The 46,729-nt window shown below is 43.7% G+C and carries 40 protein-coding genes; 36 read left to right on the top strand and 4 right to left on the bottom strand.

What is annotated here, in order from left to right; all coding sequences use genetic code 11:
• Positions 1–226 precede the first annotated feature (226 nt).
• Positions 227–760, top strand: a complete 534-nt coding sequence (locus NFR88_RS13725; protein WP_160202152.1) for a PepSY domain-containing protein — start codon at positions 227–229, stop codon at positions 758–760.
• Between the two features lie 604 nt (positions 761–1,364).
• The gene (locus NFR88_RS13720; protein ID WP_161908036.1) at positions 1,365–1,868 is read left to right on the top strand and encodes a hypothetical protein; all 504 of its coding nucleotides are present in this window, start codon (positions 1,365–1,367) and stop codon (positions 1,866–1,868) included.
• Positions 1,869–1,956: 88 nt separating this feature from the next.
• Here NFR88_RS13720 and NFR88_RS13715 read toward each other — a convergent pair whose 3' ends face one another.
• Both NFR88_RS13715 and NFR88_RS13710 read right to left on the bottom strand, forming a co-directional pair.
• Positions 1,957–3,144 (bottom strand): metal-dependent hydrolase family protein, encoded by a 1,188-nt coding sequence (locus NFR88_RS13715; protein WP_251616786.1) that lies wholly within the window; start codon positions 3,142–3,144, stop codon positions 1,957–1,959.
• Complete coding sequence (locus NFR88_RS13710) at positions 3,138–4,400, bottom strand: MFS transporter (RefSeq protein ID WP_251616784.1); 1,263 nt, start codon at positions 4,398–4,400, stop codon at positions 3,138–3,140. The genes NFR88_RS13715 and NFR88_RS13710 overlap by 7 nt, the downstream gene beginning before the upstream one ends.
• 292 nt (positions 4,401–4,692) lie before the next feature.
• Between NFR88_RS13710 and NFR88_RS13705 the strand changes: the two genes are divergently transcribed.
• From NFR88_RS13705 to NFR88_RS13650, 12 genes are all read left to right on the top strand, one after another.
• Positions 4,693–5,373, top strand: coding sequence for a helix-turn-helix domain-containing protein (locus NFR88_RS13705; protein ID WP_160202156.1), 681 nt, complete (start codon positions 4,693–4,695; stop codon positions 5,371–5,373).
• Positions 5,374–5,398: 25 nt separating this feature from the next.
• On the top strand, positions 5,399–6,229 hold the full coding sequence (locus tag NFR88_RS13700) for a TatD family hydrolase (protein WP_251616781.1): 831 nt from the start codon (positions 5,399–5,401) through the stop codon (positions 6,227–6,229).
• A gap of 99 nt (positions 6,230–6,328) precedes the next feature.
• On the top strand, positions 6,329–8,077 hold the full coding sequence (locus NFR88_RS13695; protein WP_251616778.1) for a SpoIIE family protein phosphatase: 1,749 nt from the start codon (positions 6,329–6,331) through the stop codon (positions 8,075–8,077).
• 51 nt (positions 8,078–8,128) lie between these two features.
• Complete coding sequence (gene tilS, locus NFR88_RS13690) at positions 8,129–9,550, top strand: tRNA lysidine(34) synthetase TilS (RefSeq protein WP_251616776.1); 1,422 nt, start codon at positions 8,129–8,131, stop codon at positions 9,548–9,550.
• Between the two features lie 88 nt (positions 9,551–9,638).
• Complete coding sequence (ftsH, locus tag NFR88_RS13685; RefSeq protein ID WP_160202160.1) at positions 9,639–11,699, top strand: ATP-dependent zinc metalloprotease FtsH; 2,061 nt, start codon at positions 9,639–9,641, stop codon at positions 11,697–11,699.
• A 9-nt stretch (positions 11,700–11,708) separates the two neighbouring features.
• Entirely contained in the window at positions 11,709–13,292 is a 1,584-nt protein-coding gene (locus tag NFR88_RS13680) for a PucR family transcriptional regulator (protein WP_160202161.1), read from the top strand.
• A 22-nt stretch (positions 13,293–13,314) separates the two neighbouring features.
• Positions 13,315–14,136, top strand: a complete 822-nt coding sequence (locus NFR88_RS13675; RefSeq protein ID WP_160202162.1) for a type III pantothenate kinase — start codon at positions 13,315–13,317, stop codon at positions 14,134–14,136.
• A complete protein-coding gene (gene dusB / locus NFR88_RS13670) occupies positions 14,129–15,091 on the top strand; it encodes a tRNA dihydrouridine synthase DusB (RefSeq protein ID WP_251616774.1) in 963 nt (320 codons plus the stop codon). The genes NFR88_RS13675 and dusB overlap by 8 nt, the downstream gene beginning before the upstream one ends.
• A 1-nt stretch (position 15,092) precedes the next feature.
• On the top strand, positions 15,093–16,379 hold the full coding sequence (locus tag NFR88_RS13665; RefSeq protein WP_251616772.1) for a hypothetical protein: 1,287 nt from the start codon (positions 15,093–15,095) through the stop codon (positions 16,377–16,379).
• Positions 16,380–16,820: 441 nt separating this feature from the next.
• Complete coding sequence (locus tag NFR88_RS15250; RefSeq protein WP_251616789.1) at positions 16,821–17,147, top strand: hypothetical protein; 327 nt, start codon at positions 16,821–16,823, stop codon at positions 17,145–17,147.
• 12 nt (positions 17,148–17,159) lie between these two features.
• Positions 17,160–17,480, top strand: coding sequence for a helix-turn-helix domain-containing protein (locus NFR88_RS13655; RefSeq protein WP_160202165.1), 321 nt, complete (start codon positions 17,160–17,162; stop codon positions 17,478–17,480).
• Between the two features lie 5 nt (positions 17,481–17,485).
• Positions 17,486–18,742: a type II toxin-antitoxin system HipA family toxin gene (locus NFR88_RS13650; RefSeq protein ID WP_201759573.1), complete on the top strand. Its 1,257-nt coding sequence runs from the start codon at positions 17,486–17,488 to the stop codon at positions 18,740–18,742.
• Between the two features lie 181 nt (positions 18,743–18,923).
• On the opposite strand, the gene NFR88_RS13645 is transcribed toward NFR88_RS13650, so the two are convergent.
• Entirely contained in the window at positions 18,924–20,420 is a 1,497-nt protein-coding gene (locus NFR88_RS13645) for an aminotransferase-like domain-containing protein (RefSeq protein ID WP_251616771.1), read from the bottom strand.
• A gap of 171 nt (positions 20,421–20,591) precedes the next feature.
• Here NFR88_RS13645 and NFR88_RS13640 point away from each other — a divergent pair, with 171 nt between their 5' ends.
• From NFR88_RS13640 to NFR88_RS13585, 12 genes are all read left to right on the top strand, one after another.
• On the top strand, positions 20,592–21,785 hold the full coding sequence (locus tag NFR88_RS13640) for a metal-dependent hydrolase family protein (RefSeq protein WP_251616770.1): 1,194 nt from the start codon (positions 20,592–20,594) through the stop codon (positions 21,783–21,785).
• 22 nt (positions 21,786–21,807) lie between these two features.
• Positions 21,808–23,046, top strand: coding sequence for an MFS transporter (locus NFR88_RS13635; RefSeq protein WP_251616769.1), 1,239 nt, complete (start codon positions 21,808–21,810; stop codon positions 23,044–23,046).
• A 526-nt stretch (positions 23,047–23,572) separates the two neighbouring features.
• Complete coding sequence (locus NFR88_RS13630; protein ID WP_251616768.1) at positions 23,573–23,896, top strand: hypothetical protein; 324 nt, start codon at positions 23,573–23,575, stop codon at positions 23,894–23,896.
• A 1-nt stretch (position 23,897) separates the two neighbouring features.
• Positions 23,898–25,880, top strand: a complete 1,983-nt coding sequence (locus NFR88_RS13625) for a V-type ATP synthase subunit I (protein WP_251616767.1) — start codon at positions 23,898–23,900, stop codon at positions 25,878–25,880.
• Positions 25,877–26,347 carry a V-type ATP synthase subunit K gene (locus tag NFR88_RS13620; RefSeq protein WP_161908017.1) on the top strand — a complete coding sequence of 157 codons (471 nt, stop codon included), beginning with the start codon at positions 25,877–25,879 and terminating at the stop codon, positions 26,345–26,347. The genes NFR88_RS13625 and NFR88_RS13620 overlap by 4 nt, the downstream gene beginning before the upstream one ends.
• A gap of 18 nt (positions 26,348–26,365) precedes the next feature.
• Positions 26,366–26,947, top strand: a complete 582-nt coding sequence (locus NFR88_RS13615; RefSeq protein ID WP_251616766.1) for a V-type ATP synthase subunit E — start codon at positions 26,366–26,368, stop codon at positions 26,945–26,947.
• A 12-nt stretch (positions 26,948–26,959) separates the two neighbouring features.
• A complete protein-coding gene (locus NFR88_RS13610; RefSeq protein ID WP_251616764.1) occupies positions 26,960–27,967 on the top strand; it encodes a V-type ATPase subunit in 1,008 nt (335 codons plus the stop codon).
• Entirely contained in the window at positions 27,960–28,283 is a 324-nt protein-coding gene (locus NFR88_RS13605; RefSeq protein WP_161908014.1) for a V-type ATP synthase subunit F, read from the top strand. The genes NFR88_RS13610 and NFR88_RS13605 overlap by 8 nt, the downstream gene beginning before the upstream one ends.
• The gene (locus tag NFR88_RS13600; protein ID WP_251616762.1) at positions 28,284–30,071 is read left to right on the top strand and encodes a V-type ATP synthase subunit A; all 1,788 of its coding nucleotides are present in this window, start codon (positions 28,284–28,286) and stop codon (positions 30,069–30,071) included.
• Positions 30,055–31,422 carry a V-type ATP synthase subunit B gene (locus NFR88_RS13595; protein WP_251616760.1) on the top strand — a complete coding sequence of 456 codons (1,368 nt, stop codon included), beginning with the start codon at positions 30,055–30,057 and terminating at the stop codon, positions 31,420–31,422. Before NFR88_RS13600 ends, NFR88_RS13595 begins: the two co-directional genes overlap by 17 nt.
• A 10-nt stretch (positions 31,423–31,432) precedes the next feature.
• Positions 31,433–32,122, top strand: coding sequence for a V-type ATP synthase subunit D (locus NFR88_RS13590; RefSeq protein ID WP_251616758.1), 690 nt, complete (start codon positions 31,433–31,435; stop codon positions 32,120–32,122).
• Positions 32,123–32,564: 442 nt separating this feature from the next.
• The gene (locus NFR88_RS13585) at positions 32,565–33,017 is read left to right on the top strand and encodes a PaaI family thioesterase (protein ID WP_160202178.1); all 453 of its coding nucleotides are present in this window, start codon (positions 32,565–32,567) and stop codon (positions 33,015–33,017) included.
• A 412-nt stretch (positions 33,018–33,429) separates the two neighbouring features.
• Here NFR88_RS13585 and NFR88_RS13580 read toward each other — a convergent pair whose 3' ends face one another.
• On the bottom strand, positions 33,430–34,176 hold the full coding sequence (locus tag NFR88_RS13580) for an EFR1 family ferrodoxin (RefSeq protein ID WP_251616755.1): 747 nt from the start codon (positions 34,174–34,176) through the stop codon (positions 33,430–33,432).
• Positions 34,177–34,854: 678 nt separating this feature from the next.
• Here NFR88_RS13580 and NFR88_RS13575 point away from each other — a divergent pair.
• From NFR88_RS13575 to dcm, 10 genes are all read left to right on the top strand, one after another.
• A complete protein-coding gene (locus tag NFR88_RS13575; protein WP_251616753.1) occupies positions 34,855–36,411 on the top strand; it encodes a DEAD/DEAH box helicase in 1,557 nt (518 codons plus the stop codon).
• Complete coding sequence (gene rlmD / locus NFR88_RS13570; protein WP_251616750.1) at positions 36,377–37,867, top strand: 23S rRNA (uracil(1939)-C(5))-methyltransferase RlmD; 1,491 nt, start codon at positions 36,377–36,379, stop codon at positions 37,865–37,867. Before NFR88_RS13575 ends, rlmD begins: the two co-directional genes overlap by 35 nt.
• Positions 37,868–38,037: 170 nt before the next feature.
• Positions 38,038–39,036: a virulence RhuM family protein gene (locus tag NFR88_RS13565; protein WP_251616749.1), complete on the top strand. Its 999-nt coding sequence runs from the start codon at positions 38,038–38,040 to the stop codon at positions 39,034–39,036.
• An 18-nt stretch (positions 39,037–39,054) separates the two neighbouring features.
• Positions 39,055–39,399: a multidrug transporter gene (locus NFR88_RS13560; protein ID WP_251616747.1), complete on the top strand. Its 345-nt coding sequence runs from the start codon at positions 39,055–39,057 to the stop codon at positions 39,397–39,399.
• A gap of 2 nt (positions 39,400–39,401) precedes the next feature.
• Positions 39,402–39,752: an ASCH domain-containing protein gene (locus tag NFR88_RS13555; RefSeq protein ID WP_251616745.1), complete on the top strand. Its 351-nt coding sequence runs from the start codon at positions 39,402–39,404 to the stop codon at positions 39,750–39,752.
• Positions 39,753–39,780: 28 nt separating this feature from the next.
• Entirely contained in the window at positions 39,781–40,605 is an 825-nt protein-coding gene (locus NFR88_RS13550) for a hypothetical protein (RefSeq protein WP_251616744.1), read from the top strand.
• A gap of 270 nt (positions 40,606–40,875) precedes the next feature.
• Positions 40,876–41,388, top strand: a complete 513-nt coding sequence (locus NFR88_RS13545; RefSeq protein ID WP_251616736.1) for a hypothetical protein — start codon at positions 40,876–40,878, stop codon at positions 41,386–41,388.
• Between the two features lie 604 nt (positions 41,389–41,992).
• On the top strand, positions 41,993–43,312 hold the full coding sequence (locus NFR88_RS13540; RefSeq protein WP_251616734.1) for a fibronectin type III domain-containing protein: 1,320 nt from the start codon (positions 41,993–41,995) through the stop codon (positions 43,310–43,312).
• A gap of 79 nt (positions 43,313–43,391) precedes the next feature.
• Positions 43,392–44,837 carry a Sau3AI family type II restriction endonuclease gene (locus NFR88_RS13535; protein ID WP_251616731.1) on the top strand — a complete coding sequence of 482 codons (1,446 nt, stop codon included), beginning with the start codon at positions 43,392–43,394 and terminating at the stop codon, positions 44,835–44,837.
• A gap of 57 nt (positions 44,838–44,894) precedes the next feature.
• Positions 44,895–46,280: a DNA (cytosine-5-)-methyltransferase gene (gene dcm / locus NFR88_RS13530; protein WP_251616728.1), complete on the top strand. Its 1,386-nt coding sequence runs from the start codon at positions 44,895–44,897 to the stop codon at positions 46,278–46,280.
• Positions 46,281–46,729: the final 449 nt, after the last annotated feature.

Raw genomic sequence — 46,729 nt, 5'->3', positions numbered from 1 at the left:
ATCAAAGGAAAAAAAGAGAAGTTAATATCGCGAACAATACTAACTTCTCTTTAAATCCCTTAACTTAATGCCATTGAAAGGTAAACGCCGGGGATTTTTTGTGACTTTGAGGAGAAAACTGGTGAAAAAATTTTTTAAAATAAAAAAGCGTTTTCATTTTGTTTTCATTTTTCTTCAGTATAGTAAGAGCATATCAAACAGAAATCTAATTTAGGAGGATAGAAAAATGACAAAGAAAAGAACTGGAAAAGTAATGTTAAGCATATTGCTGGCTTTATCGCTGGTAGTGACCGCCTTTGCATATGCAGGTGCAGCGGGAGGTGCTGATGCCGCCGCGGCTTCTAAGATTTCGTGGAGCAAAGCTAAAGCGATTTTTAAGGAAGAACTGCCAAAGGGTGCAACTGTAAAATATGTGCATTTGACCAGAGATGACGGGCGCAGCGTTTATAAAGGTAAAGCGGTAAAGAGCAAGTATGTGTATTCTATAGAAATAGCGGCGTCTGACGGCAGAATTTTAGATAAGGATAAGGACAACGAAGGTTCCAGATACACAGCTTCCAAGGTGGGTGCTGTAAGCAAAACCACCATTCGCAACAAAATTAAAAACAAAGTGCCTGGCGCTATCATCATCTACGTAAAATTGACTAGAGATGATGGAAGATACGTCTATGAGGCAGAGGCGTATAAGGATGGTTACGAATATGATTTTGAATTCTCAAAGAGAGGCGCAATCCTTGAGTATGAGAGAGATAAAGTGTAAAAGATGAAAAGAAAGAGGCTGTTTCAATAAGCTACTGAGCAATAGATTGCACCATTTTAGGCAAAAATGCTGGTAATGGTGCAATTTGTGTTTTTGTACCATTTGACGCTGAAACAAGAGAAATAGTGCAGTATGGCGGATTGTTCTTTCTGATTAGTGCTGAGAAGTTTCGATTACTTTTGGCTTGTATGTCATCTTGCAATAATAATTACAAATGGAAGAAAAAAATAGAAGATTAATTGTACATCTCATGGTATACTAGGAGAAGAGAATGACATTATAAATTTGACATATTGATTTGAGGCTAGGATTCAAGATTTTCATCATCGAATAGCGATGAGCGAAAATCGCATAATGTGTAAGCATCGTTAACCACATTTCCATTGTGGTACTCTTGTGCACAATGCTTTTAGTAAAAAGCTGATACTGCATAATATTTCGCTCTGCAAGCAGTCCCAATAGTCGTTTGCTAATAGCTTTGTTTAGTTGCATTTGTCTTTTTGTCAATTCCTGTAACAGCACTAACGCCTATGCCCATATATAATGGAACTTTAGACATGACATTCTTTGTTGGCTTAATATTTGTTTAATAGGGAGTTGCAGTATGAAAAAAGAAGTTAATTACATTGAAGAACATCAGTGGGACAAATCAGTTTTTGAGAAAGGGGAGGCTATGCCTTTGACAAATGAGCAAAAAGCGCATTTTGATTTGCTTCGATCACTAATAGAAACGAAAGAGTCTCAATATGAAAGAAGAAGAAATGAGCAGAAGTGGGATAATTTTGTAGAGGTACTTTACCCATCCCTTTGCCATATTGCAGAGATTCAGGGCGGATATGTTAAAATGAATGCGTGTGAAGATACCTATTTTGCAGAACTCATCTATATCGGAGAGAATCTCATATTGGATATTGACGGCGTTGAAGGTTTGGCAGACTTTAATGAGATTTTGTCTGCCGCGGATAGTTTTTCGATTGTTCCAGAAAAGGAAGGTTTTAAAATGCGTTTTACTTTTTCACTATACGATAGAGTTAAAATAGCGGACATGTCAGAGCGTATTGCGGTGATAGAGAAAAAAATGAAACAGCTGGCTACCCGAGAAGAGTAGAAAAATTCAGCTTGTGCGGTAACTGAACGACAGCCGGCATTTGGTAGATAATGACCAAATGCCGGCTGCATAGATACAAGGAAGAAATTTATAGAGGAACGGATTCTCCCTTTTTTAATACCAGAGCTATCTGCCTCAAGGCTTCGATGTCTTCGTCAGGTTTTCCGTCAAAGGCTGCCAGATTTGCGCGCTTTCCACAGGCGATAGTGCCGACCGTATCGCTGATATTTAGGATTTCAGCGTTGTTTTTCGTTGCCTGAATTAAGCATTCCAGCGGAGTGAAACCAGCAAGGTTGACTCTGGCGCGGAATTCATACAGCCCGTTTCCATGGCTGCCGGAATAAACGCCCGCATCAGTGCCCCAACCGATTTTTACCTTTGATTTTCGCAGTGCCCGCAGACCTTCAAACATGACCTCCGCCATCTGCTTCGATTTTTCGACGTAATGTGCAGGCTTTCCCTCTGGATTTTCTATAAAGTTTACCAAAGGTGAGAGTGTTGGAACCGGAAAAGAACGGTCAGCATTCTGATACATTCTGATACATTCATCGTCCATAATGGTGGAATGTTCCACGGTGCGTACGCCGCAGCGAATACACATTTTGATACCTTCTGTGCCGTGACAGTGCACAGCAACAGGAAGACCAACATAATCTGCGGCTCGGCAGGCAGCAGCAAGTTCTTCCTCGTAGAGAACAGGACTTCCCGGCACACCGCCCGGATTCATGACAGATCCGGTCCCCATGATTTTAATCCAGTCAGCGCCAAGCTGGTATTGACGGCGAACCGCTTTGGTATAAGCGTCGTTAGAATCACACTCTGCGTACATATCTCCGAAATAGTCGTTGCCTGCTTCTGTGGGTGAAAGAATCATGCCGCTTGCCAAAATATCAGGCGCCATGACCAGACCTTCCTTTACAGCGCGGGCAATACCGATTACTATGTTGTTCCGGTCGCCCACGTCGCGTACTGTGGTGTAACCCATCCGCAGGTTATCCTGCGCCAGACGAAAAGCCCGCATCACGCGGTAGCTTTCCTGCTGCACATTTTCTTCAAAGACGTCCATGCCGCAAAGATCTAAGTGCAGATGTGCTTCGATGAGACCGGGAATTAAAGTTTTTCCGGTTAAGTCGATGACCTCAGCCGCAGTGATATTCGCTGTTTTAGCAGGCTTGATTTCCTGAATCAAACCATTTTCTATGATTACGTCGCCAAACTGATCCGAAAAACCTTCGGTCAGCTGCGGAACAAGTCTTGCATTTCTTAAAACTAACATGCAGATGCCTCCCTGCTATTTTTTTTATTTATGCCTGCGAGATAACGATTCCAAATCAAGAGTGCGGCAATACCAACGACCATTACAATGCCGACGCCGATAAAGTAATATTTATAACCCAGCTCGGTATAAGTGTCAAGAACGTGACCTGCAAGGGTTGGGCAGATAACTTCAGGCAGATAGCCAAGGGTGCAGACAACGCCAATGGCAGTACCAGCTACGCTGGCTGGTATGCCACCTTCTTCCATCATGGAGAAAATGATGCCGTAGTTCAGATACATGCCAAGGTAGATGATAGCGCAGACGACAATGAAGAACGGTACACTCATATTTGGAAGCAGCGCGATGATAAATGTGCTGACACCCATGAGGAAAAAGCCAATAAACATAACCTTACTTCTGCCCAGTCTATCAGCTAAAATGCCGCCTCCCATAGAGCCTACCGGTCTAATATACTGGGACATCATGGTGACAATGGCCGCTGCTGTCGCGGTAATTCCAAATGATGACGTAGCATAAGGCGTAAAATAGTAGAAAGAAATATTCATGGTGTAGGTGCAGCACAAAATGAGAGAAAGAATCCAAATTGCCGGCATTTTAATGACTGTAATCACCTGCTTAAAGTTGAACTTTTCTCCATTTGCTGCGGTCGTATTATCCTTCATCAGGAAGAACACTAAAATGCCCAGCAGGATGACAATGACGGAATAGAAGGTGATTACACCATTAAGCCCTCCCAGATTTCCCGCTGTTTTACTGAGAAAGTTAAAAATTGCAAGGGTAATTGCAAGGTGCACGGCGTTGATGATACCGCGTCCGCCTTCCATAAAGCCATAGGCCTTACTTTGTTCGTGCTCAGCTGCAATACCGCGAAGGCCTTTTAACAGGGCAGGCCAGAAGGCAAACAGGGAAGTAAACCCCCAAATCAGATAGATGACAACCAGCATACCGTAGCTTGGGTGCATCAGATGGAGAAGCCCTGCGGCGCCTGTTAAAATCAGAGAAACAGACATAATCTTTCTTGGAGAAACCATGTCTGCGACGATGCCGCCAAAGAGATAAGAGATGGCGCCAAGAATTCCGAAAATGGAGCCAAAGGTTCCCATCTGCGTGTTGGTAAGATGATACGTTTCCAGATAAGCATCGTAATAGTAGGATCTGAAATACGGCAGACCGTAAATCAATGACCCGGCGATTGTAAGAATTACTAGACGCCAAATGTTGTTTTTTAATTTAGAAGTGATATTTTCGTTCATTTAAGTCTCCTTTCCATAAATTCTATCACAAAATAGAAGTTGGATATTATTTCAAAAAAATTATAAAATAATGTGCCGAAGCTGACAAATTATCAGGGATTTCTTTTTAAGATAGATTTAAAAGCTTTTTTTTTCGTGTTACGAGAAAAAATGGAGAATAGAGCAGATTACAAAAAAATATGCAAATCATCATCGCCATTTTTATAGAATTTTCAATTTATATGAGAATTTTTGCTGGTAAATGGAGAAATCTGATGATAGAATAAATGCAGCAGAGAAAGGAGAAGTGTCCGTGTCTGATAAGTTTTATCAAAATTTAGGCGCAAAACTGCGTGTCTATAGAAAAATACAGCAGATAACGCTGAAACAGCTTTCGGAAGCACTGAATAAAAGTCTTGCGACCGTTTCTAAGTATGAAAAAGGCGAGATTGTCGTAGATTTAGAAGTTTTGATTGATTGGTGCAGATATTTAAATGTTGACATAGCAACGCTGCTTCCGAGCTCGAAAGAGACGGAAACAGATAAGCAAAGGTATGCTGGGAATTATATAGACAGGCTGTATCTCTACAGCTATATGGGACACAAAAACAAGCTGCATATTGATGTAATTGAAATAGATAACACAAAGATGCGCGCCACTCTTTATTTAGATGTTGCGGATGTCTCTAATATTTACGAAAGCAGTTTTATCTATTTCGGAGAAGTGATTTATAGTGATATCAGCATTAATTTTGTGTTTTTTAATGCTTCACCGCCGTTTGATATGCTGACTTTTAGTATGCCAACGCTTTCAGAGGAACAGGATTATCGGATTGGAATGATGAGTTCCATGACCTTTACATATCAGAACATTGCCATCAAGGTACTGGCAAGCTGCGCACCGGTGACGGATAAGACGTTTTTGATAGAAAAGCTGCAGCTTTCCGGGGAAGAGTTTAGGAACATGAAACAGTTAAATTTTTTTAAGATATAAATTTAAGATATAAAGAGGTAATTTTATGTTATTTGATTCACATACCCATTTAAACAATGAACGGTACAGCGAAGCAGAAGTGCTGCAGCTGATGGAGGAAATAGAAAGCTCGGAGGTTTCTTATGTCATGGACGTGGGCTTTGACCTTGAAAGCTCTGTGCTGGCGGTAAAACATGCAGCAGAAAAGCCTTGGTGCTATGCGACAGTAGGCTTTCACCCGCATGATGCAAAAAACTTGGATGACATGACCTTGGAACTGATTCGCGGTCTTGCGAAAAAAGAAAAGGTACAGGCGATTGGTGAAATCGGTCTGGATTTTCATTATGATTTTTCAGAGCGAGATGTGCAGCGGTACTGGTTCAGAAGACAGATAAAGCTTGCAAATGAGCTGAAGATGCCTATCGCAATTCACAGCAGAGAAGCAGATCAGGAGACGATGGACATTTTGAAAGAGGAGGGTGCTTTTTCGGAGGAACGGCAAAGCTGGTTTCCGAAGAGGAAAGGACCAGACGGAGCGTTTTTACCGGACAGCAGAGTGCTGCTTCACTGTTTCTCCGGCAGCAAAGAGCTTGCTAAGCAGTATGTAAAGCTGGGTGCCACTCTTTCTATTTGCGGACCGGTGACATTTAAAAACAATCGCAAGACCCAGGCGGTCGTGCAGGAAATTCCATTAGAATTTCTGCTGGTGGAAACCGACGCGCCGTACTTAACGCCGGAGCCTTTTCGTGGACGTCCCAATAAAAGCCCTTATGTGGAACACACAGCAAGACGCCTTGCTGTGTTAAAGGGAATTTCTTATGAAGAGGTAGCAAGCATTACCTGCGAAAATGCAAAAGTTTTTTACGGAATTAAATAGACACACAAAAATTTCCAGCTTCGACACCCTGCTTCGACAGCTTCCTGCACAGCTTTTGTGCTATTCTGTCATTATCAAAGGAAGCAAAGGGGAAAAAATATGGAATTTATAGGAAATCAGATTCATGTAAAGACGATTTTAGCCACTTTGACAGTGGCTTTTTTTCTTGGGAGAATCAGACTGTTTGGGGGTACTTTTCCAGCTGCTATTGCGCTGATTGCGGTAATGGTAGCAGTGTCGACGGTGTATATTTATTTAATACCGGTTTTGGTTGCGGCGATACTCACAAATTCCGCTGCTGCAGGAGATTTCTACGGGGACATTATCGCGGTATTTCTGTGCGGACTGTTTTTTCTGTTCTTTCACAAAATCAGATTTTCCATTCATCAGACAACGGCAGCAGCGGTCATCGCTGTGGCGGTAGGAAATTGTCTTTACTACTCGGCAGCGCACATTCTTTACCTGTTGGATTTTCAGGTTTTGCTGAAAGAGGCCATTGCGGTAATGATTTACATAAGAGTTTTTAATACAGCAGCGAAGATGATTTTTGTAGGCAAAGAGCAGCGGGCAGTTTCAACAGAAAAGGCGGAGATTGCCCTGACGATTTTAACTGTTTCCATCATCGGTGCTATAGAGTATTCCCTTCTGGTGATACCTCTTTGGATTTTTGTAGTACTTGTGGTTCAGTACTGTAAAGGCATGCGGCAGGCACTGGCACAGACGGCTGTAATGGCAGTATTTGCAGCTTGTCAGGGGCAGGAGTTTGCGAAACTCATGACAGCGATTATGACAGCTGTGGTGGTATCATGGTTTCTGGCTGCTTTTGTCGATGGAAAATACCGAAAAGGGATTCTGGCAATGGTGATGTTTTTTACAGTCTGCAGCCTGTGCAGAGAAGAAATTTTTGGACTGGTAGCGGTGATATCGCTGTTTATCACTATCCCTCAGAGTCTTTTGGTAAAATGCTGGTGTGCTGGAGAGCAGCGGTTCATGCCGGAGGTTTTCAGTGAGGCAGATATGCAGCTTTATGCTGCCCAGGGGGATTTGCGGAAGAAAAAACAGGTATTTACTGCGCTGAGCAAGCTTTACGCCGGAGATGTGGAAAGTCATCAGATTATCTCCTACCAGTTTGCGGGCATGGCGAGAACCGTGGATAGCCTCTTGAAAGATCTGCAGAAACAGAGGACGCGCGCCGGCGAAGCGGAACGTGTGAAGCCGGTGATCATCGGAGAGGCGTCTTATGCCTTTGAGGCGGTATCTGGAGACAGCAGTCTTTCTTTCTCCTTTGGGAAGCAAAAACAGGCTATTATCATCAGTGACGGGATGGGAAAAGGCAGCAGGGCGGCAGCGGAAAGCAATCTGGTCGTTAAGACCCTGTCTCAGCTTTTGGAGGCTGGATTTGATGTAGATTTGGCAGTAAAGACGGTAAACGGAATTCTTATGACGGAAAATGGGGGAGACATGTTTGCTACGGTGGATCTTGCCATCATCGATAAAGTGACCGGAAGAACGCAGATTTACAAAATGGGTGCAGCCTCAACTTTCGTGAAACACGAGGGAAAGGTAGCTACGCTGAAAAGACCTGCACCGCCTGTTGGCATTGTGGAGGGGGTAAGTCTTGCGTATATCGACGTGCGGTTAAAGAAAGGCGATCTTTTAGTAATGGTTTCGGATGGTGTGACCGACTGCGACAGACAGGATACAGGATGCCAATGGCTGCAGGAGCGGCTGTCTCAGATTGGAACCAAAGACCCGGGAACCATTGCAGAGCTGATTGTAAATAAGGCGGCGGAGAAATACGGACTTAGGGAACGAGATGATTTAACGGTGGTGGTTGCAGCAATTTAGATACTTTTCGTATTTTGCTTTCAAAATGAAGTGAAATATGATATACTTTTAATGATGAAAAAACAAATTTTAGAAACCATACAAAGACATAATTTAGTCAAACTACATCAGCACATCGTTTTAGGACTGTCAGGCGGTCCTGATTCGGTGTGCCTTTTTCACGTATTTTTAGAGTTGGCGAAGGAGATGGACTTGCACCTTTATCCGGTTCACGTCAACCACAAATTTCGTCCCGGCGCTGCGGAGGAGGATCAGGCTTATGTGGAGCAGCTTTGCGAGACGGCAGGGTTTTCTTGCAGAACTTTTGTCATCGACTGCGTAAAGCTGGCAGAAGAAGAGCATTTGACGCCGGAGGAAGCGGGCAGAAAGGCGCGCTATTGCGCTTTTGCAGAGGTGGCAGACCAGCTTGTAAAGAGAGGCATTTCCCGCAGTGAAATTGTCATTGCTGTTGGCCACAATGCGGACGATCAGGCTGAAACGATTTTGTTCAGACTTCTTCGCGGTGCGGGCACTGACGGACTTTCCGGCATGAGATACTCCCGCTTTGATGAGACGGGGAATCGCATTATCAGACCTCTTCTCGACGTAAAACGAGAAGAAATCATGGCGTACTGCAAAGTGCAGAACCTTTTACCGAGGATGGATTCCACCAATGAGGAGGAAAAATATACCAGAAACAAAATCAGACTCAGTCTAATTCCGCATCTGGAACAGGAATACAATCCGGCGGTGAAGGATACAATGATTAGGATGGGGAAAGCGGCGGCGTGCGACAGTGATTTTCTATGGCAGCAGGCACAGGACGTATACGAAAAACTGGTAAAGAAAAGCAGTGAAACCCATGTGCTGCTCGATGGCCGCAGTCTTAAGAAGCTTCATCGGGCAATCAGACAGCGGGTGCTTGCCAGAGCCTGTGCGGACTTAGGACTTTCTCAGGATTTGGCGTGGACACATTTTGAAAATTGTGAAGCCATCGTTTTTCATGAAGGACCGTCAGCCAGCTGCAGCCTGCCGAAAGGTTACCGCCTGCAGAAGTGGTATAAGGATATTGATGTGATGCGTCCGTTTATTGAGGCGGGGGAGAATCTTCCGGCGCTGGAAGTTTATGTCCTCAGTAAAGAAGCCTATGATTATTTGGCACCAGTTGAAAACCGAAGAGCGGTCTTTGACTATGACGCATTGACACAGGCGTATGACAGTCAGGACTTACTGCCTGAAAAATCTATGACATTGGGCTTCCGGCAGCCGGGCGACTATATCGCTTTAAGCGAGGGAAAGACAAAGAAGCTGCAGGATTACTTTGTGGACCAGAAAATTCCTAAGTCTCAGCGTCCATATGTTCCTCTTCTGAAAATAGGCAGAGAGGTTTTGTGGGTGCTTCCCTGCGAAGCAGACCCAAAAGGAAGATTTTCGGGAAAATATAAGCTGTGCGGGACAACAAAAAAAGTGATTTGTATTGAAATAATTTGTTAAATATGATAAAATTATAAAACTGTTTTGTTAAGAGAGAACAATTTTTTCAGAAAATTGCTATCAATAGACACGGGAGGAGAAAACTAAATTGAAAAAATTCGTAAAGAATATCAGTATTTATTTAGTGATTTTTGCACTGGTACTGGCAGCGGCTTTCTTCTATAAGGGAGGCGGCAGCGCAGAATACAAGCAAGTCAAGTTTTCGACACTGTCCAACTACTTAGAAAGCGGCAGAGTTACCGAAATCGAAATCGAGGACAGAAAGATCACTGCACAGATTGGAAAAGACAAGTATGTCTACACCTTTGCGGCAAATATTACGGATATCGACTGGATTGAGGATACGTATATTTTCCCGCAGGTACAGGAAAAGAAACTGGAATACAAGGGCGGACCGAAGCCTTCTTCTGGTTCTGTGATTCTGAATCTGCTGCCGACTCTGATTATGGTAATTGCTTTGGGATTCCTGTTTTACCTGATGATGAATCAGGGCGGAAACGGCAAAGCCTTTTCCTTTGGAAAGAGCAAGGCGAGACTTTATAAAGGTGATGGCAAACGAATTACTTTTAATGATGTAGCAGGTCTTGATGAAGAAAAAGAAGAACTTGAAGAGGTAGTAGATTTCCTCAAGGATCCTAGAAAATACAAAGAAGTCGGCGCAAGAATTCCAAAGGGAATTCTTCTTGTGGGGCCTCCGGGAACCGGTAAAACCTACGTTTCCAGAGCGACTGCGGGTGAAGCTGGCGTGCCGTTTTTCACCATCAGTGGTTCCGACTTTGTAGAAATGTTCGTAGGTGTCGGTGCGTCCAGAGTCAGAGACCTCTTTGACCAGGCGAAGAAGAACGCACCTTGCATTGTATTCATCGACGAAATCGACGCAGTAGGTCGAAAGAGAGGCGCAGGTCTTGGCGGCGGCAATGATGAAAGAGAACAGACCTTGAACCAGTTACTGGTTGAAATGGACGGATTTGGAGAAAATTCCGGCATTATCATTTTGGCAGCGACCAACAGACCGGATGTACTGGATCCGGCTCTGCTCAGACCGGGGCGTTTCGACAGACAGATTGTCATTGGCGTTCCGGATATCAAAGGCAGAGAAGAAATCATCAAGGTTCACTCAAAGAACAAGCCGTTATCCGACGAGGTTTCTCCGAAGATTCTGGCAAGAAGAACGCCGGGCTTTACTCCTGCGGATCTTGAGAACTTGCTGAATGAAGCTGCTTTGATTACGGCAAGGAGAAATGGCCGCAAAATCAGAATGGCAGAGATTGAAGAAGCTGCAACCAAGGTAATGGCAGGACCTGCGAAGAAGAGCAGAGTGATTAGCGAGGAAGAACGCAAGCTGACAGCCTATCATGAAGCCGGTCACGCAGTGGTAATGCGTACCCTGCCAAATTCCGACCCGGTACATCAGATTACCATCATTCCGAGAGGAAATGCCGGCGGATTTACCATGTCTCTGCCTGAGAAAGATAAGGCTTACGAGACCAAGAAAGGCATGCTCAATGCCATCAAACATCTTCTTGGCGGTCGTGTTGCAGAGCAGCTGACACTGGATGATATCAGTACTGGTGCCAGCAACGATATTATGCGTGCGACCGAAATTGCAAGAGGTATGGTTACCAAATACGGTTTCAGTGAAAAAATCGGACCTGTTAACTACAGCGATTCCGATGAGGTATTCCTAGGTAAGGATTTCTCCACCAGAAAGAATTACTCTGAGGGGGTTGCGGCAGAAATTGATAACGAAGTCAGAAACATCATTGAAGACGCTTACAATGAAACTGTAAAAATTTTAGAAGAAAATATGGATAAGCTGGAAAGAGTAGCGCAGGCGCTTTTAGAAGTGGAAACTCTGGACGGCGAGCAGTTCGAAGCTCTTTATACTGGAGAAGTCGACGCAAAGCAGCTGGCTGATATGGTGAGAGCAAAAGACGAAGAAATCCGCAAAATCAACGAGGAAGAGGCTGCTGAATTCGAAAGAATCCGCAAAGAAGAAGCGGAAAGAGAAGCAGCAGAGCTTGCAAAGTATGATACGGATTATATGGAAGAAGCAGAATCATCTGATTCCGATGGCGAAGAAATAAAGGAAACTGAAAGCGGCGAGGCGGAAGCTGATCCTGAAGGGGAGCATAAGGAAGAAGAATAGAGGTAATGTATGAAGATCACTGTAAATGATTGTTTGAGTTTAGAGGCATTCAGCCCCAGTATTCTTGCAGCAGGAAAGCGTAATATTGGAAATCGTGTGCGCTCTGTGTCGGTCATGGACGCAGTCAGCGTGGAAACTGCTGTTAAAAATAATGGTGTGCGTGAGCAGATTGTTCTGACATCATTTTACGGAATGCATGGCAAAGAAAAACTCCAGTGTGAGGTCATCAAGGGACTTGCCAAAAGCGGTGTCAGTGCGCTGGTTATTTTTCATGTAGAAAAGGGACTGACTAGCACTGACAGCGAGGTCATAGAAACGGCGGAAGCTGTTGGTCTGCCGCTGATTGTGATTCCTCAAAATAACAAGGCGGAATATTCTGATGCCATCGAGCAGATTATGGATAAGCTTTTATATGGCGACAACTTCAAGAATAGTCTTATCAACAACACCATCTACCATCTGCTGAACTTTGAAAAACACAAGACCTTTCAGGCGGCGCTGAGAGAGGCGGCTGTCAGCAATGATTTTCAGGTAGTGCTGTTATCTAAGGATTTTAATCCGATTCTGTCTATTGAAACGAGGCAGAGAACTACCATCGCTGACGCCATTCGCCTAGGCAAGGAACGCGATGTTGAAAAAGCTGGTATTTACACTTTTATCGATGTTAACGGCGTACTGACCTATTGGGGACCAATTACGATCAATAAAGAAAAATATTTCCTGTTTATCGTAGATAATGAGGATAATTACTCAGCAGGTGAAATCACCAAGCTGTCGGAGATTATCGAGCTTGCTATGGGCATGTGGAAGTATACGCCGGAGAGGGACGTGCGGGCAGAGCTGATTAAAGCGCTGATTCGCGGCAATAAGTCTTTAGCGTATTCTCTGAAAGACGAAATGAATGTCAAAGCAGACAACATTATCAGTGTCTTTTATGCAAAGGGCATTGAGAATAATCAGGGAAACAGTGTTATCAGTGATTTTGAAAAGCGAGAAGGCATTGAAGTGCTTCGTATTACCGAGGGTGAAGAAACTTACGGTATGATTTTAAAAAACGAAGAGAAGCGGGAGGACGAGGAAGTATCCCAGAAGACTAGCTGTCTGAACCTCTTTGATAAGCTGAAAGAAGGCAGTAAGACGGTGCGCATTTTCCATGCTACGGGCATTGACGGAATCGAGGGTGCAGGAGACGCATTCAGGCTTATTAGTGAAACCTGGACTTTTGTGGAGAGCGTATTCCCATATAAGAGAGTGTTCACCAAATACGAACTTGCACTCGTATCGAACTGCATTAATCTGCAGGTGCAGGGAGGTTATTTGAAGAAGAATTATATGGATCTTTTAGAGCCATTTAAAAAGGAAATGGGTGAAAACAAGGCAAAGCAGCTTCTGGAGACTTTGGAAACCTTTGTCCTTGATGCAGGCATGAACAGCGGAAAGACTTCCGAGTTCATGGGAATTCATACTAATACCGTACAGTACAGACTGAAACGGATTAACGAAGTTTTGGGCGCAGAAATCACCGGAAACAGAGTCATTCCGGGACTTACCATGGCGCTTGCCCTAAAGCGGCTTGACCGAGTTGTGAAGTAAAATATGAAGGAGATATACGGAAATGCTTTTAGCTTTTGACGTTGGAAACAGTAATATCGTACTTGGCGTATTTAAAGACGGAAAGCTGATTACCAACTGGAGAATCAAGACTGATACTAACAAGAGTGCCGATGAATATGGCATGATTGTCAATCAGCTGTTTGCTTACGAGGGTCTGAAGACTTCTGAGGTCAAAGATGTGATTATTTCAACGGTTGTGCCGTCTGTGCTCTATACACTGCAGCATCTTTCTATGAAATATTTTGACAGACGTGCCATCACTGTGGAGTCTGGCATTAAGACTGGTCTAATCGTAAAATATGATAACCCTAAACAGGTTGGTGCTGATAGAATTGTCAACGCCGTTGCAGCAGTACATAAATATGGCGGACCGCTGATTATCATTGATTTTGGTACAGCGACCACCTTCTGCGCTATTACGGAAAATGCCGAGTATTTGGGAGGCACTATTGCACCGGGACTGAAGATTTCCTCTGAGGCGCTTTTTGAAAAGACCTCAAAGCTGCCGAAGGTTGAGCTGGAGGAACCAGGTCACACTATCTGCAAGAATACGATTCAAAGTATGCAGTCGGGTCTTGTTTACGGTCATATGGGCATGGTGGATTACATCGTCAAGATGATGAAGAAGGAACTGGAAGTTCTGACTGAGTCGGATAAGCCTGTGACAGTTGTTGCGACGGGAGGGCTTTCCACTCTCATAGATAGTGGTGTTTCCTGTATCGACTATGTAGATAAAATGTTGACCTTAGAAGGTCTGGAACTGATTTATCAGAAGAACAAAAAGGCTAGCAAGCCATGTAAAGGAACGAAAGAAAATGAATAAATCCTTGCAGATTGGAAATGTAACTTTGGACAATCCATTTTTGCTGGCACCACTTGCAGGAATTACAGACGCTCCCACTCGCAGAATCTGCCGCGAGATGGGGGCGGCTTTGGTATATTCGGAAATGGTCAGCGGAAAGGGGCTCTTTTATCGCGGGCAGAAGAGCGAGCAGCTGCTTTATGTAGATCCACAGGAAAAGCCGGTAGCTTTTCAGGTCTTTGGCAGCGAGCCGGAGATTATGGCATTTACAGCAAAGAAGTTGGACTCCTACGAAAACGCTATACTGGATATCAATATGGGTTGTCCGGTGCCCAAAATCGTGAAGAATGGAGAGGGCTCTGCTCTTCTGAAAAATTTGGATTTGATTCACGATTTGATTGCCGCTATGGTGGCAAATACAAGCAAACCGGTTACCGCAAAAATTCGCATTGGTTTTGATTCTCACTCTATCAATGCGGTAGAGACGGCAAAGGCAGTAGAAGCTGCGGGGGCAGCGGCTATAGCAGTTCACGGCAGAACCAGAGAGCAGTATTATAGCGGAGAGGCTGACTGGAGTCAAATTGCTGCCGTCAAAGCAGCAGTGTCTATTCCTGTCATTGGAAATGGTGATGTGGTGGACGCAGCTTCCGCCATGGCGATGCTTTCTAGAACTGGCTGTGACTTTGTCATGATTGGAAGAGGTGCGCTTGGAAATCCTTGGATTTTTAGGGAAGTAAATGCGGCTTGGCGAGGGGAAGAAGTACCTCCGTCACCAGAAATTACCGAAAAAAAACTGATGATGAAAAGGCATTTTTGTGCTATGATGGAATTAAAGGGAGATCGCGTTGCAGTCCGCGAAATGCGTAAGCATATGGGCTGGTATCTGAAAGGTCTTCCGGGAAGCGCCGCCATTCGCGGGAAAATCAATCAGATTGATGACGCAGACGCTTTATTACAAATGATAGGGGAGATTTAACATGAGAAAGAAACTTTTTATCTGTTTGCTTGCGGTTATGATGGTAATCGCATCCCTTTGCCAGACCGTATTTGCAGATTTTATGGACGATGTAAAACAGTCGCCCAATGCAGTAGTCATGGTAAGTGTGGACAATGAAGATTGTCTGGAACTTGAAAATTTAAAGGATTTGAAAGTGCGCCTCACATGTCCGGGCGCAGGACTGGATATGACTGTACCTGTGGAAGAAGTGCAGATGGATGGTGAAACCATGGGACTTTGGCTGGGCTTTCCATCTGAAAAAATCAGCGATGCAATCATGAACAAGCTGGCGGAGATGCAGGGAGAACTGGATTTAGGCGAGCTGGAAGAGGACCCTAAGCTGGACATGACGAGCATGGAAGATGCAGGCGATGTCATCGAAGATATTGAGAATCTTTTGACCGAAGTGGAAATCACTGTGGAGGGACTGCCAGAGGGACACTATGTAGTGGACGGTTCTGCAGCTATTTTAACCCACGAAATCTGCAAAGCTGCAATCGACATGATTATGGAAGCGGCAAGGGAAGAGTTTGGGGAAGTAAATAGCTTTTCTGAGCTTTTTGATAAACTGATGAAGCAGCTGGGTCTTGATCTTGATGAAGTTTTAGATACTTCAGCCTGGACCCAGGAGGACTGGGAAATCCTTGAAGAGATGGGTATTACAGAAGCGGATATCGAGAACATCAAGACTTTGATTGCAAATCTCGACCCCCTGATTGAGTACATAACCAGCGAGGAATTCAGTGGTATTCTTATCGCAAACGCGTATCTTGTCTGTGAGTGTCCGCAAATTTGTGACTATACTGTGGAGCATCGCTATTATGAACGTGTAGACGGAAAATTAAAACTTGTCGGAACTGTTAACGAAGGTGAAAAAGCGAATAACTATTATTTGATGGGAACCGAAGGAGACATCATCTACGCAAAGGATTTTAAGCAGCCGGTATATCAGGGAAAGACCTACGAGTATCTGGGAAGCTACAGTGACTATGCGTTGTATGATGATTACAATTGGAAGTATTATCGTATGAAGTCGCTGACCCTTGGTGACTATGAATCCGGTTCGGGTCTGGTGCTGCGTTATGTCTATGATAAAGATGGCAGTGCAGCTGCTGGCAGCACAGCAGGTACGTCCGGCAAGGGCGATGGGCAATCCGCGCCGGCGACCGGTGATGAACTGCCGCTGGGTACCTATGTGTTGGTGCTGGCTGCAGCATTGGGCTTAGCAATCAGCTGTGTAATCGGCAAAATGACACAATCCCGTTAAATCTAAGACTTTTGTGTCAGTTTTGAAAATCTGGTTTTTGATGATTTGACACTTTCTCTATGAATTTTTAGAGAAAGTGTCATTTTTGTACTTTTAGGAGTGGTAAAGCTGGAGCTCTCTGGGTCTGCAGTGCTGCACACCTCTGTAATCATAGCAATAGAAAGAAAAATTTCCTTCGTTATCATGAAAAAGTGACACAATCGGTGGAAATATCATGTCATAGTGTCAGAATTACTGAAACACGAATTTGAAAAATGACACAATGCATGGAATTTGTGAGGTTTTATGTCGTTTCTGACTAAACGTATTTATCTAGCATGCCCCCCCTTGCGATTCTCCTAAAAAATATATAGATTTTCTCTATGAATTGCGTTTTCCATAGAATATAATAGAAATCGGACATACTAAAATGTAGATATGAAGAGAGGAACGTAGATAAGTTTGGAGAAAATTTTTAAATTGAAAGAGCATGGCACCACGGTCAGGACGGAAATCATGGCGGGTGCCACTACTTTTGTATCGATGGTATATATACTGGCAGTGAATCCTGCTATGCTGGCAGACGCAGGCATGGACAGTGCCGCAGTATTTACGGCAACGGCAGTTTCGGCGGCGCTGTTTGTTCAGAATCGGCACGCTGGTGGCGTAATAGTTTCCTTGACAATTGGGAAGAATAAGATGTATGAGTTTTTTAGAAAAAGCGAAACATTCTTAATGTTTATATTAATTGACATAACGCGGAGTTTTGTCTATAATAATAAACGTTAAGAGGTGATTGCTATGAGAAAAACGTCGTATAATCTATTACCGACCACTGAGGATATACTAAAAACAATGGGCGAGCAAATCAAACTGGCTAGGCTTCGTCGCAATTTGCCTGTTGAGTTGGTTGCAAAGCGTGCGGGGATTAGCCGCGCTTCTCTTTGGAATGTGGAGAAAGGGAGTCCTTCCGTTGCCATTGGCATTTATGCAGCCGTTTTACATGCGCTGAACAACATGGATAAAGACCTGCTGCTTGTTGCCAAAGATGATGCAATGGGACGTAAAATGCAAGATTTGAATCTGACATTAAGAAAAAGAGCACCTCGGAGGGAGGATTAAAGCGCATGTCAATGAATAAAACTATCCTTGTCTATGACGATTTCAGTGGTGCTGTGCCTGTGTTGATTGGAAGGCTTTATGTTGATGTAATTAAGGGCGGAGAAAGCTATTCCTTCGCATACGATGATGAATGGTTGGCTAACACAAAGTTGTCTCTTTCTCTTGACCCTGACCTGCCGACTTACGCCGGTAGACAATTCCCAAACGGCAGAACAATCTTTGGGGCCTTTGCGGATGCATCTCCCGATCGTTGGGGTCGGCTTTTGATGAATAAGCGAGAGCGCAACCTTGCAGATAAAGAAAAACGAAAACCGCGGAAACTTTACGACAGCGATTTTCTACTTGGCGTATATGACGAAGCTCGAATGGGCGGTCTCCGCTTCAAATTAGAGGAAACGGGCGAATTCCTATCAAACGATAAAGAAACCGCCACACCCCCTTGGGCTACATTGCGCACATTAGAAGAGGCGTCGAGACAGTTTGAAAATGATGAAAGGGCTCTGAATGAAAAGTGGTTGAATCAGCTGATCCGACCGGGTTCTTCTCTTGGCGGAGCGCGTCCAAAAGCCACTGTTGTGGATACGCAGGGGCAATTATGGATCGCGAAGTTTCCGTCAAAAAACGATGATAACAATACTGGCGCTTGGGAGAAGGTTGTCCACGACCTCGCTCGCATGTGTGGTTTGAATGTACCAGAATCAAAGCTTGAGACTTTTTCGAAGCTCGGAAGCACTTTCCTTGTAAAACGCTTCGACCGAGACAGAGATAAACGAATTCATTTTGCATCAGCCATGACATTGCTTGGTAAAACGGACGGCGCCTCCGCTGCCGATGGTTCAAGTTATCTGGATCTTGTATCAATTATCACATCGAGTGGTGCTAATCCTACAGAAGATTTGATTGAACTATGGAAACGCATTGTTTTTAGCATGGCGATTTCCAATACCGACGATCATTTAAGAAATCACGCTTTTGTTTTAAAAAAGAGCGGATGGGCACTTTCTCCACTTTACGATGTGAATCCCGTACCGTATGGTGATGAATTATCTCTCAATGTAAACGAGGCTGATAATCGCATATCCATACCTCTTGCCATAGAGACCGCATACCGTTTCAACATCACAGAAAAAAATGCAAAAGAAATGGCAGATGCAATCACCACAATCGTTGGAGACAATTGGGAGAAGTTAGCTACCAAGTACGGTATTCCCCGCGGAAAAATCGAAGACATGCGTCCTGCGTTCAACGCTTGTTATGAGTAAAAAATAGTTAAGTACGATTTGACAAATCTTACTTGACTAACCCAAAAGATAGATAGATAATAAGGTTGTGCATATATTTTATGTACAATCTTGTTTTTTTGAAGAGCTTGAATGTGCACCATTTCCGGTATTTTTAAAGAAAATGGTGCAGAAAAGACAAAACTAATGTTTGGACAATCCCTCATCTGCGCCCGCGCACTGCGGCAACAGCGGCGGACAGCCTGCCGACACCTTCTGCGATTTCTTCCTCGGTTACGTTGCCGTAGGCGAGACGGAGGAAGTTGTCTCCTTTGTTCATGAATGGGAAGAACAAATCGCCGGGCATATAGGAAATGCCCAGCTCATGGGCTTTGTACAGAAGTGCCTGTGGGTTGATATCTTCGTCTAGGCAGCACCAGAGGGCAGTACCGCCCTTTGGAACCTGAAACCTGTAGGCAATTTCATCGTAAGAAGAAAGTGCACTGCAGAGGCAGTCTCTGTTTTTTTTCCCGAAGTCGCAAAGAGTGTCGATGTGGTCATAGATGTAGCCTTTTTTGATAAATTCCGAAGCCAGATACTGACCGATAGGATTGACGAAGATCCGGCTGTTTTCCATCAGCATGGAAAACCTGTTTACTGTTCGCTCCGGTGCGACCATATAGCCCACCCTTACGCCGGGGCAGATGGTGGAGATAAAGGAATTGACGTAGATGACATTTCCCATGGTATCCAGAGATTTTAGGGACGGAATGGGAACTCCTTCATAGCGAAGAACGGAGTCGCAGTCTTCTTCCACGATGGGAATGTCGTATTTATAGGACAATTCCAAGAGCTCATATCGTCTGGAAAGACTCATGATGGTGTTTGTTGGAAAATGGAAGGTTGGTATGGTGTAAATCATGCGAGGTCTGTACTTTACAATGAGACCTTCCAGATACTGGGTCTGCATGCCGTTTTCATCCATGGGAATGGTGATGACATTCAGGGCGAGAGACTGTAGCACCTGCAGCATATCAGGGGAGATTGGCTCTTCGCAGATAATGGTATCACGTGCAGAGAGAAAAATTCGAGCAGCAAACTGCAGCGCTTCGTAGGTTTCGCCCACAATTTGAATTTCCTTGGGAAAAACGTGAATGTGCCGCTTTTCTAAAAGGGATTGAATGCTTTGAATCAGCTGAGGCAGCCCTTGGGAAGGCGCAAAGTCACACCAGTCGAAGCGGCCCTTTTCGGAAAGCTCGCTGAGAATCTGATTCAGCTGTTTTCTCGGATAAAGGTCAGGGGTAATGATATCAGCAGCCATGGAAATCAGCGGCACGTTGGGACTGTCGACACCGTTGCTGTAAAACAGTTTGTCGAAAAGGTTGTCCATTTGCAGATACTCCTCTTTTAACATGAAACTCAGTGCGCCGGGATATCTGCTGCTTTTAAAGCTGCCGCCCCGTTTAAAGTCGGCAGGCTGACTGTACGTTACAAAATAGCCCCTAGGAGAGATGGAGGATTTGATTAGATCCTCGCTGATTAGTTCTTCGTAAGCCTTGACTATGGTATTTCTATGCACGCCAATATTGGCTGCCAGTGTTCGCTCCGCCGGCAGCTTGAATCCATTAGCAAGCTCACCAGAAAGAATCCTCTGCCGAATGTCATTTCGGATCTGTGCGTAGATCGGCGTGTGGGCTTTTCGATTGATAGAAATTTTCATTTGGCACCCTCCGTATAGTCCAAAAGTCGTATGATTTCTTCTTTTTTTATTATAAACCCAAAAAAACGGCAAGTAAACAGAAATTTGGACTATTTAAAAGGGTACCATTTGGAACTTTTTATTTTTGACAGGGAGTATAAACTGATAAAAACGAAACAAGGAGGTAGACCCATGATTGTCATTCGTAATTGCAGATTGGTAAATGCTTTGACAGAAGGCTATGACGGCAGTACGGCAGATGTATATGTAAAGGGAAATAAGATTGCACAGATTCAGGCAGCAGGCACGCCCTATGAGGCAGATGAGCCGCTGACGGTAATTGACGGCACGGGGAAGACCCTAATTCCCGGACTGATTGAAATGCACGCGCATTTATATGGTTTTATCTTTAATTATTATGAACTGCAGTGTATGCCGGAGGGTAAGATTATTTTTGGCGTAGTGGATTTTGCTAATGAGTATTTGAAGCAGGGCTTTACTATGATTAGAGATTGCGGCAGTTCATATAATGCCGTGGCAACCGTAAGAAATGCCATCGAAGAAGGGATTATCAAAGGACCGAGACTGGTGCCTTGCGGTCTGATTATCACACCTACAGAAACAGGAAATAACTGCTTCAGTGATTTGTATTTGGAAGCGGACGGACCTTGGGAAATGAGAAAAGCGGTGCGCACAGAACTGCAGAAGGGCAACGACTTTATTAAGCTGATGGTTAGCGGTGCTTTTATGAACGAAGGCGCAGAGCCGGGTATTCAGGTTGCGGAGCTTGATGAGATTGAGGCGGCAGTGGCTGCGGCAAGGCGCAAGAATACTTATGTGTGCGCCCACTGCCACGGGGCAGGCTCTATCAAAGATGCCATCAGAGCAGGAGTCAGAACAATTGAACACGGTACTTTCCTCGACGATGAAGGGCTGCAGATGCTGAAAGAAAGCAAGGACTGCTACCTGGTGCCTACAGGTGCAGTAGGACTTTACTGTTTGGATACTAGCAACCCGGACATCACACAGGAACTTTATGAAAAGAGCAAAGCGGCGGCACAGATTGAAATCGATAACATCAACAGAGCGTATCGCGGAGGTCTGAAACTGGGTTTTGGTTCAGACATAGACCTTGAGGCGCTTCGCAAACACCCGGGCTATGAATTTATCGCAAGAAAAGAATATTACAATTTTGAAGATCTGGACATTCTGATTCAGGCGACAAAGAACAGCGCGGAGATTATGGGTTACGGCGACGAACTGGGTACAGTGGCGGTCGGAAAACTTGCGGATCTTGTGCTGGTTGACGGTAATCCTGACGAAGATATTTACGTCATGACAAAACCGCCGGTACACGTTTTGAAGGATGGAGAAATTCTAGTATAAAAAAGGAGAAATGACGATGAATATGAGAAAGAAATTAGGACTGGTCGTAATCGTGACCTTTTCCTGTATCGTACTGCTCATCCCTTATCTGGCGTACGATTTTTACAATCAGTTTTTGAATACATACGGCGTGACCGACACACAGATGGGCTGGCTTTTGACCATATACGGCGCGTCAGCTGTTCCGAGTTATTTTATCGGTGGTTGGGTTGCTGATATTTTCAACCCGAAAAAGCTGGTAATCGCATCTTGCGCACTGACAGGTCTGGTTGCCTTTGGCGTAGCCGTCAGTAGTTCCTTCACCATGCTGGCAATCTTATTCTTCCTCTTTGGGATCACAGCAATTACGCTGAACTGGAGTGCATACCTGAAAATTATCAAAATGCTTGGAGATGAAGACGAGCAGGGAAGACTTTTCGCTATGTCGGATATCGCTTATGCTGCGCTGTCGCTGGGTCTGCAGTATATCGTTCTTGCCATTATCACATGGGCGTTGGCAGACAATCCAAACGGATTTAAGGCAGCGTACATCATCTACGGCGCGCTGGCTATTATCGTTGGCGTTGTGGTACACTTTGCGATTCCGAACATGAGCTACGAAAAGGAAGGCAAGGGAATCAAAGAGGACCTACGCCTCATGGGACATGCCGTAAAGCTTCCAATCACCTGGTATTTATCCTTCTTTACACTGGGATATTTTCTGATTCGTTCCAATATCACCTATTTGAATCCTTATTTGACAGATGCTTTTGAAATCAGTATTCCTTTTGCGCAGGCATTTTCAGCAGCGATTAGAACTGGCATTCTAATGATTTTCTCGCCAATCGGAGGTACTCTCCGCGACAAAGGGCATACGGCAAGTTCCATGATTAACAAGCTGTCTATCGGTTGTATTATATTTTCTGTGGTGCTGATGTTAATTCCGCAGGGAAGACCGTACGTCATCTGGGTTATGCTTGCAGCCATTCTGCTCCTTGCCTGCAATGCGATGATGTCAAATTTCCTCTACACCCTGGTAACCACTGCAAAGGTGCCGAATCTCTATGTAGGAAGCGTATTCGGTATCGCCTCTGCAATCGGATATTCGTCCGATCTGTATCTTTACACCATTTGCGGTCATTATCTTGATACGATGGGTAACGCCGGGTATAAGGTTGTCTGGTTTGTCGGCGTCATAGGCGGACTTTTGATGTTTGCGATGGGGCATGCAATTAAGAAGACTTATGGATTTGAGCCGCTTGATGAAGAGGAAGCGCATTAAGATATCCGGTTAGACACCTGCTGCACTGCTGTCTGTTTTTTAGACACCGGTGTGGCAGGTGTCTATTTTTTTTCTGTGAAATTCTGGTAAACTGCAGATAAGTAAATCAATTAAGCCGAGCAAAGAGGAAAAATCATCCAAAAAACATCCAAAAATAGCATATTTTAACCAATTAAAGCGCTTTATCGCATAACAGTGCGAAAGTGTTGGAATTTGGAGATTTTTGTTTTGAGCAGGAAGGTGTATTGGAAAAAGAACATGGAATTGTTAGGAACAGGCGCTTTTTTATCTTGACTTTGACAAGATGTCGGAGGTAATATGGGCAAAGATTCGCATTTTTGTGTTTTGAAAAATGAAAACTGCCAGCTGGCGCAGAAACGGGATATTTGAACTTGTTTTTGTGTATAATACAAAAAAGATATCGAAAGTTTGTAATTGCTGTGATTGTTTAGCAGATTGAATTGGTGGTATAATAAAATTAGGTAAAATCTTCCTGATGCTAGGAAGATGCTATGGAGGTGGGAGAATGTTTGTCGAAGAACTGGAAAAAATTAGGGAAAGCGAATCTTTAGCGGATAGCCTGATAAAGCAGGCAAAACAGGATGGAAAAAAGGCTTTGGAAAATGCAAGGTGCAAAGCGGAGCAAATCATCGAAGACGCAAAAAAAAGTAGCAATTTGCGAAAAGAAGCTTTTATCGCAGAGGGAGAAAGCATTGCAGGCAGTCAGTATGAGGAGACGCTGGCATGTTGCAGGCAGCAATGCAGGGAAATGGCAGAAAAAGCTGCGCTCTGCGAGAAACCAGCAATTGAATTGATAATAGAAAGGATTGAGAGCGGTGTCCATTGTTAAAATGAAAAAGGCTGCTGTCATCGGTCTTGATACAGAAAAGGAAAGTCTCATCGCGGATTTGATGGATTTAGGCGTTATGCAGATTACCCAGCGAGAGGTAATGGATGAAGCTTTAGAAGACTATTCTTCTAAAGAACTGCCGCAGGAGGTAAACGAAAGTATTCTGGCTGCGCTGGAGCTGAAAATCAATGAGACATCTCTGGCACTGGAAACGCTGCAGAAGTTCAACACACAGAAGGAACCTCTCTTTTTCACCCGGCGGGCGATGAAGAAGAAAGATTTTGCAGACCTCTGGGAAAATAGAGAGAAGACTTATGAAGACGTGGCGCATATTTTGGCGCTCAATGACAGACGGCATAAGCTAAGAGAACTGATCAACAAAAAGCAGGCAGACCTTGCAGCCTTGCGCCCATGGCTGGTATATGACCTGCCTCTTGAACAGCGGGCGACGACAAATACGAGAATTAATCTGGGGATGCTTCCTGCTGCGGCTGATGTGGAAAGTCTGCGGCAGAGAGTTTATGACGGCAGAGAGGCAGTATTCTTAAAGGAAATCAATCGTGATAAGGATTTGATTTATCTGGCTGTTGTCACCATGAATGAAAATGATGAAGAAGTGCTGAATATCTTGAAACAGCACGGTTATACACCGGTTCCCTTCGAGGATTTTTCGGGAACTGCAGAGGAAAATCTCAGGCGAATTGCTGAAGAGATTGTGGCAGATGAAGGAGAATGCTCCCGCATAGAAGAGGAAATCACAAAACTTTGTCCGCTGAAAGAATCTGTCGAGGCCGTTTACGATCGACTTATTGTGGAACGTGATAAAGAAAAGGTAAAGGAGAAGCTCCTCAATACCAAACGTACTTTTACACTGGAAGGATGGGTGCCGGAGCCCTGTCAGGAAGCGGCAGCTAAGACGTTGGAAAAGCACGGATGCTGCTATGCGTTCCGCGATCCGAAGGAAGACGAAAATGTGCCTGTACTGACAGAAAACAGTGGGCTGGTGGATCCTTTTGAAGCCATTACGGAAATGTATTCCTTACCGGATTATCGAGGCGTAGATCCGACCAAGTATTTTGCTTTTTTCTATGCCATGTTTTTTGGCATTATGCTCAGTGATGCAGGGTACGGTATTGTCATTGCGATTGCCTGCTTTGTAGTGCTGCACAGATACGCACTGGAGGGTATGACTTACCGCATGATCAAGATGTTCTTCTATTGCGGACTTTCCACAGTGTTCTGGGGTGCGCTCTTTGGCGGCTGGTTTGGAGATTTCTTCCAGGTAGCAGCACGAGTCATGTTTGGCAAAGAGATCACCATACCAGCGCTTTGGTTTAATCCGATTGAAGATCCGACCAAACTGTTGATCTGGTCGCTGATCTTCGGGGTGATTCATCTGTTCCTGGGTATGGGTATTAAAGCATCCATGCTGATAAAAAGAGGACAGTGGAAAGATGCAGTCTTTGATATTTTTTCCTGGTATATGGTTATCGGCGGCGCAGCTATGTGGCTTGCCGGCAGCAGTATCAGCCAGGCACTGGTAAAGCCGGGCATGTACATTGCTGTTTTAGGCGCAGCGATTCTGCTTTTGACCGGCGGAAGAAACAACAAAGGCATCGGAAAAGTTACAGGCGGCTTAAGCTCTCTGTACAATATCACCAGTTATATCTCGGATATTTTATCCTATTCAAGGCTGTTGGCTCTGGGCCTTGCCACCGGGGTTATTGCAAACGTGGTAAACACTATGGGCTCGCTGAAAGGCAGCGGTCTTGCAGGGACTATCATACTGCTTATTGTATTCGCTTTTGGACACACTTTCAATCTGGCAATCAATGCACTTGGGGCGTTTGTCCATTCCAGCAGACTGCAGTATATTGAGTTCTTTGGAAAATTCTATGAAGACGGCGGTGATGAATTTGACCCGCTGCGTAAAAATACAAAATATGTTCGTGTAGTTGAAGACACAGATGGAGGTAGAAAATGATTACGGGAAATGTTTTTGCACTGATGGGTGCAGCAGTTGCAGCGCTGGCAGGAATTGGAAGCGCAATGGGTGTTGGTATCGCAGGTCAGGCAGCAGCAGGTGTTCTTGCTGAAGATCCGAAAAAATTTGGTAAAACCTTAATTTTACAGGCGCTGCCTGGCACACAGGGTATTTATGGTCTATTGATGGCATTTCTGATTTTTATCAGAATTGGACTTCTAGGCGGTGGCATGGTTGACCTTACAGTTTCTCAGGGACTGTATATTCTGGCTTCTGGCATTCCAATCGGTCTTGTCGGCATCTGGTCCGGTATTGCGCAGGGTAAAGCGGCAGCAGCAGGTGTCATGCTTCTGGGTAAGAGATCCGATCAGATGGCAAAGGGTATTATTTATGCGGCCATGGTAGAAACTTACGCAATTTTCGCCCTGCTGATTTCCATCTTAATGCTCTTTAATCTTGGAATTTAACAGATGGGACGTGAAACCATGAGCATAGAAAAAATTACATCAAAGATTATCGCAGACGCGAGAGAGCAGGCGCTGGCCATCGCGGAAGATGCGAAAATGCAGTGTGATGAAATCCTTGCAAATGCAGAGAAAGAGGCAGCAGCCATTTTAGAAGATGGCGAAAAACGCGGTCAGGAAGAAAAAGAAAAACGGATTCAGAGAAAAAAAGCGGTGGCGGATATTGACGGACGCAAGTTGGTTCTGGAAACGAAACAAAAGCTCATTGCATCTTGCTTTGAAAAGGCGGAAGAAGCGCTGCACAATATGGAGGAAGAGCGGTATATTGCTTTTCTTGCGAGGGTTATTGCCAGTACCGAAGAAGCTTCCGGCGAAGTGATTTTGAGTGCAGGCGACAGAGCGCAAATCGGCGATAAGCTGATTGCAGCGCTGAAGGAACAACTGCCCCAGGGTAATTTTACTTTGGCAGAGGAAACCAGAGAGACCGGCGGCGGGCTGTTTCTGAAAAAAGGGCAGGTATATCTCAACTGCACGATTTCCGCATTTTTAGAGGAAGCAAGGGAGCAGCTGATCGGTCAGGTCGCACAGCAGTTATTTCAGTAAGGAGAACGTGCTATGGCAAAGCGAAAAATAGAAGAATACACCTTTGCAGACGCATACATTGGAAGTTTCACACGGAATCTGATGAGCCGCAAGGACATGATGAGACTAGCCTCCTGCAAGGACCTTAAAGCGGCGGAAGCTGTTTTGCAGGAGTTCGGCTACGGGGAAGCGAAAGAACTTTACGATGACGATATCGAGTGGTTTATCAGAAGAGAACAGAACAAACTTTTCGATCTGATTTACGACACGGTGCCGGAGAGAAAAGAACTGTCTATGTGCCTGTTTCCCTATGATTATCACAACATAAAGGTTTGCCTGAAGTCTGAATTTCTGGGAATTACGCCAACGGAGGACCATCTGATGTCCAACGGCGATATCGACTGGAAGCACATGGTAGCTATGGTGCGAGACAGAAACTTCACGTTTATGCCTACTGTGATGAAAGAAGCGATTATTGAGGCGACAGATCTCTTTGGCAGAAGCGGCGATCCGCAGGAAATTGACATCATTTTGGATAAAGCCTGTTACAAGCAAATGCTGCAGGCAGCAGAAGAAACAGGTGAGGATTTCCTGATCGGTATTGTAAAACGGCAGATCGACATTTTGAATTTAAAGACCTTTGTAAGACTGCGCCAGATGAAGAAGCCATGGAGCTTTTTCCAGAAGGTTTATCTTGCAGGCGGAAATATCAGCGAAAGTTTTTTCTTTTCCGCATGGGAAGAAAATTACAGCCAGATTGCAGATAAGCTGACCCCGTATGGACTTTCAGAGGCGATGGCAAAAGGCGGCGCAAAGCTTTCTGAGACGGGAGATTTTGCTCTCTTTGAAAAGCTCTGCGAGGATGCGCTGATGGAATATAACAAAAAGGCGAAATATGAGAGTTTCGGCATTGTGCCAATTGCGGGATACTGGTATGCAAAGGAACTGGAAATTGACAATCTGCGAATTATTCTGACGGGAATTTTAATCGGCTCTACGCCGGAGCAGATTGCAGAGAAATTGAGGGAGCCATATGTATAAGATAGGTGTAATTGGCGGCAGGGAATCGGTTCTGGGCTTTAAAGCTGTAGGACTTGATGTGTTTCCCGCTGCTGAAAGCGAAGAAGCAAAGAGCATCCTGCGCCGACTTGTAAAAGAGGGCTATGCGATTATTTATATCACAGAAGTGCTCGCAAAGGATATGGCGGAGGAAATTGACAAATATAAAGACAGCAGACTGCCTGCGATTATTTCCATTCCAGGAAAAGAAGGCGCAACCGGAGAAGGTATGCGCAGCGTAAGCAAGGCAGTGGAGCGTGCTGTGGGAGCAGACATACTATTTGGAGGTGAAAAATAGATGAGTCAGGGAAAAATCGTAAAGGTTTCCGGGCCGCTGGTCATCGCTTCGGGCATGGAAGACGCCGATATGTTCGACGTTGTACATGTAGGAGATCAGGGGTTAATCGGTGAAATCATAGAAATGCGCGGTGACATGGCGTCCATTCAGGTATATGAAGAAACAGCAGGAATCGGACCTGGCGCGCCGGTAGTTTCAACAGGGGCTCAGCTTTCTGTAGAACTGGGGCCGGGACTCATTGAGACCATGTACGACGGTATTCAAAGACCTCTCGTCGCCATGCGCGAAGTGGCTGGCGCAAATATCACCAGAGGTATTAAAGTACCGTCACTGGATAGAGAAAAGAAATGGGAATTTGTCCCTGCAGTCGCTGCCGGCGACAAAGTCGAGGCTGGCGACATCATCGGTACGGTGCAGGAGACCGTTATTGTAGAGCAGAAAATTATGGTGCCTTACGGCGTTTACGGTACGGTGGAATCCATCACCGGCGGCAGTTTTACTGTAGATGAAGTGGTGTGCACCGTACGCAAGGAAGATGGAAGTCTGGCAGAGCTTACCATGATGCAGAAATGGCCGGTTCGCCGCGGCAGACCATACAAAGAAAAACTTGTGCCTGAAATGCCGCTGGTTACAGGACAGCGTGTGATCGACACTATGTTCCCAATTGCAAAGGGTGGCGTTGCTGCAGTACCGGGTCCATTCGGCTCCGGAAAAACTGTGGTGCAGCATCAGCTGGCAAAATGGGCAGATGCAGATATCGTAGTCTATATCGGCTGCGGTGAGCGCGGAAACGAAATGACCGACGTACTGATGGAGTTTCCTGAGTTAAAAGACCCACGGTCGGGAGAGTCATTGATGAAGAGAACTGTCCTCATCGCAAACACTTCCGATATGCCGGTTGCGGCTCGTGAAGCATCTATCTATACTGGTATTACGATTGCAGAGTACTTTAGAGATATGGGCTATTCTGTAGCGCTGATGGCTGACTCTACATCCAGATGGGCAGAAGCTCTTCGTGAAATGAGCGGTCGTCTTGAAGAAATGCCGGGCGAAGAAGGATATCCTGCTTATCTGGCATCCAGACTGGCACAGTTCTATGAAAGAGCCGGCAGAGTCATTTCTCTGGGTAAAGAAGGAAGACTGGGTGCGCTTTCCGCCATCGGTGCAGTATCTCCTCCAGGTGGTGATATTTCTGAGCCGGTTTCTCAGGCAACACTGCGTATCGTGAAAGTGTTCTGGTGCCTGGATTCTTCTCTTGCCTACAAGCGTCACTTCCCAGCTATTAACTGGCTGCAGAGCTACTCCCTTTATGTAGATCGCTTGACTAAGTGGTATGAAGAAAACGTCAGCAAAGAGTTTCCTGCACTGCGTGCGCAGGCGCTGCTGCTTTTGCAGGAAGAGGCGGAACTGCAGGAAATTGTACAGTTGGTCGGCGTGGACGCTTTGTCCTTTGAAGACCGTCTGAAACTGGAGGCAGCGCGCTCTATTCGTGAAGATTATCTTCATCAGAATGCGTTCCACGATGTGGATACTTATGCTTCTTTAGACAAACAGTTTAAAATGCTGAAACTGATTTTGGGTTACTACGAGATGGCGAAGGATGCAGTGGGCAAAGGTGCTGATTTTGACGCACTGGCAGGGCTTTCTGAACGTGAGTCCATCGGTAGATTTAAGTATATAGAGGAAGCGAAAGTTGACGAAACCTACAACAAAATTATGAACACCATGAAGCAGTCTATTGGGGATTTGACCAGAGGGGAGGCTGATGACGATGATGAAAGAATATAAGACCATATCAGAAGTTGCAGGTCCTTTAATGCTCGTCAAAGATGTGGAGAATGTGACCTACGACGAACTAGGTGAAATTATTCTGCAAAACGGCGAAAAACGGTTATGCAGAGTTTTGGAAATTAACGGTACGGACGCTCTGGTGCAGCTCTTTGAAAGCGCTGCAGGCATTAATCTTGCAGAAAGCTCGGTGAAGTTTCTCGGAAGAGGCAATCAGCTTTCTGTTTCTCCGGAAATGCTGGGCAGAGTTTTTGACGGTATGGGACGCCCTGCTGATGGCGGCCCTGATATCATTGCCGAAAAAAGATTGGATATCAACGGTCTGCCGATGAATCCGGCAGCCAGAGACTATCCGGCAGAATTTATTCAGACCGGTGTATCTGCTATCGACGGACTGAACACACTGGTTAGAGGACAGAAGCTGCCTATTTTCTCAGCTTCAGGTCTTCCTCATGCTGATCTTGCGGCACAGATTGCCCGTCAGGCGAAAGTAATCGGTGGTGAAAGTAATTTTGCGGTAGTATTTGCAGCGATTGGTATTACCTACGAAGAAGCGGATTTCTTTGCATCGGACTTCCGCCGCACAGGCGCTATCGACAGAACGGTTATGTTTATGAATCTTGCCAATGACCCGGCGGTTGAACGTATCGCAACGCCGCGTATGGCGCTGACCGCAGCGGAATATTTGGCATTTGATCTGGGCATGCACGTTCTGGTTATCATGACTGATATCACTAACTATGCGGAAGCTCTTCGTGAAGTTTCGGCAGCTCGTAAGGAAGTGCCGGGACGCCGCGGCTACCCGGGTTATCTTTACACCGACCTTGCGACTATGTACGAAAGAGCTGGTCGTAAGCGGGGGCAGGAAGGCTCTATCACTATGATTCCGATTCTGACTATGCCGGAAGAAGATAAGACGCATCCGATTCCCGACCTGACCGGATATATTACCGAAGGACAGATTATTTTGTCCCGCGACCTTTACAGAAAAGGTGTACAGCCGCCGATTGACGTTCTGCCGTCGCTTTCCCGTCTGAAGGATAAAGGCATCGGTGCAGGCAAAACCCGTGAGGATCATGCGGACACCATGAACCAACTCTTTGCGGCATACGCTCGCGGAAAAGAGTCGCTGGAACTGATGACGATCTTAGGTGAAGCCGCTCTCAGCGATATCGACCTGATGTACGCAAAATTCAGCCAGGAGTTTGAAAAACAGTACGTATCGCAGGGCTATGAAAAGGACAGAACCATTGAAGAAACGCTGAACCTGGGCTGGGAGCTTCTGAAACTCCTGCCGAAGAGCGAACTGAAGAGAATTAAAGACGAGTACATTGAGAAGTATTTAGGGTAGGTGAGGCATCATGGCTGAAAGAATGAATGTAAATCCTACCCGTATGATGCTGACGTCTCTGAAAAAGCGGCTAAAAACAGCTACTCGCGGTCACAAGCTGCTCAAAGATAAGCGTGATGAGCTGATGAAGGAATTTCTGGAACTGGCACGGGAAAACGGAAGACTTCGTAAGGAGGTTGAGGCGGCCCTTGCCGGCGTGTATCGGAATTTCTCTGTGGCAAGCGCCATGATGAGTCAGGAGGTTATGGAAGAATCCCTGATGTTTCCCAAGCAGGGTGTTCTGCTGGAAGTGGGAAACAAGAACATCATGAGTGTAGATGTTCCTGTCTTTGGCTTTAAGACCACGGCGGAAGATCCGACCAATATTTTCCCTTACGGCTTTGCCCGAACTTCGGGAGAATTGGATAACGCAGTAGCCGAACTGGCGGATTTATTTCCGGCGCTTCTGGAACTGGCTGCAAAGGAAAAGCAGACACAGCTTCTGGCAGCGGAGCTGGAAAAGACCCGCCGCCGCGTAAATGCTTTGGAATATGTCATGATTCCAAAACTTCAGGCAACCATCAAGTATATACAGATGAAGCTTGATGAAAACGAGCGCGGAAACCAGACCAGACTGATGAAGGTCAAGGATATGATGCTGGAAGAAACCCTTGCTGAGAAGAGAGCGAAAGATGCGGCGGTTTTTGGAAGCGTAGAATAAAGGATATAGGACATTTTGTAGATTTGGCGCAGCTGGCACCTTGGATGTGGCTGCGCCTTTTGCATGTGAGTTTGTGAGCTGTGGGTGAGAGAATGTGAAAGGAAATTTAGTTTTGCAGAACTTTACCCTTTATTCCTTGGAAAAAAGGAAAATGCAAAGAGTGAGAGGGATCTTTGATGGGTATAGGACTGATAAATCATCGTGAATTGTAGGTGACGCTATGAAATTCTTCGGAATTCATTGATTTGGGATAGGAATTCGGCTTTATCAATGGGATGGTCAAAGGGGTTTTCCTTTTTTTGCGTCAACAAAGGGTAAAGCTCTGCAAAAGGAAAAATGTTTAAGCATTGGACGCTGCGACGCAACTGGGAATTGAAAAATCGGCAGATTTGTGATAGCATGATTTAGTGACACATGAAGACGGAAAGGCGGAAAAGGCAGTTTGAATCAGACAGAATTTGTTGAAGAATTAAAGAGTGTGACGGAAAGCGCGGCAAAGCAGCCGGAGCGGTTTAATGATAGGCTGGGGATTTACTATTTAGATTGTAATATTGAGGAAAAGTGGATTGAACTGGGATTTGACGTAGGGGAGTGGAGCAAGAACCCATCGGGTGATGTGCACGGCGGCGTTATTTGCAGTCTGTTCGATACGGCTACAGGCATGGGCGCTGTGGCGCTGACCCAGAAGAATGTGACGACTACGGATATTTCCGTCAGCTTTTTGAAACCGTTTAGCGGTACGCAGTACGTGTTCCATATTGATTATAACAATGTGGGGCGGCGCATGGTAAGAGCCATCGGAAAAGCATATGACAGACAGAGCGGAAAACTTTGCGCCACTTCTATGAGCAGCTTTATGATAGTTGGAGAACGAAGTATGGCAATGCGGGTGTAAAACACCTGCTTTTTGTTTGGGAATGGCGAAATTGACCGTATTACTGGTTTAAAGTGGGTCAGCGGTCGGAATTTAAAATTGTGTAAATCTAAAATTGACCGTAAACCTGTTTGAGAGGGGTGATGCGGTCAGGAGAAAGATGATAGACGAGATTCTGTATGGAAAAATCTATTGTCTAAACTTAATTTTAGGAATCTGAATTTCCTATTCTGGAAATTATTACAATATACTGGGAAAGAAAAAGTGATTTTATAAAAAAATAAGATGTAAATTTTGATTTTTTGACCGCAGTAAGCAATTTTTGCTTTTCTGCGGTCAGACTTGCTGTTACAGTTTTTTTGCGGATGACCGCACGATGCCAGTTTTGACACTATGCGGTCGGAAACTAGATTTCCAAAGTGAAATTGCTTGATTAGTCTTTTAGAAAATATCTCCGCAGTCCTTCGGTGTGTTTGCCGTATTCGATAGCTTCTTCAGAGCAGCCGCAGATACAAGCCATACAGTGGGTGCAGTGACCGCCCCAGAGAGGCTTTCCGGCCTTGATGCTGATGTTGTTCAGCATGCAGCTTTTGGTGCAGTTGCCGCAGCCGGTGCATCTTTCAGTGGAATGGAATTTTTTGTCAGAAATAACCATTTTATAAAAAGTCTTGTTGACTATGCCGCTTTTTAGCTTGTCGATGGTAGTAATCTTGCATGGCGGAAAGGCTTCTCTGTGGCGAATTGTCTCAGCCGCACGGGCAATTTTCTTATCAGCGGCAGTGATAATTCTTTTTTCTGTTTCTTCATCGGGTGCACGGAAGATAGCAATGTAATTTTCTGGCATTTTTATACCGATTACCCCTCGGTATTGAAATCCTTTGCGAGCACAAAAGGCTTTGACGCCTTTCTCGGCATTTCCGATTTCATCACCGCAGTTCATGACAAAATAGCAGTCAGTGCTTCCGGAAAAAGTACTTTTATTTAAAAATTCCTCAAAGATGTGAGGCATTTGCCACGCATAGACTGGACAGACGAAGATGTAGGCTTTTTCCGAATGGAAGTCGCCGACTTTGTTTTCTTTAATATAGGAAACGGCGGAGATGCAGTCGTCGTCCAGAATTTTTGCCAGCTGCTGCGCCAGATGGCGACTGTTTCCGGTGCCGGTGAAATATATAATCATAGTATTCGTTCCTTTCTGGGGGTTTTCTAGTATCATAACACAGGACTTGGACTGGAACAAGTCCGACGGATTTATCTTTCTTTACAACTTTCTAACATGTTACGGAGGATGCTCCCAAACTGCTGATTAGTCAGTATCCTCATCAGAAAATGATTAAACTGGATTAGCTCTGCTTTAGAGCCGGGCTGTCTCGAAATTAGTTTTGTCGCTCCTGCACCATTTTCCTTTAAAATACCGGAAATGGTGCGGCTGTTAAGTGCACAACCCCGCCACTGCGCACCATTTATAGAGAAATAATACTTGATGGTGCAGATTTTTCTGTGAGAGCTTTTAAGAAATTGAAATCACTGGACAGAAATGATAAATTATGGAAGATATTGCTTCCAGATTCTGTATATAATTTCCAGATGAAAACGAATCACCGGTGATTTTATGTTTTTAGAGACTTTATGTGCACCATTCCATCTGTTTTAGCCCAAAATGGTGCAAAAATAAAAACTGCAAAAAAATAATTCGCACCATTCATCGCATATTTGCTTTAAATGGTGCATATGCAAAGAGGCTGTCTCATTTTATCTGCGACAGCCTTGATTTTGTTGTGTTTTCCGGCATTAATCCTGTCTTTTCGGCGGAAGGTATGGTATACTTTTATTAACGAGAAAAGAAAGAGAGAATTAAATGAATTACAACGAATCACAGATTGATAAGAGGATACTGAAAGGCCTTGCAGAGATGGGCTTTGTAGAAATGACGCCCATTCAGGAGATGGCGATTCCGGTGCTCCTTGAGGGTAAGGACATCATTGGGCAGGCCCAGACAGGTACCGGCAAAACGGCTGCTTTCGGTATCCCTATGATAGAAAACCTTCGTAGCAAGATAGGCGGCGTCCAGGGACTGATTCTTTGCCCGACCAGAGAACTTGCCATACAGGCTGCAGAAGAACTGAAGAAAATGGCAAAGCATGTGCCCGGTGTAAAAATCGGTGCCATTTATGGCGGTCAGGACATCGAAAAGCAGTTTAGACTGCTTCGTGGAAAGCTTTCCATTGTAGTGGGAACGCCGGGGCGTGTGATGGACCACATGCGCAGGGGCACGTTGAAGCTGGACGCTTTGCAGATGCTGGTTCTTGATGAAGCGGACGAAATGCTGAACATGGGCTTCCGCGAGGATATCGAGACCATCTGCGAGTCCATTCCGACCGAGCGGCAGACGGCGCTGTTTTCCGCCACCATGCCCGATGAAATTCTGGAAATCACCGGAAAGTATCAGCAGAATGCGTTGCACATTCACGTGCCGCAGGAGGAAATGACCATTCCTCTCGTCAAGCAGACCTATTATGTGGTAAAAGGAAGGGAAAAGGATACTTCCCTCTGCAGGCTTCTGGACTATATGTCCCCGAAGCGGGCGCTGATTTTCTGCAATACCAAGAGAAAAGTCGATCAGCTGACTTTGATTTTGAAGGGAAAGGGATACTCAGCGGAGGCTTTGCACGGGGATTTGTCCCAGCACCAAAGGGACCGGGTCATGACCCTTTTCAGAAGCGGAAAGCTGGAGCTTTTGCTGGCGACGGATGTTGCGGCAAGGGGTATTGATGTGGACGATGTGGATATGGTGTTTAACTACGACATGCCTCAGGATATGGAGTACTATGTGCACCGAATCGGCAGAACCGGCCGCGCAGGCAGAAAGGGGAAGGCGATTTCCCTGATTACGCCGCGGGAGAAGTACAAAATTCGCTCCCTGGAGGATTACTGCAATACGAAGATTAAGGAAAAGGATATGCCGACGGCGGCAAGTGCTTTGACTGTCAAAGCGTACAAATCGGTGTCGGATGCTGTGGAATATTGTGAGGGCAAAGACCTGACTCCATATATGAAAATCGTATATAAGCGATGTGTAGACGACGGGCTGGATCCGTTGGAAGTGGCGGCAGCCTTTTTGCGCATGAATCTGGGAGAAATTGAACCGGAGTCAGAGCAGGAACCTTCAGAAAAACGACGCCTGCGAGAAAAAAGTCACCGTAATGATAAAGGAAAAGGTGACAATGAATCGGGCGAAAAAAAGCGTCGAGGCGAAAAATCTGCGCGAGGTGTAAAGGAAAAGCGTAAGGCGGAAAAGTCCGGCAAGGGTTCTTCCGCAAAGAGCAAGAAAGGTAAAAAAGATGGAAAAAGGACAAATCGTTCAAATCAAAATAGAGGACATGACAAACGAAGGGCAGGGGCTCGGAAGAAGTAATGGCTTTGCAATCTTTGTAAAGGGCGCTGTGGTCGGCGATCTTGCAGAAGTGGAGCTTACTAAGGTAAAGAAGAACTACGCCTTCGGAAAGCTGCTTCGCCTAGTGGAGCCGTCACCGGACAGGATTACGCCAATGTGCGAATATAGCAGTCAGTGCGGCGGCTGCCCTTACAGCAATCTTTCCTATGAGGCGCAGCTTGCACTCAAGGAAAAGCAGGTGCGCGATAAGCTGGTACGGCTGGGCGGAATTTTGGAGCCAGAGATGGAGTCGATTATCGGTATGGAGGAGCCTTTTCGCTATCGGAACAAGGCTTCTATGCCTGTTTGGACCGGCGGCATTATCACCCGCAAAGGCGGTATCGTGGAGAATTTGGGCGAGCCGGCGGTGGGTTTTTATCGTGCAAAGAGCCACGAGGTAGTGGACTGCTACGACTGTCTGATTCAGTCAGCGCCTGCTATGGCAGCGGCGGAGGCTTTGCGTCAGTTTATGGAAAGCGACCATATTACGGCTTACGACCCCAAGTGGGAAAAGGGTTTAATGCGCCATCTGGTGGTGAAAACTGCCCGTGGCACCGGCGAGGTGATGGTAGTGCTGGTCATCAACGGCAAAGGGATTCCTAATGCTGCCAAGCTGGTGGAAATGCTGGATGATGCCATTTATGAACTGCCGGTATCCGATGACGGCGTGGAATACAGCTTGGAGAGCGTGGTCATCAGCGTCTGCAAAGGTAAAAACGGCGCGATGCCGGGCAGTGTCATGGGGGAGGAGTTGATTACCCTTGCCGGAAAACCTGTCATCAATGAAGAAGTGGGCGATCTGGTCTTTGAAATTTCACCTCATTCTTTTTATCAGGTGAACCCGGTGCAGATGGAGAGGCTCTACGCCAAGGCGATGGAATATGCCGATCTTTCCGGCGAGGAGACGGTGCTGGATCTTTACTGCGGCGTGGGCACCATCGGACTCTTTGCGGCAAGGCAGATGGAGGAGGCTTATATGGCGCGCCACGATGGCGTGCTGGATTATGACAAAGTGGGTCGCGTCATCGGTATCGAGTCGGTCAAAGGCGCCGTCCTCGATGCCAACCGCAATGCGGTCATCAATCACATCGTCAATGCCAGATATGTGTGCGGCCGTGCCGAAGAAGAACTGCTGAAGCTGGTCTTGGGCGAAGGCGCTGCAGCAGACGATGCCGGGCTTCGAGTGGAAAAAGCCGACGTGGTGATTTTGGATCCGCCCCGTGCTGGTTGCGATGAAACCCTGCTGGAAACTGTGGTTTCTGTGGAGCCAGAGCGAATCGTCTATGTGTCCTGCGATCCGGCTACCCTGGCGCGGGATGTGAAGTATCTGGGCGAGCATGGGTATAGGTTTGAGAAGGGCACGCCTGTGGATATGTTTCCTTGGGGCGTGCATTGTGAGGTTGTGACGAAGCTGGTGAGGGTAGAAGGGGCGAAGTAAGCTACGGTGCGTCTCATGCAAAGTCTGTCCAACAAAGCGAGCGAAGTGAAGGAGGATTGGGTGCAGACGACTGCGGAAGTTGTGACGAAGCTGGTGAGGGTAGAAGGGGCGAAGTAAACTGCGGTGCGTCTAAATGGAAGGTTTGTTCAATCAAAGGGAGCGAAACATAAATGGAAAATTATGGAGAAATTCTGATATACCAGTCAAAGGATGGATTAACTAATATAGAAGTCAAAGTGCAAAATGAAACCGTATGGTTATCACAACAGCAAATGGCTGATTTGTTTCACACATCAAGAACGAATATAGTTGAGCACATAAAACATATCTATGCGGAAGATGAACTTGACGAAGCTTCAACCTGTCGGAAATTCCGACAGGTTCGTACAGAAGGAAATCGTGAAGTATCCAGAGAATTACCCTACTATAATCTTGACATGATTATTTCTCTTGGATACAGAGTAAAATCCAAGATTGCTACAAATTTCCGTCGGTGGGCTACCGAACGATTAAAAGAGTACATGATAAAAGGCTTTACGATGGATGATGAGCGTTTGAAGAATCTGGGCGGCGGTAATTACTGGAAAGAGCTATTAGAACGTATTCGGGATATCCGCTCATCTGAAAAAGTCATGTACCGACAGGTGCTGGATTTGTATGCAACGAGTGTTGATTATGATCCCAAGAGTAGTGAATCCATCGCGTTTTTTAAAATGGTACAAAATAAATTACACTATGCGGCACATGGGCATACAGCAGCAGAAGTTATATATGAGCGTGCGGATGCCAGTCAGCTTTTTATGGGACTGAAAAGTTTTTCTGGTGATTTTCCTGTATTGAAAGATATCAGCATTGCAAAGAATTATCTCAATGATGAAGAATTAAAAATCCTAAATAATATTGTATCAGGATATTTTGATTTTGCGGAAATTCAGGCGATGCGCCACAACCCTATGTATATGGCGGATTATGTGGAGCATCTTGACAATATTTTAAAAACGACAGGAGAGAAGGTGCTACAAGGGGCCGGAACGGTCAGTCATACACAGGCAATTGAAAAAGCAAGAGAAGAGTACAGAAAATATCAGGTACAGAACTTGTCGCCGGTTGAAGAAGCGTATTTGGAAAGCATTAAAAATATTCATGGTACAGCGAAGAAAATAAAGTGATAAAGGAAGGAACTATATATGGAATGCTCAAAAAGTGATTGGAAACTTTTTCGAAGTCGGATTGCAGAGTGGCAGGAAAGATATGTAGAGAAACTCTTAAAAGAATATGTGCAGTTGTTGAACGGATTAAAGAATGCTTCTGATAAGTTCTGGGAGTTGGAGAAAAGAATACGAAAAGATAGAAAACATCCGGAAATAATATTGGAAAAGAGCAAAAAGAATATGGCATACGATATTGCGGATTTGATAAACTATGGAGTAATTTCCATGGAAGATTTAGACGAATTTAGTGATGAGCTGAAAGAGCGAGTGAGTTTTCTTTCAACAAGTGTGAAATTAGAGACTGTTTTAGATGAGGGGTGAAAATGGAATTTTCAATGAAGCTAAATCCGAAACCATATAAAATGATTAAAGACGGGCAAAAGACCGTAGAGATGCGGCTTTACGATGAAAAGAGGCAGGCGATTTCGGTTGGGGATATTATTACATTTCAGAACACTGAAAATACAGAGGAAGAGCTACGTGCGCAGGTTGTGGAGCTATATCGGTTTGATTCCTTTAAAGATTTGTATGACAATCTGCCTCTTTTGGAGTGTGGCTATACGGAAGATAGTGTAAAGAATGCTTCGCCGGAGGATATGAACGAGTATTATACTTGCGAAGAACAGGCAAAGTATGGAGTTGTAGGGATTCGGATTAGGGTGTTGCATAAATGAGAAAACGTAATGATGAGGAGAAAGGGAGATGAGACAAAAAGACAAAATACTGAGCTTATTGAATACAAATGATACAATGACACAAGTTGAATTAGCTGAAGCAATGTATGGAGATAAGGATCACACCCCTAATATCTATTCAGCTTTGACTGCGCTGGTTAATTCTGGTGCGATAACACGAATAGGAAGAAGGCCTGCGTATTACTCTTTAGCAGGATTTGATAGGAAGGCTCCTGTTATACAGCTAAAAGTAGAATATCATGTCAATGTGCCAGAGCCATCGGTTGGTGAAGTTGAAAAGTATTTGGCGAGGTGGAACAATTTAGAAAATTATTATTTGCAGGAGGATGCACTGGATAAATTATTTTTGACATTGTGTCCGGGTAATTCAAATATATCTGACATACTAGTTAAGGTGGCAACATTGAATGATTTTTACAGCACAAATATTTTTACGGTATATCCTGTAGCTAAGCATATTTTGTCTTTAAAAATTGATAACAGATTGAAAGCTGGAGATGCAACATTAGTTAGGGATCTTCAAAGAGTTGAAATTAACGGTATTATTAAAAATTTCTATTCCTTTGCTACGAAGTACTGCAGTCACCATAATCCTTTAGAATATCCAATTTATGATAGCTATGTAGCACGGGTATTGAAGTATTTTAGAGATAAAGACAGTTTCGCGAAGTTTCATAATAACGACTTAAAAGACTATATACGATTCAAAGAGGTTTTTATTGATTTTAGCAAATTTTATGGTCTTGAAAGATATAATTTGAAGCAAATTGATAAATACATATGGCAACTTGGGAAGGAATACTTTCCTAAAAATTATGGAAAGAAAGAATAATGAAAATACACTACTTTCAATGATATCACGCAAAAAAATGTGGCTACAGCAAATACAATGCTGCTTTTATCAAGGTTGTATTCTTACTATTCAAATAAGTTTTTCAGGCTGCTAAAATCGGAGTTTTGGGAGGATTCCTTTGAACCTGAAATAGTTTTTACTCTTTAGGAAAAGCGTGTGGATAGTGTGCCGGATGCTACGATTACGCAGGATGGTTTTAAAATTGTTGTTGAGACGGAAATGCCGGATTGATTTTACTCAGAACAATTGATGAAGCATCTGGAAGCTTTTAAGGATGAGCGGCATAGTGTGCTCATAACACTGTCTCCGGAGCATATGAAAAAAGAGAAATTCGAAAAGCGGCTAAAAGCGTACAATAAAGAGCAATCCTATCCAATTATGCATATTAATACTACCTTTGAAAGATTGGCAAAGGCTATTGAAGAAGTTCTTGATGACAGAGATTATGAGATGCAGGAGGTTTTGGAAGATTATTTGGATTATTGTTATGAGGATAACTTGATATCAGGAGGAGATGCATGGAAATATATGCGGATGCAGCTAGCTGGAGTAACAATGGATTTTAATATTAGCGAAGGCGTGTACTACGGTGATGCGGCGAGGGGATTCAGCGCACATGGTTTTCTTGGATTATATAGCCCAAAAAGTGTACGAGTCATTGGAAGGGTTTGCGCAAGAATAACAGCAGTGGAGACAGATGAAGGAATGGAATATAATCCTGAGTTTGGAGAACTGACCGATGAGCGTAAAGTACAGATTTAACAAGCTATTGCAAATGGAGATGATCATGGTTATGACCTGCATTCAATAAAGCATAGATACTTTTTTGTTGAAAAGTTCTATGAAACAGACTTTAAGAAAACAACACCGGGCCCTTCAGGAGGTACTCGGATTTTTGATCTTACACAGGTACGGGAGGTCAATAGGCTGCCAGAAACAGCGGAAATTGCGGAAATGCTAAGGACAAGTAATTGGGGATAAGGGGGGTTATGGACTGGGTCTATACCTTGCGGCGTATAGTAGTCATGCAATAGAGAGTATATATGAGAAAAATACAGACAGGCTATGAGCGGCGAAATCGCAAAGAGCGTAGCCTGTTTTTTATATTATTTAATGTGGGTTGACAAGGAAACTGTTTAATTTACAAATATTGCAAAAAAGAACATAGAGTGGATTTTTTCTATGAAATAAACGGATAGTTTTATCCATGAAGTTAAAACGATGTTCAACTTTGCATTGTGTGTTTCATATCGATTATAACGCTATAATCAATGATGCAAGATGCAAATACTATTGCCTCCTAGGGGATGTTGTCTTATAATAGAAAAAAAGACGGAATTCAAAAGAAAAGGAAGGATTTTATACTATGAAGAAGTTTAATTTTATCATTTGTATACTGACAATCGTTTTTGTGCTGCTTTCGGGAACGGCAGTTTTTGCGGCGGAGGGAAAGATTGCAGCTCCACAAAAAATAAACTTGAAAGTCGCAGCATATGATAAAATTAATGTCAGCTGGAGCAGGGTGAAAAAGGCAGACGGATATACGATTTATTGCTCCGAGAATAGCACGAAAAATTTTAAACTTATAAAAACTATTAAGGGTGCTAACACCACTAAGTATACTCACAAAGTAAAGAAATCGAATACGAAATACTATTACAAGATTAAGTCGTACTATCAAAATGGTAAAAAAAGAGTTTATAGTAAATTTAGTTCTACTAAAAGTATAGCGGCTTTACCTCTTGATAAAGTGGAGCAATTAGAAGTATCTGTAGTAAAACAGTACAGTGATTCTGTGCAGCTTTCACTGAAATGGAATAAAGTCAAAAATGCAAAGGGCTATAATATCTATGAACAGAAAAATGATGGAAGCTTTGTGAAAGTGCTTACAACTAGCAAAACTATGTATGAGAAAAAAGTAAAGTCAAATGCAATCTATAAATACTATATATGTCCATATGCTTCGATAAATGGAAAAAAGGAAGAGGGGGAGCCATCTGAAAGTAAAGAGATAGCTATTCCTAAACTTAAGGATGATTATAATAACGAAATAAAAGACATTAATGCGCTTGTTAATCTTGTAAAGCCTGTGGCTCAAGATAAAGCAAAAGAAAATAAAATCAATGAGCTAGAAGAAAGAAAACGGGAGCATGATAAATATACAAGTGATAAGATTAAAGAAATTGGAATTCCTAATATTACTTGGTCAAACGAAAATGAGTATAAGCGGAAGACTAAAGCACTTGGTGAGGAGTTAGCAAAATACCAATATCAATATACAATCGCGACTTTGGACACTTCAAGAGAGGGAAAGGCTAAGGCGGCAAAATTATTGGAAAAAGTTAACAGCCTTACAGCGGAGCTGGAGGCATTGCAAGAAGCTCGCGCAAAGCAAGCAAAGATAGAGGCACTCCTAGAGGCGAAAGAAAAGTACAATAAAAATATTGATAATCAAATAAGTAATGTAATGGTAACTCAGGCGGAAGTGTTGGAGCAAGCATATATTTTAATAGATCAACGAGCTTATAATGGATTGAGATATACCATCGTGTCATATTGGAAGAAATCAATGACTACAACAAGAATTTATGAGATATATGATAACGCTGATATTGTACTGAACCAGTACGGAGGAAGTGCTTCTAAGGTTATTAGTGAGATTAAAGAGTTGTATCAGGCAGCGTAGCAAAATTGATGAATTTATTCAGTTTCGAGTGTGAAAATATGCAATGAATTTAGAGATGAAATTATGAGGAACAAATCCAATGAATTATATGAAAGAATATGACGAGACAAATCCAATTTCTATTGAGTCATATGCCCAGAAATTAATCGGGAAAACTTTTCGAGAAATTATCGATGAAGATGAGGAAAACTTATATAATGGTCCATGGGATATTGAAGATTCTATTTTTTCTTATGATGGGCAGGCGATTGTCGATAAAACAAAAAGAAACAAAGGAAACTTAGGTCAAATCATTGAAGAACGTTTTTTTCATTATAAGTGTAATAGTGATTCGAGAGCAGACTTTCCAGAGGCAGGAGTTGAGTTAAAGGTAACGCCCTATAAGATAAATAAGAATGGTTCACTATCTGCAAAAGAACGTTTGATTTTAACGATGATAGATTATTTTGATGTGGTAAATGAGAAATTTGAACAAAGTCATTTATGGAAGAAGTCTAAGTTGATTTTGTTGGTGTACTACTTATATCGCAAAGAAACTCAATCTAATCTGGATTATCAGATAGGATACTCCAGATTATTTACGCCGCCTGAGCAGGATATTAAAATTATTAAGCATGACTATGAAGTTATTGTCTCAAAGATACGAGAAGGTAAGGCCCACGAATTGTCAGAGGGTGATACTTTATATCTTGGAGCAGCTCCAAAGGCAGCAACTTCTAAAAATAGAAGAAAACAACCATTTAGCAATGAATTAGCTAAACCAAGAGCATTTGCATTTAAGAGCTCATATATGACATATGTGCTCAATAATTATATCGTTCCAGGAAAAGTAACCTATGAACCTATCCTTTCAAATAAGTGTGTAGATTCTTTTGAGGAATATGTTGTAGAAAAGATTAATCGGTATAGAGCATATTCTGTTGAAGAACTGTGTTCAGCATTTGACATAGAAACAGACAAGAAGCCAAAGAATCTTGAGTCTATGTTGGCATATAGAATACTGGGAATAAAAGGGAATCATGCAGCGGAGTTTGAGAAAGCAAATATTGTAGTTAAGACAATAAGAATAGAAAAAAATGACAGAATAAAAGAAAGTATGTCATTTCCTGCCTTTAAATTTAAGGAACTTGTTGAAGAAACCTGGGAAAATTCGACTTTTGGTAATTATTTAAGGGAAACAAGATTTCTCTTCGTTGTCTACAAATTTGATAGTAACAATACTTTGAGACTCAGAGGTTGTCAATTTTGGAATATTCCATATGAAGACCTTGAAGTAGAGGTTAAAGCTGTATGGGAGCGAACTAAAAAGGTTTTACAGGATGGACTGCAGGTTACTGTGGTAAATGGTGTGAGGAAAAATAATCTTCCAAAGGCGAAAGATAATAGAGTCAGTCATGTTAGACCTCATGCAAAAAATGCACACGATACATATGAGTTACCAGACGGAAGAATGTTTCCAAAGCAATGTTTCTGGCTCAACAATAGTTATATATATGCACAAATACAGGATGAAATTAAAGGTTGATCAATCGCAATTTTTATGCTATTATAGAGGTATAATAACTAGAAAGAGGATAAATCGATGAAAAAAACGGTCTGCGAATTATTTGCTGGGGTAGGAGGTTTCAGGTGCGGTCTTAACTCTATAGCGAACGTAGAAGATACAAAAAATCCTGAAAAGTGGGAGACAGTGTGGTTTAGTCAGTGGGAACCAGCTAATAAGAAAATACAATGGGCGCATGGCTGTTATGTTAATAGATTTGGAAACAGGTTTGATATTAATAGAAAAGATACAACGAATATTGATATTAATCTTGTGGATAAAAGTACAATACCTGACCATAATCTTTTAGTCGGAGGATTTCCTTGTCAAGACTATTCTGTAGCTTCCTCTCTTGCAACATCAAAGGGATTAGAGGGTGAAAAGGGAGTTCTTTGGTGGGATATTAGAGATACATTAGAAAAAAAGAAGCCACCTTTTGTACTTCTTGAAAATGTGGATCGATTAATAAAAAGCCCGGCTAAACAGAGGGGGAGAGACTTTGCCATTATATTAGCGTGCTTTAGAGATTTAGATTATACAGTAGAATGGCGGGTAATTAATGCAGCAGAATACGGCTACCAGCAAAGAAGAAGAAGAGTCTTTATTTTTGCTTATAAGAATAATACAAAGTATGCGAGACGTATCCTGCATCAATCAAAATATAATTTGAAAGCGAAACCGCAGGAGAATTCAAACAGCGCGGAAGACTTATTATTTTGCAATGGATTTTTTGCAAAAAGTTTTCCTGTCGTGAGAAAAGAAAACAATATAATTGAAAACCAAATATTACCGAAGAACATAGGGGAATTATCAAATTCTTTTTCATTTTGGTTTGAAAATACTGGAATTATGAAAGAGGGCATTATTTATACAGTAAAGACTGAGTCGTCGTATAGAGGTGAACAGATTACATTGGGTGATATTATGGAAGATGGAACTGTTGATGAACAGTTTTTTATTCCTAAAGAAAGACTATATTATACTGAGCCTGATGTCACTCATAGTGATGAGACGGAAAAGAGATTATCTGACAGTGAGCGTAAGACATGGCAATACATTAAAGGTGCTAAAAAATTGCCTAGAAAGGCAGCGAATGGTCATGAATATATATTTTCAGAGGGTCCAATTGCAATGATTGATGAGTATAACAAACCTGCAAGAACAATGCTGACAAGTGAAGGCTCTTTTAGTAGGACTACGCATATCGTGAGAGATAAATTGACAGGCAGAATTCGACTATTAACTCCTATTGAAATGGAGAGAATACAAGGGTTCCCGACAGACTGGACAAAAGAGTGTCTGGTAGATGGAAAAAGAGTAGAGATGCCTGTAAATAAACGAAGATTTATGATGGGTAATGCATTAGTGGTAAACTTAGTGAATCAAATGGAAAAGCAGTTGTCTGAAATCTTTGATGAGGAATAAAAAAGTTTGGCAATTTTTCGCTTTGCGAAACTCAAAATAGCATATTCATTAATATAATATATTAATGAATTGAATAATAATTAATTAAAAAATAATTAATTATATATAAATTCTGGATGGTTGAAATGCAGACTTACATCTAATTGGCTGTAAAAACGATTGCAATAACCTATAGATAATCATTGCTTCTTGATTCAAAGAAATAAAGGACGAGAGGCTTGCTGCAATAACAGTCTAAAGCATCTGTGACTTTTATTTTGATAGAAATTATAAAAGAGTATAAATGATGCTGAAATCAAACAATGTGCATAATGACATAATTTAAAATAGTTTGTTGTTTTGTCAATGATGTGACACCAAAAAGGGAGCATCAATTTGACGATATGGTATCATGAGAATGCAATTCTAAAGATGCCCTTTTCTCCAAAGGTGTAGCCCACCCAAGGACT

This window comes from Senimuribacter intestinalis (assembly GCF_943192965.1).
GTDB classification, from domain to species: Bacteria; Bacillota; Clostridia; order Peptostreptococcales; family Anaerovoracaceae; genus Senimuribacter; species Senimuribacter intestinalis.
The sequence above is the reverse complement of the archived record's forward strand: the minus strand, read 5'-3'. Positions and strand labels throughout refer to the sequence as shown.

Excerpts from the sequence above, each read along its gene's own strand:
- NFR88_RS13715 (WP_251616786.1), bottom strand. The coding sequence starts at position 3,144 with ATGTTAGTTTTAAGAAATGCAAGACTTGTTCCGCAGCTGACCGAAGGT.
- NFR88_RS13610 (WP_251616764.1), top strand. The coding sequence starts at position 26,960 with ATGGCAAAGCGAAAAATAGAAGAATACACCTTTGCAGACGCATACATT.
- NFR88_RS13580 (WP_251616755.1), bottom strand. The coding sequence starts at position 34,176 with ATGATTATATATTTCACCGGCACCGGAAACAGTCGCCATCTGGCGCAG.
- NFR88_RS13595 (WP_251616760.1), top strand. The coding sequence starts at position 30,055 with ATGATGAAAGAATATAAGACCATATCAGAAGTTGCAGGTCCTTTAATG.
- NFR88_RS13545 (WP_251616736.1), top strand. The coding sequence starts at position 40,876 with ATGAAGCATCTGGAAGCTTTTAAGGATGAGCGGCATAGTGTGCTCATA.
- NFR88_RS13680 (WP_160202161.1), top strand. The coding sequence starts at position 11,709 with ATGAAGATCACTGTAAATGATTGTTTGAGTTTAGAGGCATTCAGCCCC.
- NFR88_RS13710 (WP_251616784.1), bottom strand. The coding sequence starts at position 4,400 with ATGAACGAAAATATCACTTCTAAATTAAAAAACAACATTTGGCGTCTA.
- NFR88_RS13635 (WP_251616769.1), top strand. The coding sequence starts at position 21,808 with ATGAGAAAGAAATTAGGACTGGTCGTAATCGTGACCTTTTCCTGTATC.
- NFR88_RS13665 (WP_251616772.1), top strand. The coding sequence starts at position 15,093 with ATGAGAAAGAAACTTTTTATCTGTTTGCTTGCGGTTATGATGGTAATC.
- NFR88_RS13650 (WP_201759573.1), top strand. The coding sequence starts at position 17,486 with ATGTCAATGAATAAAACTATCCTTGTCTATGACGATTTCAGTGGTGCT.
- NFR88_RS13630 (WP_251616768.1), top strand. The coding sequence starts at position 23,573 with ATGTTTGTCGAAGAACTGGAAAAAATTAGGGAAAGCGAATCTTTAGCG.
- NFR88_RS13720 (WP_161908036.1), top strand. The coding sequence starts at position 1,365 with ATGAAAAAAGAAGTTAATTACATTGAAGAACATCAGTGGGACAAATCA.
- NFR88_RS13590 (WP_251616758.1), top strand. The coding sequence starts at position 31,433 with ATGGCTGAAAGAATGAATGTAAATCCTACCCGTATGATGCTGACGTCT.
- NFR88_RS13625 (WP_251616767.1), top strand. The coding sequence starts at position 23,898 with ATGAAAAAGGCTGCTGTCATCGGTCTTGATACAGAAAAGGAAAGTCTC.
- NFR88_RS13535 (WP_251616731.1), top strand. The coding sequence starts at position 43,392 with ATGAATTATATGAAAGAATATGACGAGACAAATCCAATTTCTATTGAG.
- dusB (WP_251616774.1), top strand. The coding sequence starts at position 14,129 with ATGAATAAATCCTTGCAGATTGGAAATGTAACTTTGGACAATCCATTT.
- NFR88_RS13645 (WP_251616771.1), bottom strand. The coding sequence starts at position 20,420 with ATGAAAATTTCTATCAATCGAAAAGCCCACACGCCGATCTACGCACAG.
- dcm (WP_251616728.1), top strand. The coding sequence starts at position 44,895 with ATGAAAAAAACGGTCTGCGAATTATTTGCTGGGGTAGGAGGTTTCAGG.
- NFR88_RS13555 (WP_251616745.1), top strand. The coding sequence starts at position 39,402 with ATGGAATTTTCAATGAAGCTAAATCCGAAACCATATAAAATGATTAAA.
- NFR88_RS13640 (WP_251616770.1), top strand. The coding sequence starts at position 20,592 with ATGATTGTCATTCGTAATTGCAGATTGGTAAATGCTTTGACAGAAGGC.
- NFR88_RS13695 (WP_251616778.1), top strand. The coding sequence starts at position 6,329 with ATGGAATTTATAGGAAATCAGATTCATGTAAAGACGATTTTAGCCACT.
- NFR88_RS13725 (WP_160202152.1), top strand. The coding sequence starts at position 227 with ATGACAAAGAAAAGAACTGGAAAAGTAATGTTAAGCATATTGCTGGCT.
- NFR88_RS13675 (WP_160202162.1), top strand. The coding sequence starts at position 13,315 with ATGCTTTTAGCTTTTGACGTTGGAAACAGTAATATCGTACTTGGCGTA.
- NFR88_RS13565 (WP_251616749.1), top strand. The coding sequence starts at position 38,038 with ATGGAAAATTATGGAGAAATTCTGATATACCAGTCAAAGGATGGATTA.
- NFR88_RS13700 (WP_251616781.1), top strand. The coding sequence starts at position 5,399 with ATGTTATTTGATTCACATACCCATTTAAACAATGAACGGTACAGCGAA.
- NFR88_RS13620 (WP_161908017.1), top strand. The coding sequence starts at position 25,877 with ATGATTACGGGAAATGTTTTTGCACTGATGGGTGCAGCAGTTGCAGCG.
- rlmD (WP_251616750.1), top strand. The coding sequence starts at position 36,377 with ATGACAAACGAAGGGCAGGGGCTCGGAAGAAGTAATGGCTTTGCAATC.
- NFR88_RS13550 (WP_251616744.1), top strand. The coding sequence starts at position 39,781 with ATGAGACAAAAAGACAAAATACTGAGCTTATTGAATACAAATGATACA.
- tilS (WP_251616776.1), top strand. The coding sequence starts at position 8,129 with ATGATGAAAAAACAAATTTTAGAAACCATACAAAGACATAATTTAGTC.
- NFR88_RS13615 (WP_251616766.1), top strand. The coding sequence starts at position 26,366 with ATGAGCATAGAAAAAATTACATCAAAGATTATCGCAGACGCGAGAGAG.
- NFR88_RS13605 (WP_161908014.1), top strand. The coding sequence starts at position 27,960 with ATGTATAAGATAGGTGTAATTGGCGGCAGGGAATCGGTTCTGGGCTTT.
- NFR88_RS13575 (WP_251616753.1), top strand. The coding sequence starts at position 34,855 with ATGAATTACAACGAATCACAGATTGATAAGAGGATACTGAAAGGCCTT.
- NFR88_RS13600 (WP_251616762.1), top strand. The coding sequence starts at position 28,284 with ATGAGTCAGGGAAAAATCGTAAAGGTTTCCGGGCCGCTGGTCATCGCT.
- NFR88_RS13540 (WP_251616734.1), top strand. The coding sequence starts at position 41,993 with ATGAAGAAGTTTAATTTTATCATTTGTATACTGACAATCGTTTTTGTG.
- NFR88_RS13655 (WP_160202165.1), top strand. The coding sequence starts at position 17,160 with ATGAGAAAAACGTCGTATAATCTATTACCGACCACTGAGGATATACTA.
- NFR88_RS13560 (WP_251616747.1), top strand. The coding sequence starts at position 39,055 with ATGGAATGCTCAAAAAGTGATTGGAAACTTTTTCGAAGTCGGATTGCA.